A 57,671-nucleotide genomic window follows, 5' to 3' on the forward strand; every position below is an offset into this window, starting at 1 on the left:
CTCTCGTCCGCCGCCTCAACCGGCGCGCCCGCCTCCCGCCTCTTCAAAGGGCGGGTGAAGGTGTATCCCCAGTCTGTGCAGGGGGCCTACCGCAAGCTGAAGTGGGGCATCCTCACTTTTGCACTCATGGTTTACTACATCCTGCCGTGGCTGCGCTGGGAGCAGGGCGAGTATGCGCCGAACCAGTTCCTGCTGCTCGATCTGGCGCGCCGGCGCTTCTATTTCGGCCCCATCGAAATCTGGCCGCAGGAATTCTATTACGTGGCGGGCCTCCTGGTGATGGCGGGTGTCGGCCTGTTCCTCATCACCTCCACCGTCGGGCGCGCCTGGTGCGGCTATGCCTGCCCGCAAACGGTGTGGACGGACTTGTTTCAGGCGGTCGAGCGCTGGATCGAGGGAGACCGCAACGCGCGCATCAAGCTGGACCGCGCGCCGTGGCGCTTTACGAAAATCCTGAAGCGGGCGGCCGTGCACCTGAGCTGGCTTTTCATCTCGGTCGCGACCGGCGGCTTCTTCATTCTCTATTTTGCGGACGCACCCTCGCTGGTGCGTGACATGCTGACCGGAGATGCGCCGAGCGTCGCCTACGCCACCGTCGGCGTGCTGACCGCCACAACCTACATTTTCGGCGGCCTGCTGCGCGAGCAGGTGTGCACCTACATGTGCCCGTGGCCGCGCATCCAGTCCGCCATGCTCGATGAGAATTCGCTTGTCGTCACCTACAAGCAGTGGCGCGGCGAGCCGCGCACGCGCGGCACCAAGAAGGCAGTGCAGGAAGGCGGCAAGGCCGGTGCCAAGGTCGGCGACTGCATCGACTGCAACGCCTGCGTTGCCGTGTGCCCCACCGGTATCGACATCCGCAATGGCCCGCAGCTGGAGTGCATCACCTGTGCGCTGTGCATCGATGCCTGCAACGGCATCATGGACAAGATCGGCCGCCCGCGCGGCCTCATCGACTACACCACGGAAAAGCGGGACCGGCTTGAGGCGGCAGGTGAAAGCCTGCCGCCCAAATGGAAATCCGTCGTTCGTCCGCGCACCGTGCTCTACACCGGCGTCTGGGCGCTCATCGGCATCGCCATGCTGGCCACATTGCTGACGCGCGAGCGGCTGGACCTGTCCGTCAGCCGTCAGCGCAACCCGCTTTATGTGCAGCTCTCGGACGGCTCCATCCGCAACGGCTACACCATCAAGCTGCTGAACATGGAGCCGCGCCCGCGCACCTTCACCCTGACGCTCGAGGGCCCCGCGGGCGCCCTGATGTGGGACTCCTACACCACCGAAGCCGCCGCCGCCGAGACGCTGAGCATTCCGGTCGGGCCGGACCAGACCGAGAGCCGCCGCATTTACGTGCGCGTGCCAGCAAAAAGCCTGTCCGGCAGCAAGGCGGACATCCGCTTCATCGCCCGCGCCGGGGAGGGCGCGGTGGTGGAACACGCAACCCATTTCGACGGCCCCCAGAAATAACGATCCAGAGGTGACGCCATGATGACCCGCCCGCACCCCCGCCCGTTTACCGGCCGCCGCCTTGCCCTCATGCTCGTTGGCATGTTCGCCGTGGTGGCGGGCGTGAACTTCACCATGGCGACACTGGCAAGCCGCACCTTCTCCGGCGCGGTGATCGCCAACGGCTATGTCGCCAACCATGAATTTGCCGGCTGGGTGGAGCGGGCCAAGGCGCAGGAGAAAATCGGCTGGAGCGCCAGGGCCGAGGTGAGGGGCGGCCGGCTGGTCGTCTCCGCCGCAGACAAGGAAGGCGCATCCCTTGCCGGGGCAAGCGTGCGCGTCCACCTCATCCACCCGTTCCGGGCGAGCGAGGCCCGCTGGGTTGACCTGCACGAGGCCGCCCCCGGCCGTTACGTGGCCCTGACCGATGTCTTCCGCGGCCAGTGGGATGCGAATATTCATCTGGAAAAGGCGGGCGAGGTCGTGGTGCTGCGGGAGCGCCTGTTCGTGCGTGAAGGAGCAGCGTCATGAGTGCGGTGGCAACCGGCGCGCTTGATCTCTGGACCACCGAGAGTGATGGCCTGCGCCATATCGACCTGCATGTGCCGGGCATTCACTGCGCCAACTGTATCAGCCGCATCGAGCGGGCGGTGCGGGCCCTGCCGGGAGTCAGACAGGCGCGGGTCAATTTCTCGACGCGTCGCCTTGGCGTCGACTGGGAGGGCAAGGCGCTCTCGCCCGAGAAGATCATACAGGCTGTCGAAGACCTCGGGTTCGAGACGCGCCCCTTCGCCCCGGAAGACATGAGCGCGAGCGAGGGCAAGACCGCAACCCAGAACCTCATCCGCTATATGGCGGTGGCAGGCTTTGCCTCCATGAACATCATGCTGCTCTCGATTTCCGTGTGGTCGGGGGCGGAGGCGGCCACGCGCGATCTGTTCCACGCCATCTCGGCGCTCATTGCGTTGCCCACAATCGCCTATGCCGGGCGGCCCTTCTTCAAATCCGCCTGGGGCGCCCTGCGCCACGGCCGCGCCAACATGGACGTGCCCATCGCCATCGGCGTCATCATCACCACGCTCATTAGCCTGTATGAAACCCTCAACAGCGGGCCGCACGCCTATTTCGACGGCGCGGTCTCGCTCCTGTTCTTCCTGCTCATCGGCCGCACGCTCGACAGCGTGATGCGCGATCGCGCCCGCGCCAGCGTCGCCCAGTTGCTGAAGCAGATGCCGCGCGGCGCAACCGTGCTGCTGGACGGTGGAGCCACCGAATATCGCCCCATCGCAGACATCACGCCGGGCATGAGCGTCGTCGTGGCGGCGGGTGAGCGCGTGCCGGTGGATGGCATCGTCAGCCAGGGTTCGGCCATGCTCGACCGCTCGCTGGTGACGGGCGAGAGCGTGCCGGAGACGGCGGGCGAGGGGGACACGGTGCTGGCGGGCACGCTGGCGCTGGACGCGGTCCTGACCGTGCGCGCCACCGCCGTTGGCCAGAGCACCTTCATGGCCGATCTTGTCCGCCTCATGGAAGCGGCCGAGCAAGGCCGCGCCTCCTATGTACGGCTGGCCGACCGGGTGTCGCGCTACTACGCGCCGGGCGTGCATATTTTAGCTGCGGCCACCGGCCTTGTGTGGTGGATTTTCGGCGGAGACTGGCACCCGGCGGTGATGACGGCGGTTGCCGTGCTCATCATCACCTGTCCGTGCGCGCTGGGTCTGGCCGTGCCTGCCGTGCAGGTGCTGGCCTCCACGCTCCTGATGCGCCGCGGTGTTCTGGTGAAGGACGGCTCGGCGCTCGAACGGCTTGCGGAGGCAGACACGGCGGTGCTGGACAAGACCGGCACCATCACCCTCGGCCAGCCGCAGGTGGTGGGCGATATTCCCCTGTCACACCAAGATCGCGCGCTGGCGCTTGCGCTTGCCGCCCGCAGCACCCATCCGCTCTCCCGTGCCTTGGTGCAGGAATTGAAGCGGCAGGGCACTGAGCCCGCGGCCATCACACAGGTGCGGGAAATTGCCGGGAGCGGTCTGGAGGCGGACTGGCGGGGCGGCGTCATTCGCCTCGGCCGGGCGGACTGGATCGGGGCGGGCGCAGGCCCGAGCGCTGACGGCCCGGAAATCGCCTTTGTCCGCCCCGGCCTCCAGCCCGTGCACATCGCCCTCCGGGATCAGGTGCGCAGTGATGCGCCCGCAGCCATCGCGCGCCTCAAGGAGTTGGGGCTCAGCGTTGCCATGCTGTCAGGCGACCGCGCCGCGGTTGCCGGGCGCGTGGCGGGCGAGGTCGACATCGATGAGTGGCAGGGCGAATGTTCGCCGTCGCAGAAGGTGGATGCCATCAAGGTGCGCCAGCAAAGCGGCGCGACCGTGCTGGTGGTGGGCGATGGCCTGAATGACGGCCCGGCACTGGCAGCGGGTCACGCGTCCATGGCCCCCTCCAGCGCCAGCGACGTGGGGCAGGCGGCAGCGGATTTCGTCTTCCTGGGCGAGGGGCTCGCCGCTGTCCCCGCCGCCATTTCGGTTGCCCGCCACGCCCGGCGTCTGGTGCGCCAGAACATCGCCATCGCCATCGGCTACAACGTCATCGCCGTGCCGCTGGCCATGCTCGGGTACGTCACGCCGCTGGTCGCCGCCATTTCCATGTCGGCCTCGTCCATCATCGTCATTGGCAACGCGCTGCGCCTGCACCTGTGTGTAAAAGAAGAAAGAGCATGAAAGGCAACAGAGCATGACCGGGCTTCCGCTTCTCATCGCCATCGCGCTGGCCTTCGGCCTGTTGTGGCTGGCCGCGTTCATGTGGACCTTGCGCTCGCGCCAGTATGAAGATCCTGACGGCGCGGCCCTGCGCATTCTGGCAAGCGATGATGACCGGCCTGGCACGCCGCAATAAAAAATCCGGATCTGGAAAAGAAAAGGCGCGGGGCTTCCCTTGGGATGCCCCGCGCTGAAGTTTTTGCGCCATAGCGGGCTGAAGCGGCGCGGTGCCAGTCCGTTGCGAATCTGACAACGCCACTTTAGCACCCGTTGCGGCCAGGGAATTGATCTGGCTCAAGGCAGGAAAAAATCACGCCGGATAAAAAGGGGCATGAGTGATCGTCCAGCCAGAAGAGCAAAGCCGCGCGGTGCAACGCTGCCGCCCTGTTGCCTGCCCGGCGGCGGCACCACTGCCGCCTCTTTTCTGGATGCGCTCGATGCCCGCCCTTCGGCGCTGCTGGCGCTTGCCGCCGCGCTCATGCTGGCGCTGGGGCCGGCACCCGCCAGCGCTCAGGACATGTCGCTCATCTGCACGCCGAACGGGCTGGAGCAGGTGCCGGTCGAGGGCGAGCGCCAGCCTGAAGGCGGCATGGCCGGCTGCGCCCACGCCTGTGTTTTGCGTGAGCGCCGCCGGGGTTGATTGGCTCAGCCTTCCTTGGCCGCAGTCAGCGTTGCGTAGCTGGTAATAAGGTTGCGATAATCCGGAATATGGCCTGAGAACAGCGCGCCCAGACCCTTGATGTCATTGCGCCAGTCCCGGTGCAGCTCGCAGGCAACGCCGAACCAGGTCATCAGCTGCGCACCGGCGGCTGTCATCCGGCCCCATGCCGAATGGCGGGTCACGTCGTTGAAAGTGCCGGAGGCGTCGGTCACCACGAACACGTCATAGCCTTCCTCAAGGGCGGAAAGCGCCGGGAACGCCACGCACACTTCCGTCACCACGCCTGCGATGATCAGCTGTTTCCTGCCCGTTGCCTTCACCGCCGCCACGAAGTCCTCGTTGTCCCAGGCGTTGATCTGGCCGGGGCGGGCAATATAGGGCGCGTCCGGAAACTGTGCCTTCAGCTCGGGCACCAGCGGGCCGTTCGGGCCGGTCTCGAAGCTGGTGGTAAGGATGGTCGGCAGGTTGAAATACTTCGCCAGATTGCCCAGCGCCAGCACGTTGTTCTTGAACTTGTCCGGGTCGAAATCCCGCACCAGTGACAGCAGCCCCGCCTGGTGGTCCACCAGCAGAACGGCAGCGTTGTCCTTGTCGAGGCGGACATAGGGTTTGGTCATGGTCGTCTTCTCCTTTGATTTTGCCCGCACGGAAGGGTTCTGCCCAAAACGCATCCTGGGCAGTGACGGACGAGGCAGGCAGGGCCGTCCCGTTGACTGAATTTCTCAAAAGAAGGGAGGCAGCCCGGCGTCCCGCTGGGGGAAGCGCCGGGCCTTGCCGGTTATGCGGCGGTCATTGCGAACCGCCCGTTGTTGAAGTCGTCAACGGCCTGACGAATTTCATCCTCGCTGTTCATCACGAACGGGCCGTAGCCGGCAATGGGCTCGTCGATCGGCTCGCCAGTCAGCACCAGCAGGGTGGTGTCGCCGTCTGCATGAAGGGCAAGCCCGGATCCCTCGCGGCTGAGCAGCAGCACTTCGGCCTCGCCTGCATCCTGTGCCGCGCCGTCGTCTCCGGCAACCGTCACATGCCCGCTCAGCACCACCAGAAGGGCGGTGTGCCCATCGGGCAGCGCAAGCGCCGCATCCGCATCGCGCACCAGCCGCACGTCCCATACGTTGATCGGCGTGAAGGTGCGGGCCGGGCCTTTTGTCCCCGCCAGTTCCCCGGCGATGATGCGCGCCGTGCCTGCGCCGTCGGCCAGGTCCATGACCGGGATATCCGCCGAGGTGATGCCCTGATACCCGGCCGGGGCCATCTTGTCCTTGGCGGGCAGGTTGACCCACAGCTGCACCATGCGGAACGGGCCGCCGGTCTTGGCAAAGGCGGGAGAGTGGTATTCCTCGTGCAGAATGCCGCCTGCCGCCGTCATCCACTGCACGTCGCCCGGGCCGATGACGCCGCCGTTGCCGGCCGAATCCCGGTGCTCGACCTCGCCGTCGTACACAATGGTCACGGTCTCGAACCCGCGGTGCGGGTGCTGGCCGACGCCGCGCCGGTCCTCGGTCGGATCGAAATACCGTGGCCCGGCATAGTCCAGCAGCAGGAACGGGCTGATATGCTGCCCGAGGGAGTTGTAGGAAAAGAGCGAGCGCACCGGAAACCCATCGCCCACCCAGTGGCTGCGGTCATTTCCGAAACGGCCCAGAACCTTCTTGTGCGTAACCGTCTTGCTCATGGTTCGTCTCCTGCGTCACCGCTCGTTTGCGGCGGTTCCGTGTTGCACATGAGGTAACACTGCAACGCCGCCGCCAGAAGATTGCGGAAAGCGACGCATCGTCCTATCAATAGAACAATGAAGGATCTGAACGACCTCTCCTACTTCGTCGCTGTCGTCGACCACGGCGGGTTCTCGGCAGCTGCCCGCGCGCTGGACATGCAGAAATCCAAGCTCAGCCGTCGCATTTTGGCGCTGGAGGAGCGACTGGGCGTGCGCCTCCTGAACCGCTCCTCACGCCGGTTCGCTGTCACCGAAATCGGGCGGGAATTCTACGAGCGCTGCGTTGCCATGCTGGTGGAGGCGGAGGCCGCCGAGCAGCTGATCGCGCAAGCCAAGGCAGAGCCGCGCGGCGTCATTCGGATGAGCTGTCCCGTTGCGCTGCTCGCCTTCCAGTTCGGGGCGCTCATCAGCCGCTTCATGCTGGAGAACCCGGCGGTCGAGGTGCATCTGGAGGCCACCAACCGCCGGGTGGATGTCATCGCCGAGGGGCTGGACTTGGCCATTCGGGTGCGTTTCCCGCCGCTGGAGCCGACTGACCTCGTCATGCGCCAGCTCGACCAGAGCACCCAGTGCCTCGTCGCCAGTCCCGCGCTCCTGTCTGCTCCGCTCTTGTCCCCGGCTGATCTTGCCGGCCTGCCCAGTCTCGATCTCGGCCCCGCCCGGCGCGACCATGCCTGGCAGCTCATGCACCCGGACGGCCAGAGCGCCGTCGTGCCCCATCGGCCGCGCCTGGTAACGGACGACATGGCCAGCTTGCGCGAGGCGGCACTTGCCGGCGTCGGCATCGTGCAGCTGCCCACCATGATGATCTGGCAGGACGTGGAGGCGGGCAGGCTCGTCCATGCCCTGCCGGACTGGCGGCCGCGCGCCGGGCTCATTCACGCGGTTTTCCCATCGCGGCGCGGGCTGCTGCCCTCCGTGCGCGCCCTGCTGGATTATCTGGCGCAGGAATGTGCGGTGCAGCGCCGGCAGGCATCCGAAACGCTGGCGCGGCACGAGGGGCTGACCTCGCCCGCGCCGCCCGCGCTCAGGGTCTGAGCGCCGTCACACCGCGCGGGCGTGCCGGGGCTGTCCCTGTTTCTGGCCCTGCCCCTGTCCTTGGCCCAGATACTGGTCGAACGCCGCCGCCACCGCGCGCACCAGCGGCCGGGCCCTGTTCTGCACGCGAATGGTATAGCGGCTGCGCTCGGCGATGCCGTCCGCCACCAGCGTGTCCAGCATCGGCGTCGAGCGGGCCAGAACCTCGTCCGGGCTCACGTCGAACCGCTTGCACACGGTCTCCAGATCCACCGTATAATCGCACATCACCCGCTCGATGATGGCGGCGCGCAGCCGGTCTTCCTGGCTGAGCGCATAGCCCTTGATGGTGGCGGGGCTGCCGCTCTCGATGGCTTTCAGATAGTCGCCGATGGTCACCGCATTCTGGACGAACCCGCCGGGCACGCGGCCGATGGAAGACGCGCCAAGGCCGATCAGCGCCGAGGCGTCGTCGGTCGTGTACCCCTGAAAATTCCGGTGCAGCGTGCCGGTGCGGGCGGCCACCGCCAGCGGGTCGGAGGGGCGGGCGTAATGGTCAAGGCCGATGCGCTGGTACCCCGCCGTCTGCAGCACGGCGGCAATATATTCGGCCTGCATGTGGCGCGTCTCGCCGTCGGGCAGGCTCGCGTCCGCGATCTTGCGCTGGTGCGGCTTGAAGCCCGGCACGTGGGCGTAGCCGAACACGGCCAGCCGATCCGGCGCCAGCTCCAGCACCTTCTGAGCCGTCTCGATGCAGGAGAGCACGGTCTGGTCCGGCAGGCCATAGAGCAGGTCCATGTTCAGCGCCAGAATGCCCGCCCGGCGCAGGTTGTGGGCGGCGTCACGGGTCTGCTCGAAGGTCTGCACCCGGTTGATGGCGGTCTGCACGCGGGAGTCGAAGCTCTGCACGCCAAGGCTGGCGCGGGTGACGCCGCCCTCGGCCAGCGCGGCGCACATCTCCGACGTCAGGGTGCGCGGGTCGATCTCGATGGCGATTTCCGCATCCGGTGCAAGGGAGAAGCGCTCGCGCACGTGCGCCATCAGGTCGAGGAACTGCTCCGGCCGCATCAGGGTCGGCGTGCCGCCGCCGAAATGGATGTGCGAGACCGTGCGCTTGCCGCGCAAGTATCCTGCGATCAGGTCGATCTCCGCATTCAGCGCCCGCAGGTAGCGGGCAATGGGCTCGTCCCGCCGCGTCACCGTGGTGTGGCAGCCGCAATACCAGCACATGCTCCGGCAGAACGGCACGTGGAAATAGAGCGAGAGCGTCTCGCCATCGGGCAGGGCCGCCAGCCACGCCGCATAGTCGCGCGGGCCGATCTCCGCCTTGAAGTGGGGCGCGGTCGGGTAGCTCGTGTAGCGGGGCAGCAATCGGTCGGCGTAACGCATCACAACATCGGACATGTCTTGAGACTCTCCTGAACCTGTTGCGGCCTCACATACCTGCGTTAACCATGCCGCGCTTTGATCTGGATCATGGCCGGCAGTCATCAGGCGCGGCTGCGCGCCGTCTCGGCTGCGTCATTTGGGCTTCTTTCCTTTTTAAGCCGTTCAAGGCAAAGCAGAACAATAGCGGCGAAGTAGCGTCTGGCAGTTGTTCCGAACAGACGGGCAACGGCAAGATCGATAATAAAAAGAAACAAAATCGTGTTGCGCATGTCTGCCCTGATCCGGATCGAGGGGCCAGTGCTGCTGCCGTATGTCGAAACCGGCGCCGTTACGGCGTGAGAGCAGGCAGTGCCTTACTATGTCGATCATGCAGCCCCCCGCTCAATTCGACCCGCCCGCGCCGGCGTTGGACGAGGGACACCCCTGCAGCCAGTGCGGCGCCCGCTCCGTGGCCATCTGCGGCGTGCTGGAGAGCGACGAGTTGCAGGCGTTCCGCAAGAGCGGCTCGACCCAGCGGCTGGAGCCGGGCGACACCCTGTTCTTCGAGGGGGACCCGGCCCGCAGCGTCTACAGCATCACCGAGGGGCTCCTGCGCCTGACCAAGATGCTGCCGGACGGTCGCCGTCAGGTGGCGGATTTCCTGTTCCCGGGTGACTTTCTGGGCCTGACGCTGGAGGACGGCCACGCCTTCTCCGCCGAGGCCGTGACGCCCGTGCAGGTCTGCCAGTTCTCGGCCGCGCGCTTCCACGCCTTCGCCGGGGCCCACCCGCATCTGGAGCGCCGTCTTTACGTTCTGGCGGCCCACGAGCTTGCGGCCACGCGCCAGCAGGTGCTGCGTCTGGGCCGCAAGTCCGCCACAGAGCGTATGGCCTCGTTCCTCCTGATGCTGGCCAGCCACAACTGCCCCGGTCCGTGCGGCAATGGCGACGGCAAGGTGCTGGTGCTGCCCATGTCCCGCACCGACATCGCCGACTATCTCGGGCTGCGCATCGAGACGGTCAGCCGGGAGCTCAGCGGCCTGAAGGCGGAGAAGATCATTCGCCTCGTCAGCACGCAGCAGATCGAGATTCTCGACCTGGCTCGCCTGCGCGCCATCGTGTCGGGTGATCTGGAAGACGACGCCCCCTCGTTCTGCGACTGACCGGCACCCTTCCGTTTCGGCGCCCCGCCTGAACACGTCCGGCTTGTACGCCTCCCGGCGGGCTTTCCCGTGCGGAACAATCGACGCGCTCCCGCGATGACACGGCGAAGGCCAGGGAGAGCCTTCCCATCCGCCGGAAGCGTTCAGGCAGGAGGTTGGTTCAGGAGCCGGGCGACATGGACATCCTTGTGTTCATCGACGAGGATCAGGCAACCGAGCTGCGCTGCCAGGTTGCGCTTGCGCTTGCCCATGTCTGCGGCAGCCATATCCACTGCCTTCAGGTCACCTCGCCCAATGCCCTCATTTCCACCGGCTCGTTCGGCACGGCCCGCATGCTGGCCGAGCGCACGGAGGAGATGGAGCGCTACAAGGACAGGCTCCAGGCCGCCGCACGGGAGCGCTTCGCCCCGGCGGGCGTCGGCTGGGATTACCGCCGTTTCGATGGCGATCTGACCCAGACCATCGCCGAGCAGGCCCGCCTCGTTGATCTGGTCGTGCTCAGCGCCGAGCGGCAGCCGTCGCGGCTGAATGGCACCGTGCCCGGCGCGGCCGATCTCCTGCTGCGCATCCGCCCGCCGATCCTGGCGGTTCCCGCAAAACCCGCGGAGCCGGGCGCTTTTACGCCCGCCGGCAGTGCGCTCGTGGCGTGGGATGGCAGCGTGGCCTGCGCCCATGCGCTGCGCAACGCCCTTTTGATGCTGAAATGCGCCGCCGGCGTCGTCGTGGTGACGGTGGAGGGAGAGCGGCCCGGCATCAGCGGAGAGCAGGTCGCCGCCTATCTTGCCCGTCACGGCATCCGCTCGGAAGTCTATGAGCTGCCCCTGACGGATCGCTCCGTCGGCGGAGTGCTGATCGATGCGGTGCGGATTTATCGCGCCTCCTATGTGGTCATGGGCGCGTTCGGTCATGGCAGGGCGCGCGAGTTTCTGCTGGGCGGCGTCACGCGGGACATGCTGAAAAGCTGCCCGGTGCCGCTGGTGCTGGCGCACTGATCTGAAACGAACAGTCCGGAGCAGGGGACGCAGGCACAAGGCCGCGACACCTGCTGTGCGGACAGGCAATCCCAGCCGGCTTGCCCCCGCAGGCTTCGGCCATAAACTCTGGGGCACGGGCGGTATTTGTCATGAGTGGTGGCGCGATGCGTAGGGATGACACATCTGGCGTGCGAGGGGCGGGGCGGACGGCAAGGGGCTCCCAGCGGCAGGACGGTCTTCCCATGCCGCGTCGCCTGGCGGCGATTGCCGCCATCTCGTTCGGCACGGCGCTGGTGGTGCTGGATGGCGCCATCGCAACCGTGGCGTTGCCCACCATCGCGGCGGATCTGGGCGTGGAGAGCTCCTCCGTCGTCGGCGTCGTCACCGTTTATCAGCTCATTCTCGTCATGCTGCTGCTGCCGTTCTCCGGCCTTGGCGAGCGCATCGGCCTCAAGCGGCTGTTCCAGATCGGTCAGCTGGTTTTCACCGTGGCAACGGCACTCTGCTTCTTCGCCGGGAGCCTGCCGTTTCTTTTGATTGTGCGCGCGGCGCAGGCCGTCGGCGCGGCGGCGGTGCTCAGCGTGGCATCGGCGCTCATCCGCTCCATCTACCCGCGGGACCAGCTGGGGCGGGGGATGGGCATCAACTCCGTCGTCGTCTCCATTTCAGCGGCGCTGGCGCCCTCGCTCGGCGGACTGGTGCTCTCCGTCGCGCCGTGGCCGTGGGTGTTCGCCAGCGCGGTTCCCTTTGCCCTGCTCAGTCTGGCGTTCGGGCGGGCCCTGCCGGATGTGGGCCGCCGCCTCGAGCCCTATGACGTTCTGAGCGCGCTGCTGTGCGCCCTGATGTTCGGCCTGATCATCGGCGGCATCGAAAGCGGCGTGCATGGCGACAGCCCGGTCGTCTCCATTGCCGTCGTTCTGGCGGGCCTCGCCATCGGCGCTGTTTTTGTACGCCGCCAGCAGGGCGAGGCCAAGCCCATCCTGCCCGTGGATCTGCTGGCCAAGCCAGTGCTTGCCCTGTCGACCCTTGGTGCGTTCACCGCGTTTCTGGCCTCCATGACCATTTTCGTCACCCTGCCGTTCCGCCTGCAGATGGGGTACGGCATGACTCCCTCGGAAGTGGGCGCGGTCATTGCGCCGTGGCCGCTGACCATGATGCTGGTCGCCCCGCTCTCCGGCTGGCTGTCAGACCGTTACCCGGCCGGCATACTGGGCAGCATCGGCATGGCCATCGCCTTCTGCGGCCTGCTCACGCTGGCATTTTTGCCTGCGGAGCCGAGCCTGTTCGACATCGGCTGGCGTATGGCCTTCTCCAGCGCAGGCTTTGCCATGTTCCTCTCGCCCAACGCCCGGCTGGTGGTCGGCTCCGCGCCCATTGACCGGGCCGCCGCCGCTGGCGGGTTGATCGCCACCACGCGCATGCTCGGCCAGACCTGCGGGGCCACGCTGGCGGCGGCGCTGCTGGCCGTCGGCATCGGCGCAACGCTCACGCCCCCGCTCATTGCCGCCGGGCTGGCGCTGGTGGCCGGCGTGTGCAGCCTTGCGCGCCTGCGCCCCTCCCTGCGTGAGCCGAAAAAGGAAGAGGCGGATCATTTTCCCTCCGCCACGGTGCGATAAATCCGGCTGCGAGAACTTAATTATTTGCGCTGTTTCCTGGGAAAATAAATCAATAAAATCATATTGATAAATCTGAATTATGGTCGGTATTTTTTACAAATTCTAACTTGCAATAAATAATCATCCATAATTAAAAACTAGTAACGTAATGATTATTCTAACCTATTAACATTGCTGCATTTTCTGGCACAAAAAATGCTTCTTCATGGCCAAGGCGAAACGCGGCCGGGCAGTGGTGAACGTCGCCAACCGGATAATTCGCCGAGTTTGGGCGTCGCCTTTTCATCCGCCCTCCGTTTCCGGAGGCGTGCCAGAAGGACACGAACAATGATCAATTTTCTGAAATCTCTCTGGAGTGATGAGTCCGGTGCTTCCGCCGCTGAATACGCCCTGATCCTTGCCGTGATCGGCGCGGGTATTTCCGTTGCCGCCAACACGCTCAGCAGCGCCATCGACGGCGCGCTTGATACCGCCGCCTTGACGATTTCCGGTGCCAGCGACGGCACCTGATCCCGGTTTGCGCACGTGTTCATCGGCGGGTCAGCCGGCAAGGCCCGGCCCGCCAATTTGCCCGCTCATGTTTTTCTCCGGCTGCGTGCCGGCGTCAATTCAAGGCGCGTTCTTGCGGGAGCATCGGGATGCCAAGAGCGCAATCGCTGATCATTCTCTCAACGGCCGTCCTCCTCGGGCTGCTGGCGGTGCTGCTGGCCTCGCGCCTTGTGGCTCCGGCGGCTCCGGCCCCGGCAGTGGCGCAGCCGGTCGCAAGCCTTGCCAAGATCATGGTGGCCGCCGCGCCCATTCCGGCCGGCACGGCCATCACGCCTGCGCTGGTCAAGCAGATCGACTGGCCGCTGAACGCACTGCCTGCCGGGGCCTTCACGTCTCCGGCGGATCTGGTGGATGCGGCCGAGCCGAGGGTCGCCCTACGCGAAATGGGGGTGAACGAGCCCGTTCTGGCCTCCCGCGTCACCGGCAAGGGCGGGCGCTTTTCCGTCTCCGGCATGATCGCGCCGGCCATGCGCGCCGCCACCATCCGGGTGAATGACGTGGCGGGCGTCGGCGGCCTCGTTCTGCCGGGAGACCGGGTGGACGTGCTCGTCACCCACGCGCCGCCCGGCACAGACGGTCGCAGCGTCACGGATGTGCTCCTTCAGAACGTCACGGTTATCGGGCTGGATCAGGATGTGAACGCGGCGCGCGAGAAGCCCGCCGTCGTCAAGACGGCAACGCTGGAGGTCTCGCAACTGGCCGCGCAGAAGCTGGCGCTGGCCCAGCAGGTGGGCAGCCTCAGCCTTGTCTTGCGCAGCATGCGCGCCGGCACGGCCGCGCCCGAGGCCGTCCGCACGGTCAGCCTTGCTGATCTGCGCGATGGCGTGGCGGGCAGCGGCTTGCCCAGTGTCCGCTCGCGCTCCGCCCCTGCGCCCGGCCGCACCGTCACCATCGTGCGGGGGCTCCAGCCCCGCAGCTACACCGTTGGCCGGTTCAGCGGCGAGGGGAGACTGCACCCTTGAGGGCGAGACGCAGCCTCTCCCGAATTCTGCCCTGCGTGCTGGCGGTTCTTGCTTCCGGGCCGGCCGGCATCGCTCCTGCCGGAGCGGGCCCGTCTCCGGACGCCGCCCGGCCCGCCGCCAGTGTCAGTATCGCTGTCCGGGCAGAGACCGGCCTGCATGCCGGCGCGTTCGCGGTGCCGCTGAACAAGAGCCAGATCCTGACGGTGGAGCGCAGCTATGCGCAGGCACTCATCGGCAACCCGGCAATTGCCGACCTCATGCCGCTGACCGACAGGTCGCTCTACGTCCTCGGCAAGGCCACCGGCTCCACCAACCTGACGCTCTATGACCGCAACAAGACCCTGATCGCCGTGGCCGATCTGGTGGTGGAGCCCGATGTATCGGGCCTGCGCCGCCAGCTTGGCGATCTCATGCCGGCCGAGAAAATCAGCGTGCGCGCCGCCAATGAATCCGTGGTGCTGACCGGCGTTCTGACGTCCGCGCCCGCCGTGGCCCGCGCCGTGCAGATCGCCGAAACCTATGCCCCGGGCAAGGTCGTCAACATGCTCTCGGTCGGCGCAACCCAGCAGGTGCTGCTGGAGGTGCGCATTTCTGAAATGGTGCGCACGCTGGCCAAGGAAATCGGCATCAACAACGCCTTCATCAGCGACAGCGGAAATTTCTTCGGCGGCACCGGATCGAACGCCATCGGCACCACCCTGCTGACCGACGAGGCTGGCCGACCGATCGTGGACCTGAGCGGTATACTCGACACCTTCGGCATTGTCGGCGCGTCGTTCGACATCGGCAGCCTGAACATCACAACGGTGCTCGATGCGCTGGAGCGCAAGGGCATCCTGACCACGCTGGCGGAGCCCAATCTGGTGGCGCTGTCCGGTGAAACCGCATCCTTTCTTGCAGGCGGGGAATTTCCCGTGCCCGTCGCGCAGAACGGCCTCGGCGGGGCGGACAGCAAAGGCTCCTCCTCCATCACCGTCGAGTTCAAGCCGTTCGGCGTCAGCCTCGGCTTCACGCCCACCGTTCTGGAAGACGGCGTCATCAATCTGGTGGTCGCGCCCGAGGTCAGCTCCATCGACCCCAACGCCTCCATCCGCATCAGCGGCCTGACGATCCCGGGCCTGCAAACCCGCCGCGCCCAAACCACGCTGGAGCTGCGGGACGGCCAGTCCTTCGCCATTGCCGGGCTCATCCGCAATGATTTCAAGGACACCGTCCGCCAGTTTCCCGTGCTCGGCTCCATTCCCATTCTGGGCGCGCTGTTCCGCTCCAGCGGCTTTCAGAAGCAGGAGACCGAACTGGTCATCGTGGTGACGCCGCGCCTGGTCAAACCAACAGCGCCGGACAAAGTCGCCCTGCCCACAGAGCGCGTCACCCCTCCGGCCGAGCTTGACCTGTTCCTGAACGGCCGCATCGACGCCACGCAACAAAATCCGGGAAAGGACGGCCTTGATGCAAACAACCGCTAAGGGAGCGCGGCTGGCGCCAGAAAAAGCGTTCGGCCTTTGCCTGTTGCTGGCCGGGCTCGCCGCCTCCTCCTGTGCGCCGAAGGATGCAGGGCTCGGCGCCGCCGTGCGGCACAACGTGGCGCTGCACGTCATTGATCCCAGCCCGAGCCATGCGGGACAGCCCATCGAGGGCGGATCGGGAGCGCGCGCCGCCGCCGCGCAGGAGCGGTATCGCACCGGCACGGTCAAGCCGCCCCAGACCATCCAGACAACGGGCAGCCCTGCGGGCCGCAGCACCGGGGAGCGGCTCTGACATGGCGCAGGCACTCCCCGCTGCGGTTCATGCGCTTGCCCGCTGCCGGGCCGGGGCGGTTGCGCCCACGCTTGCCCTGTCGCTGGCCGCGCTCATCGCCGTCGGCGGGCTGGCGTTCGATTATGCCCGCCTCGCCAGTCTGGACACCGAGCTGCAGAACGCGGCGGATCACGCCGCCCTTGCCGCCGCCACCCAGCTCGACGGCCGGCCCGGAGCCTGCCAGCGCGCCGCCAATGCTGCCGGCACCATGGTGCGGAACCACGCGCTCTTCGCCAATGACGGCGGCGCTCCGGCCATTGCCGTCGCGCATGAAACTGCGTGTGATGCGACGGGCCGCATCCGCTTCTATCAGGATCCACAGAAGGCCGTGGCAGCGGCGGGCGATGACACCGCCCGGTTTGTCGAGGTCTCGGTGGAAGCGCGCCGGGCACGCTATGCGCTGACCCCCATCGTTGGCGCGGTGGGGTCCGGAGACATCACCGGCACCGCGTTTGCAGGGCTTGCCTCCGCCATCTGCAAGGCGCCGCCGCTCATGATGTGCAATCCCAATGAGAGCCCGGGCGGGGGCGGCAGCGTCGATGCCTCGGCGCTCATCGGCAAGGGGCTGCTGGCAGTAGCGGCCGGGAGCGGCGGCACCTGGGCGCCCGGCAATTTCGGGTTTCTGGATATGGGCGCCGGGCCGGGCGCAAGTGATTTGCGGGACGCGTTCGGCAAGGCCACCACGCATTTCCAGTGCATCCGCACCAGCTCTGTCGATACCGCGCCTGGCAACATGGCCGATATTTCAGCGGCCATAAATACCCGCTTCGATATTTATGAGAACGGCTGGGCCGCCAATTGCGACGGCGTTGGCTGTCCGCCCGCCTACAACACGGTCAAGGATCTTGTCCGAAGGGCCGATGGTGGCTGCGGTCTCAATTCCAACCCCAACTCCAGCGGCCAGCAAGGCTGGCGACCGGTGGAGGCCCCCGGCCACTACCGGCCCAGTCCCGCCACGCGGCAGGATGCCACCATCAGCGTCATCGGCCACCCGCGCGATATCTGCCACGCCGTATCGCTGGAGGGCGATTGCCCCGGCGGCCGGCTGGGGGACGGCCTGTGGGACCGGGACGCCTATTTCCGCGTCAACCACGGCCAGGCCTCGACGCAGGACTGGCAGAGCCGCTTGCGGGCAGACGGCGTTGCCAACTTCCAGTCCCCCACGCGCCATGATGTCTACCAGTGGGAGCTGGCCACCGGCCGCCTTGGCCCGCGCGCCGTCGGCGGCGCTGCCGCTGCCTATTCAGCGCCCGTCTGCGGCACCCCGGTCGGGCCGCCCGCGCATCCAGACCGGCGGGTAACGTCGCTGGCGGTGGTCAACTGCATCGAACAGGGTATCAACGGGCGCACCGCCAACGTCAGGGTGGAGGCATGGCTCGACATTTTTCTGGTGGAGCCCTCCTACCTGCGCCGGGATGACGGCAACGCTGCCCGCACCACGGCAGATCAGGTGTACGTCGAAGTCATCGGTCCCACCCGCATGGCAGGCGGCGGAGGCGGCGCGCAGGTCGTGCGCCGCGACGTGCCGTATCTCATCGAGTAGCGCCATGAGCCCGCCCGTCCGCTTCCTCTTCTCCCGTCTGTGCGCCTCCCGCTCCGGCAGCGCTGCCGTGGAGCTGGCGCTGCTGCTGCCCTTCCTGACGGCGCTTCTGTTCGGCGCGATCGAGCTCGGCCGCTATTTTCTGGGCGAGCATATTCTCATCTCCGCCGTGCGGGACGGTACCCGTTTCGCGGCCCGTCAGCCTGTGTCGGAGATGCCGTGCGGTGGCCCGCCTGCCTTGGGGAAAGCCGCTCAGGTCCGCAGCCTCGTGCGCTTCGGCAACGTCTCTGCCAGCGGTGCGCCTCGCCTCGGCTATTGGACGACGGACACCGGCATCGAGATCACCATCACCTGCACGCCGGGTCCATGGTCCGGCCTTTATGCGCAACATCCGCAAGGCGCTGCGGTCGTCACCGTCTCGGCCAGCATTCCTTACGTGCCGCTCCTCGCCGGTCTCGGCCTGCGCGTGCCATCCTTGCACGTGCGGGCGCAGGCCCAGTCCGCGGTGATGGGCCGGTGAGCCGGGCATCTCCCTGGGCGCGGCTCGTCCGCTGCCGCTCCGGCGCAACCGCTGCCGAATTCGCACTGGTGGTGCCGCTGCTGCTTGTGCTGCTGCTCGGCATCATCGACGCCGGACGGCTGCTCTGGGTCGTCAACCGGGCGGAAAAAGCCGCCCAGATGGGCGTGCGCCTTGCCGTCGTCACGGACATGGTGCCGGCGGATCTGGCCCACCGGGATTTTGCCGCAGCGCATGGCGTCCCCAGCGGGGAGCCTGTGCCGGTATCGGCGTTTTCCGCCACTACGTGCAGCGCCGGCGGCTGTACCGGCTGGGGGTATGACGCGGCCGCCTTCCAGCGCGTTGTGGCCCGCATGAATGCCGTCCTGCCGGACATCCGGCCCGGTCATGTGTTCATTGATTATGAGAACGTCGGCCTCGGCTACGCCGGAGACCCCGCCGGGCCGGACGTCTCGCCCCTCGTGCGGGTGCGCGTGCGCGCGCTCGCCTTCCGGCCCCTGCTGCTGGCCGTGTTCGGCAGCACCATCGCCCTGCCCGAAGCCAGCGCCGCGCTCACGCAGGAAGACGGCAGCGGCACAGGTTCCAACTGATGCGGAGCAACGCCATGATAGAGGAGAGCAGCGCGCCAGACAGGCTTGTCTCCCGGCCGCCCCTGTCCGGCGGCAGGCCGGTTGCGGTCGTGCTTTTGTCGGCGCACAGCCGGGCCGTCTCGCATGTGCCCGCCGGGCCGGTCGCGGGGTTCGAGGTCCGGTGCATCACGCCGGGATCGCCCGGCGCGCTTCCCGCCGGCAGCCTTGACGGCGCACGGGCCGTTGTCGTCGAGCTGGACCCCGAGAGCGACGCCAGCTGGCGGCGGCTGGAGAAGATCATAGGCCTCGGGCAGGGCATTCCGGTGGCCGCCGCCATTGCCAGCCCGAACCATGCGGACATGCGCCGCTGCGTGCGGCTTGGCACGTCGGACGTGCTGCCTCTGCCGCTGTCGGAGCGCGAGCTTGCCGGGGTGCTGGAGCACATGGGGCGCAGCCTCGGCGGGGCGATGCATGCCCCCTGCAAGACCGGCCGCGTCATCGGGTTTCTGAAAAGCGTCGGCGGCGTCGGCGCAACGGCGCTGCTCACGCAGGCGGCCTGTCTCCTCGCACAGCGGGAGCAGCCCCTCGGGCGGGAAGTCTGCCTCTTTGATCTCGACATCCAGTTCGGCAACGCCGCGCTCTATCTCGGCCTTGCGCCCAAGCTGTCGTTCGATGAACTCCGGGACGCAGGGAACCGGGCGGATGCCGCGCTGCTGCGAGACGTCGCCACCCGTCATTCCTCCGGCCTTCAGGTCATCGCCGCGCCGCCGGCCATTCTCGCGCCGGACGCGCTGACGGAGCCGCAGCTCCATGATCTGCTCGATCTCGTGGCGGGCGAATTTCCAACCGTGCTGCTTGATCTCCCGGCGGTGTGGACGGACTGGTCGCTCGCCGCCATTGCGCGCCTCGATGCCCTGTGTCTCGTCACCGAACTCAGCGTCCCCAGCCTGCGCCACGCCCGCCGCCAGATCGAGCATCTGCGGCTGTCCGGCATCGGCGGCGTGCCGCTGCATGTGATCGCCAACCGGGTGGAGCGCGGCTTCTGGAAGCCCATCGGCCTTGAGGACGCGGCGCAGTCCCTCGGCCACGGCATCTGCGCCGCCATCGGCAACGATTTTCGCACGCTGAGCGCCGCCATCAATCAGGGCGTGCCGCTGAGCAGCATCAAACGGAACAGCCGTATCGAACGGGATCTTGCAGCCCTGCTCACGCAGCTGCTGCCGCCCGAGGCATAGAAGGGGAGGGACATATCATGTGGCAGACCGCCAACAACCGCCCGCAGCAGAACCCGTTGCCGGACAAGGCGGCAGCGCCCGCGTCCATGCGGCGGGATACGCCCGTCGAGGCCGGCGCCGCGCGCCATACCGATCTGAAAGTGGACCTGCACCAGGCCCTGCTCGACCATCTCAATCTCGCCGCCCTTGAAACCATGGACCGCGACCGGCTGCATCGGGAGGTGGGCGATCTTGTCGCCACGCTGCTCTCCCAGCAGAAGCATGCGCTCAATGCCCAGGAGCGCAAGCAGCTGGTCAGCGACGTGCTCGACGAACTCCTCGGCCTCGGCCCGCTCGAGCCGCTGCTGAAGGACCCCACCGTCACGGACATTCTGGTCAACACCCACCGGCTGGTGTTCGTGGAGCGCAACGGCGTGCTGGAAGAAACGGCGGTGCGCTTCAAGGACGAACGTCATCTGGCCCGCATCATCACCCGCATCGTCTCCGCCGTCGGTCGGCGGGTGGATGAAAGCGCGCCCATGGTCGATGCACGTCTGGCGGACGGCAGCCGCATCAACGCGGTGGTGCCGCCGCTTGCGGTCGATGGCTCGCTGCTCTCCATCCGCAAGTTCGCGCAGACGCCCATTTCCATGGAGCAGCTGGTGCGCTCCGGCAGCATCGCTCCTGCGCTGGCGGAGGTGCTGCGCGCCATCGTGCGGGCGCGGCGGAACATTCTCATCTCCGGCGGCACCGGCTCGGGCAAGACCACGCTGCTGAATGCCCTGTCGGCGTTGATCTCCCCGCGCGAACGCATTGTGACGATTGAGGACTCCGCCGAGCTTCAGCTCCAGCAGGTGCATGTGGCTCGGCTGGAAACCCGGCCCGCCAATATCGAGGGCAGGGGCGAGATCACCCAGCGCGAGCTGGTGAAGAACGCCCTGCGCATGCGGCCGGACCGCATCATCGTCGGCGAGGTGCGCGCGGGCGAGGCGTTCGACATGCTGCAGGCCATGAACACCGGCCATGACGGCTCCATGACCACCATCCACGCCAACACGCCGCGCGATGCGCTGGCGCGGGTGGAGCAGATGGTCGGCATGTCCGGCATCGACATGCCCCTACGCTCGCTCAGGGCGCAGATCGCCTCCGCCCTGCACGTGGTGGTGCAGGTGGAGCGGCTGCCGGATGGCCGCCGCCGCGTCGTCAGCCTCAGCGAGATCGCCGGTATGGAAGGAGACGTCATCACCATGCAGGAGCTTTTCCGGTTCCGCCGCACCGGCGTTGATGCTGCCGGCGCGGTGCAGGGCCATTTCGAGGCCACCGGCATCCGCCCCCGATTTCTCGAACACCTCGCGGCCCACGGCGTCCCGCTGCCCGTTCACGTCTTCTCGCCCCGGCGGCAAGGAGGGCAGGCATGAACACGCTCACGCTCCTCCTGCTGTTTTATGGACTGGTGTTCGTCTCGACCGCTCTGCTCGTCGGCGGGGTTGCGGGCACCGTGCGCGCCGCGCGCCGTGAAAGGCACCGCCTCGGCCAGCGTCTGGGCCTCATACCAGCGCGGCCGACACAGCCGCCATCGGCCACGCTGCTGCGGCGGCTCCCCGAGGAGGCGGGGCTGGTCTGGCGCCCGCTCGGCCCGTGGCCGGGCAAGCTGGCGGAGCGCATCGCGCAGGCGGGCTTCACCCTGCCGGTCGGCCAGTTTGTCGCCGCCATGGGCGTGGCAAGCGCGGGGCTTCTGGTGCTGGGCCTGCTGCTCGCTCACAGCCTGACCGGCGCGGTCTCGCCCGGGGCCATTTTTATCTCCGCGCTGCTGGCCGCCGCCATTGGGCTGGGCCTGCCGCTTGCGGCGCTCGGGTGGCTGCGGGATCGGCGGGTGAAAAGGCTGGAGGCGCAACTCCCCCTCGCGCTCGATGTGTTCGTGCGCGGTCTGCGCGCGGGCCACCCCATTGCGGCGGCGCTCGCGCTGCTTGCCGAGGAACTGCCCGATCCCATCGGCAGCGAATTCCGTACCGCCCATGACGAGACCGCCTACGGGCTGGACTTGCGCGACGCCCTCCAGAACATGGCGCAGCGCTGCGGGGTTGCTGACATGCACATGTTCGCGGTGTGCATTGCGGTGCAGAACGAGACCGGCGGCAATCTGGCGGAAATTCTTGAAAACCTCGCCCGCGTCATCCGCGACCGCGCGGCCATGGTGCTGAAGGTGCGCGCCCTCTCCTCCGAGGGGCGCATGACCGCCACCATGCTCACCGCGCTTCCCGTGCTCGCCTTCACCGGGCTGTTCCTCGCCAACCCGGCTTTTTACCTCGATGTGGCGCACGATCCCGCCTTTCTCCCGGCCGTCGCCACGCTGCTCGGCCTTTATGGCGTCGGCGTCGTCACCATCCGCCGCCTGACCGATCTGAAGATATGAAAGGGAGACCATCCATGGGCGGCTCCGCGCAGTGGACGATAGCCTTGCCGGCAGTGCTGTTTCTGATTTTCCTCTCCGTCGTGCTGCTCGTCACCGGCTTGGGATCGGCCATTTCCAGCCGCGCCCGCATGCGCCAGCGCCTGGTGCTGCCACCAGCCCTCGCGCGGCCCGGCGGGAATTTCTGGGCCGGATTGGTCGCCGCGCTTCAGCGTCGGGGCATTCTTCTGGAAGACGAGCATGCGGCCAGCCTGCGCAGCCGCTTGTCTGCCGCCGGGTTTCACCGGCCCGAGGCCCCTGCGCTTTACACGCTCGTGCGCATCGTGCTGTCGCTTGGCCTGCCGGGCCTGTTTCTCAGCCTGAATGCCGCAGCACCCGGCGCCGCTGCCTCAAGGCTGTATCTGGTGGCCGCGGCGCTGGCGCTGGCGGGGCTGTACCTGCCCCGGCTCTGGGTCGATGTCCGTGCGGCGCGCAGGCGTCAGGCCATGCTGAGCGGCCTGCCTGATACGCTTGATCTCGTTCTGGTGTGCGTCGAGGCCGGGCTGGGGGTTGATGCCGCCTTCCAGCGGGTGGGGGCGGAAATCGTGCAGGCGCATCCGCTGCTCGCCCGCCATCTGGCCGCCGTCACGCTGGAAATGCGGGCCGGCCGCAGCCGGGCGGAGGCGCTGCGCCGCATGGGAGAGCGCAGCGGCGTGCCGGAAATCCGCGCGTTTGCCACGCTCGTCGTGCAGTCCGAAAAGCTGGGCTCCAGCATGGCGCAGGCCCTGCGCACCTATGCGGCGGAAATGCGCGAGCATCGCCGCCTGCGGGCGGAGGAGAAGGCGCATCGCCTGCCGGTACTGCTGTCCGTCCCGCTGGTGGCGTGCATGCTGCCCACCATGGTCGGTATTCTCATGCTGCCCGCCGCCATCCGCGTCATGCGCGATCTTATGCCCGCCCTTGGCCAGTAGCGAGGTGTGCCCATGACCGTTGCCCTTTTCCATGCGGCCTTCGCCGCCGTGCTGCTGGCCGCCGCCGCTGAGGACGTGCGCTGCCGCCGCATCAGCAACCTGTTTCCCATCATGCTGGTCGTCCTGTTCGCCGGCGTTGCTCTCTGGCGCGGGGAGACGGGGACCCTGTTCCTGCATTTCCTCAGTTTCATCAGCCTGTTCGTGCTCGGCGCGGCGCTCTTCACCCGGGGCATCATCGGCGGGGGAGACGTCAAGCTGATGGCCGCCGCCGCCCTGTGGTTCGAGGTGCAGCAGCTTCCCGCGCTGCTTCTGGCAATTGCCCTGTGCGGCGGTGTCCTGGCTCTTGTACTGGTTGCCCATGGGCTTTTTCTGTCGGAAAAGGGCGCACATACCAGGCGCGCTGACCGCCGCCGCAGAAATTCAGTGCCCTACGGGCTGGCCATTGCCGCGGGCGCCATCATTGTCATGGGGCCTGATCTTCTGCGCCTGTAAACTCAGAGCCGCATCTTCTCCGTCACCTCGATCTGCACCACCCGGCCTTCGTGAAGGGTTAGGGCGATGGTGCCGAAGCGCAAACGGTCCAGCGCGGCGCGAATGGCCTCGATCGCCTGATCGCTGTTCTGCGTCTCCCGGGTATTTTCCGGCCGGATATTCTCTGGCCGGATATCTTCCGGCCGGTTGTTTTCCAGCTTGATATTTCCAGCCTGAACCTGCGGTTGGGTCATGGTCCGTCCTTCCGGGCGCGTCGGGGAAAAAAGGGCCGTGTCCCCCTGGCGGGGAACACGGCAAGTTTGCGGGGGAATTGCCTGATCGGAAGTGCCGTCCCGGGAGCTGACGAGACAGGCGCTTCCGCTGACAGGTCAGGCGGCCTGTTCGGCGAAGGCGGGGCGCTCCTTCTTGATGATGCGGCTGCGGCGGCCGTCAATGCCCACCGGCACGTCGCCCTCGATGGTGGCGCGGCGCAGCGTGCGGCGCTGGTCACCGAAGTCGGCGATGGCGCGGTGCTGGGTGGCGCGGTTGTCCCAGATGGCAACGTCGCCCACCTGCCAGCGCCAGCGCACGGTGTTCTCCGGCCGGGTCACGTGGTCCTGCAGAATGTTCAGGAGGCGGGCGGAGTCCGTCTGGTTGAAGCCGACGAAATTCTTGATGAAGTGGCCGAGCAACAGCACCCGCTCGCCGGATTCCGGGTGCACGCGCACCACCGGGTGCTCGGTCTCGTAGATGGTCGAGGCAAAGACGTTCTTATACTGGCTGAGGCGCTCGTTGCCGGTGCCCACCACCGTGGCATAATCATAAAGGTTGGTGTGCACGGCCCACAGTTCGTCCACCAGCGCCCGCAGCGGGTCGGGCAGTTCCTGATAGGCGGTGGCGCAGTTGGCCCACAGGGTGTCGCCGCCCGCTTCGGGAACGTTGATGGCGCGCAGGATGGACGCTTCCGGATAGGCGTCCACGAACGTCACGTCCGTGTGCCAGCTGGAGGCGGCATAGCCCTCCGTCGAGTCCAGCTCCAGCAGCGCGGTCGAGCCGGTGGCCACCGGCACGGTCGGGTGGGCGATGATTTTTCCAAGCCGGCCCGCGAAGGCTTCCTGGCTGGCGTTGTCCAGCGCGTGCTGCTCGCGGAAGAAAATCACCTTGTGGCGCACCAGCGCGGCGCGAATGGCCTTGATGGTGTCGTCGCCCAGTTCCTCGCCGAGGTTCACGCCGCGAATTTCAGCGCCGATGCGCCCGCCCACCGGGGCGATGTCGAGGGGAATATTGGCGTCGGTCTTGTTCACGAAAGTCTTGGTCAGGTTACCCATGGTGTGTCTCCTCTTGGGTGAAAGCTGAAATCTGGAAGTCTGTTGTTCGGGGTTTGGGGAACGCGGTACGAAAAGCGGGAAACCGGAATTTCACTGTGCGGCCACGGCCACGGCGTCCCGCTCCGCCAGCTGGCGGCGGATCTCGCCGTGCCGTGTCTCGTCGAGCGGAAAGCCATGGATCAGCGCGGCGGAGAGCGCGTGGGCCAGCGCCGGCCCCAGCGCGAACACCAGCAGCAGGCCCTCCAGCGCATCGGGGCTGTTGACGCCGCGCGGATCAAACCCGAGCCAGGAGACGAGCGGCAGCGCGATGCCGATGGCGGCGGCGGTTGCCGCCTTGCCCGCAAGGCTGAACACGGAGAAGAACAGGCCGGTGCGGTCAACGCCGGTGTCGAGCCGGTTCTTGTCGGCCACGTCCGCCACGATGGAGCGCAGCATCAGGTTGGCAGAGCCTTGCGCCAGGCCCTGGGCAATGCTGAGGCCGATCAGCAGCGCCAGCGCATCGGGCGTCACCAGCAGCAGGGCAAGGTTGATCGCCACCTGCACCAGTTCTCCGGCAACGGCGGTCTGGTGCTTGCCGAAGCGCTGGCCGATCTTCATCCAGAGCGGCCCGGCGAACACGCCGAACACGAACTGGACAAGGAACAGGCCGCTCGCCCACTGGGGCAGGCCCATGTAGTGGCTGACGAAGAACACGAACAGCGCGCCGCGAATGCTCTGGGCCAGCGTCACCGCGAAGTCCGAGCCCAGCACTCGTAGCAGCAGCGGCTCTCGCGCCACCGCGCTCAGAGTCTCGCCAAGGCCCGGCGTGCGGTGGGCACGGCGCACGGGCAGGTTGTCCGGGAAGGATTTCAGGCACAGCAGCAGGGCCGGCAGCAGGCTGGCGATCACCAGCGCGCCCATGCCAGCCAGCTTCAGCGCGGCGTCATTGGGGCGCACCTGATCGAGGATGGTCGGCAGCACCAGCGCGATCACCAGCGCCGTCGAGCCCGCCACCTGCGTATAGGTCGCCACCCGCGTGCGCTCATGGTACTGGCCGGAAATCTCGCCGGACCACGCCATGAAGGGGATCTGGATCATGGTCCACCCCAGGTAGAACACGAACAATACGGCCCCCAGGTACAGCGGCGTCACCGCCATCGGCGGGAAGAACAGCAGGCCGGCGGCCAGCGCGAAGATCGGCCCGCCCGCGGCGATCCACGGCTTGCGGCGGCCGAACGGGCTGCGGGTGCGGTCGCTCAGCGCGCCGATCAGAGGGTCCGACACCGCATCCCACAGCCGCCCGAACAGGAAAATGAGGCCGATGGCGGTCAGCGAGAGGCCGTAGTGCTCGGCGTAGATCGGCGGCAGATAGACCGCCAGCGGCAGGCCCGCCGTTGCCAGCGGAAACCCGATGGAGGCAAAGGACGCCAGCTTGAGCGCGGGCAGGCGAGAGGCGGTATGGTGGCCAAGGGTCTGGTCAGTCATGTCGAACCTCACAGTTTGGTGCGCAGCGTGACGCCGTAGGTGCGCGGGTCACCCAGCAGGCCGCTGGCAAGGCCGGTGTTGGCAAGGCCGGTGGTCACGAAGTATTTTTCGTCGGTCAGGTTGCGGGCCCACACGGAGAGGTCCCAGCGGCCATCCTCGCCCGCCCTGAGGCCAAGGCGCGCGTTCAGCAGCCCGAAATCGCCCGCCTTCGAGCTGGGCGAATTGGTGATGGAGGAGAAGTAGCTGGAGCGGTGCGCGTAGTCGGCGTGCGCGTAAAGCTCCAGCGCCTGTCCGCGCCAGGTGCCCAGCGGCTGCGTGTAATCCGCGGTCACGGACCAGGTGAATTTCGGCACGCCCGCCAGCCGCTCGCCGGAGAGATCCTGCGTCGGGGAGACGTTCAGGAATTCCGGGGCCTGCTGGGCGTTGGCGTATTCCTTGTAGATCGCATCCACATAGGCGGCCGAGGCGCTGAGGCTGAGACGCTCGCTCACCGCCCAGCCGATGTCCGCCTCGATGCCGCGTGAGCGCACGCTTGGAATATTGTCCACGTAGGTGCGGAACACCGAGGTGCCCTCGACGAACGAGACGACGACCGTCTGATAGTCGCTCACCTTGGTGTGGAAGGCGGCAAGGTTCAGCGTCACCGCCTCATCGAACCACTGGGATTTGAGGCCCACCTCGAAGGCGTCCACCGTCTCCGGGTCCACCTTCGGGTCCACGTCTGCGGGCAGCAGGGTCAGGTTGAGCCCGCCCGACTTGTTGCCGCGCGAATAGCTGGCGTACACCAGCGCGCCCTCGCGCACCTTGTAGCTGAGCGTGAGGAGCCCCGAGACGCTGTCGTCGGAGAGTTCTGCGGTGTAGCTGCCGCGCGGGGCGAACAGCTCGCGAATGCCCTGCGCCGCCCCGGCCGCCGCCGCAGGCAGCAGGCTCAGGTCCTGCCCGCCTTGGTGCCAGCTGCTGAACGCGCCCTTCTTCGTCTCGTGCGTGTAGCGCAGGCCGCCGGTCAGGCTGAGGCTGTCATTGATGTTCCATGTCGCCTGACCGAACAGGGCATAGCTGTTGGTCGTCGGCTCGGAATAGGTGCGGCTTTCAAAGCCGCTGAGCGCCGCGTTGCCGATGAACGCGGGCACGGTCGGCAAATTCCAGTCCGCCGCGGCCGGGCCGTAGCCGGTCAGGCCGTAGCCGCGAATGGTCTGCCAGAAATAATAGGCCCCGACCACATAGTCGACGGCGCGCCCGCCCGCGGAGGCGAGGCGGATCTCCTGGCTGAACTGGCGCTGGCGGTTGGCCTGGTTGGCCGCCGTCAGCACCGGCAGGCTGACCATGTCGAGGTCGTTGCCCGGGTTCCAGTCCCACGCCCGCCAGGCGGTGATGGAAGTGAGCACATGGTTGCCCGTCTCCCAGTCGATCTGGCCGGAGGCGCCATAGCTCTCCATGTTCGCCTGATAAGGGGAGTCCGCCGAGACCTTCCGGTCGAACGGGTCAAAAGAGGGCACCGTGTATCCGGCGCGGGTGATGCGGTCGATGAAGCTGTTGGGAATGGGCGTGCCGTCCGCATAGGTCGTCGTCACGCCGGTGATGAATTGCAGCACGCCGTGCGCCGTCTGCTTGGCATAGTCGCCGATGAGGCGGATCTTCAGCGCGTCGGCGGGCTGGGCCAGCAGTTGCAGGCGGGTCGAGAAGTTGTCGTTGTCGTTGGCGCGCCTGCCGTTGAACATGTTGCGCACGAAGCCGTCCCGGTGCGTGTCGGCAACGCTCAGGCGCACCGCCAGCCTGTCCTCGACCAGCGGGCCGGAGGCGGAGAACCTCGCCTGGTGCGCGCCGTAGTTGCCCGCCGTCAGCTCGCCGGAGAACTCCGGCTCGAACGAGGGGGCGCGGGTGCTGATGTTGATCGCGCCCGCCGTCGTGTTCTTGCCGAACAGCGTGCCCTGCGGGCCGCGCAGCACCTCGATCTGCTGCAGGTCCACCAGATCGAACTGGCTCTGGCCGACCCGCCCGTAGAAGACGTTGTCGATGTAGATGCCAACGCCGTTGTCCAGCCCGTCGTTGGTGGTGGAGATGTTGGAGCCCAGCCCGCGAATGTTCACGTTGGTGTTGCGCGGGTTGAAGCTGAACACCTGCAGCGTCGGCACCACCTGCTGCACCTGCGCGACACTGAAGTTGCCGATGTTGGCGAGCGTCTCGTTGCTGACGACGCTCAACGCGATGGGCACGTCCTGCGCGCTCTCGTCACGGCGGCGGGCGGTGACGACCACCTCCGCCGCATCGGCGGCGTCAAGGGTGAGGGCGGCCAGCGCCGCCGTTTCGGTGGCTTCAGCGCCCGTGGCTTCAGCATCCGTATCCGCCGCCATGGCCGGGAAAGGGAGGCTGGCGGCAAGCGCAAGGCTGCTGGCCGCCAGCCACAAGGCAGGGGGAGGAACGCGGGTACGCTGGGGGGAAGAGGCATGCTCAGTCATGAACCGTATCACTCTGTCGGGTGCCGGTTGCGCGCATCCCGGAATTCAGGGCGCAGGTTCCCGGCTCCGCGGGCCGCACGGGCACGCAGAAAATCTGTCGAGAAGAAGCGGGGCAGGCGGGTCCGGCCCGGGCACACGCCCGGTTCAGCGCAGGTCAGGAAGCAGCGCGCCGGCCTTTGGCCGTATTAAATCCTGGAACACATTCGCATCGGTCTCTCTCCTGTCAGGTCGGGAGGAACACGAAGCCTGGCATGGTTTGCCTCAGCGTCGCGCGCTTTAGCCGTTGGTCACGCGGAGCAAGCTGCATCCTGTCAAAAGCCGCGGGCCGATCGGGGGTCGCGGGAGGGATCGCGTCGGCCGTTTCGATCTCTCCATAATCTCGATCATGATAGTAGAGATTATGGCCGTCAATTAAAATTTGCTTGGGCTGTTGAAAGCCGGAATTGGGTTGGAAGGGAAAAGCCGAGGTGCGACTTGGTTCCCTGCCCAGGGCAAAATCACGCGCTTTTCGGCCGATCCTGAAAAACCTGACAAAAAGCGGTGACTCGGCGGTTGCCCGACCGGAAAATGCCGTTAGTAAAGATAAGGAGCGTCCGAGGGCTCAAATCTGGCGGTTTTGCCCTCGATCCCGCACAATGTTAGAACAATAGTTGAGGTTTGATGCTGATCTGGCTGATCCTGATCGCGTTTCTGGGAAGTTGCCTTGCCGGACCCGTCTCTCGTGCTGCGGACCGGTGGGCCGGATGGTTGCTCGCACTGCTGCCCGCCGGACTTTTCGTCACACTGATCAAGATCTCGCCCGTCATGGAGCGCGGCTGGGTGCTGGGAGACGGCCTCAACTGGGCTCCCTACCTCGACCTTTACCTCACCTTCCGTCTCGACGGCTTCTCCTTCCTCATGACCCTGCTCATCACCGGCGTCGGCACGCTGGTGGTCATCTACTCCGGGGCCTACCTGTCGGAGAAGTCGCTGAAGGACCGGGGCCGGTTCTTCACCCTCATCCTGCTGTTCATGACCGCCATGCTGGGCGCGGTGCTGGCGGACAATCTCATCGTCATGCTGGTGTTCTGGGAAGCGACCAGCATCCTCTCGTTCCTGCTCATCGGGTTCGACGGCCGCAGCGCCCGCGCCCGCCGCTCGGCCCTGATGTCGCTCTACACCACCGCCGCGGGCGGTCTGGCGCTGCTGGCGGCCATTCTCCTCATCGGTCAGGCGCTGGGCACATACTCGCTGGGCGAGGTCCGCGCCCGGGCGGACGAACTGGCGGCCAGCCCGCTCATCGTCCCCATTCTGGCGGGCCTGATGATCGGCGCGTTCACCAAATCGGCCCAGTTCCCGTTCCACTTCTGGCTGCCCAACGCCATGCAGGCGCCAACGCCCGCCTCCGCGTTCCTGCACTCGGCCACCATGGTGAAGCTGGGCATCTACCTCCTGGCCCGGTTCGAGCCGGTCATCGCCGCCGTGCCTTATGGCCGCTGGGTGCTGGTCACGGTGGGCGGCGCCACCATGCTCATCGCGGCGTTCCAGGCGCTGCGGGCCGAAGGCTTCAAGACGGCGCTGGCCTATTCCACCATCGCGTCGCTGGGCATTCTGGTCACCCTCATCGGGCTGACCGGCCCGGCCGCCTCCGTTGCGATGGTCGGGTTCCTCTTTGCCCACGCGCTCTACAAGGCGGCGCTGTTCTTCTGTGCCGGCTCGGTGCTGCACGCCACGGGGCTCCAGAACCTGCGCGCGCTGGGCGGCCTCATCCGCCTGCTGCCGCTCACGGGCGTTGCCACCGTGCTGGCCAGCCTCTCCATGGCGGGCCTGCCGCCGTTCTTCGGGTTCATCTCCAAGGAATTCCTGTTCCAGGCCCAGCTCGAGAGCACCTCGGCGCTGGTGTCGCTGGCCGTCATCGTGCTCGTCAACGCCGCCATGGTGGGCGTTGCCGCCGTCATCACCCTGCGTCCGTTCTTCATGGGCCGGGGCAAGATCTCCGAGGTGAAGCACGGCGAGACGCCGGGCCTCGTCATGCCGCCGCTGGTGCTGGCGCTGGCCGGTCTGTTCCTCAGCCTTGATCCCGCGTGGGTGTCCAGCAACGTGCTGCGCCCGGCCGCCGTTGCCGTCTACGGCGAGGCGATCGAGGTGAAGGTGCATCTGTGGCACGGCATCACGCCCATGCTGATGCTCAGCTTCGTCGTCGTCATCATCGGCGCGCTCATCGCGTGGTACTGGAAGTCCATCCACCTGCGGCTGCGCAAGAGCCGGGTGTTCGAGGTCGTCGATTTCGATCGCTACTTCGAGACCACGCTGGAGACGCTCCACCTCCTGTCCGCCCGCCTCACTGGTCTGGTGCAGCACGGGGACCTGCGGACATACCTCTGGGTGGTGTTCGCCGCGGTCACGGCGCTGCTGCTGTTCGCGTGGAACGCTGCCGGACTGATGCCGCGCCTGCCACAGGTGGACGCGCTGCGCCCCGCCCCGGCGGTCGTGGCGCTGGTCGGCATGGCCGGAGCCCTGGCTGCGGCTCGGGCGCGGGGCCTGCTCACCGCCATGATCGCGACCGGCCTCGTCGGCTTTGCCGTGGCCGTCGGCTTCATGTTCAACGGCGCGCCGGATCTGGCGCTGACCCAGTTCACGGTGGAGGCACTCATCGTCGTCCTGCTGACGGCGCTGCTGCTGGCGGTGCCGTTGGCCGCGCCGCCCACCCGCACGAATACCGAGCGCCGGTTTGACGCGCTCATTGCCACCGTCATCGGCGTCGTGCTGTTTGTCGCGCTCGTGGACATGACCTCGGCCAGCCACGGCGGGGCCATCAGCACCTTCATGGGCAACCAGAGCTATCTGGCGGCCAAGGGCCACAACGTCGTCAACGTCATTCTCGTCGACTTCCGCGGCTTCGACACGCTGGGCGAGACGGTGGTGATCGCCATGTCGGCGGTGCTGGCGTGGTCGCTGCTCGGCCCGCGCCTGCGCGAGCAGGTGTGGAGCCATGAGCGCCGCTCGCCCTTCATCCTCCAGCTCACCGCGCCGGTCTTTTTCTGGCTGCTGCTCATCACCTCGCTGTGGATCCTGCTGCGCGGTCACGATCAGCCCGGCGGCGGCTTCATCGGCGGTCTGGTCGCGGCCCTTGCCTTTGCCATGATCGCGCTGGCCCATGGGCTGGAGCGGGCACGCCGGACCCTGCGCATCCATCCGGTCGTGGTCGTCGGCATCGGCATGTTCCTGGCGCTGCTCAGCGGCTTCCCCGGCATGCAGGACGGCTCGGCCTATCTCACCCATCTCTGGTACGAGGGCGATGCCCTCAAGCTCAGCACCACCATGGTCTTTGATCTGGGAGTTTATATCGTCGTGCTTGGTGGCGTTCTTGCCTTCCTGTTCGGCCTGCAACGGGGGGCGGAGAAATGAACCTGGTGTACGCGCTCATGGCCTCCGTCATCGTGGCCTGTTCCATCTACATGATCCTGTCGCGCAATCTGGTGCGGCTCCTGCTCGGCATGTCCATGCTGGCCACCGGCGTCAACATCGTCATCTTCATGTCCGGCAACACGCAGAGCCCGCGGCCGCCTCTCATCGAGGAAGGCGCGATCGTGCTGACCGATGCGGCCGATCCGCTGCCCCAGGCGCTCATCCTCACCGCCATCGTCATCGGCTTTGCCCTGACGCTGGTACTGGCCACGCTCACGCTGCGCGCGTGGCGGGCGGAGCGCACGCTCAACACCGGGCAGATGCGCGGCGCGGAAGATCTGGGCGATCCCACCCGCCCCGGCAAGCGGGAGGGTTGAGGCATGGACGGTCTGGCCCTTATCGCACCTGTCATCGTCCCGCTGCTTGGAGCGGCCATCGCCGCCATGCTGCGGGAGCGCCCCATCGCCCAGCGCACGGTCATGGAGATCAGCGTCGTTACCATGGCGCTGGCGTCCCTGCTGCTCTTCCTCAAGGTGAAGGACGGCTACGAGCTCATCATGGCCTTCGGCAGCTGGATACGTCCGGTGGCCATCAGCTTCAGGGCAGACGCGCTGGGAGCCACCCTGTCGCTGGTCACCGGCCTCATCGGCGCTGCGGGCATGATCTACGCCCGGGCGGACGTTGCCGCCCGCCGCCGCCGCTCCGGGTTCGATCCCCTGTTCCTGTCGCTGCTGGCTGCCGTCAACGGCGCGTTTCTGACGGGCGATCTCTTCAACATGTACGTGTGGTTCGAGCTGATGCTGGTGTGCGCGCTCGGCCTCATCACCCTTGACCGCCGCAAGGCGCAGATCGACGGCGCGGTGCGGTACGCGGCGCTCAGCATGATGGGCGCGACCTTCATCCTGGTGGGCATCGCCTTCATCGTGGCTGAAGTTGGCACGCTGGAGTTTCGCGACCTGCGCCTGACGCTCGCCGCGCGAGATCTCTCGCTGTCCATCGTTACCGGCGGCGCGCTCATGCTGGCCGGGTTCGCCCTGAAGGCAGGTCTGTTCCCGCTGTTCTTCTGGCTGCCCGCCTCCTACCACACCGCGCCCATCGTCGCCTCGGCGGTGTTCGCAGGGCTGCTCACCAAGGCCGGGTTCTATGCCTGCCTGCGGGTGCTGGTCACGCTGTTCGGGATGGACATGCTGCCGGGCTTTCCGGTCGCCATCGGCGTCATCGCCGGGCTCACCATGGTCGTCTGCGCGGGCTGCGCGCTGGCGCAGACGGACCTGCGACGCCTGTTCTCGTTCCACATCATCGCGCAGGTCGGCTACATGGCCATGGGCCTGTCGCTGGCCTCGCTGATCGGGCTTCAGGCGGCCATCTTCTACATCGTCCACTCCATCATCGTGCAGACCAACCTGTTCTTCGCCGCCGGGGCCATCTACCGGGCGGACGGCAGCTTCGACCTGCGCACGGCGGGCGGCATCTCCCGCTCCCAGCCGCTGCTGGCGGGCATGGTGGCCGTGCCCATCCTCTCGCTGTCGGGCATTCCGCCGTTCTCCGGCTTCTGGGCCAAGCTTACCGTCCTTCGCGCCGGGTTCGAGCAGGGCATGATGTGGTTGCCCGCCGCGGCGCTGTTCGCGGGTCTTCTGACCATCATCTCCATGGGCAGCGTCTGGGCAAACGGCTTCTGGAAGTCCCGCGCGGGCGGGCGCATCGCCCGGCCGGTGCCCACGTCCATGTTCTGGGCCATCGCCACCCTGTCGGCGGCAACGCTGGCCATCGGCCTGTTCCCCGGCTTCCTCTGGGAGGTGGCGGGCATCGCCGCCCACGCCCTTGAGCTCGGAGGGACGCGCTGATGCTGCTGCGCCGTATTCCCACCATCCTGTCGCTGGTCGGCACCTTCTTCTATGACCTGCTGGCCTCGTCCATTGCCGTGGCGAAGATCGTGCTGTCACCGTCCTCGCCCCAGAGCCCGGCCATCGTCGTCTATCCGCTCGATGTCCGCACGGATTGGGGCGCGGCGCTGATGGCCTATTTCATCTCGCTGACGCCCGGGTCCACCTGCATTTACGTGTCCGAGGACCGTCGCCGCCTTTACATTCACCTGCTGAATGCCCCGTCCGAGGAGGTGGCCGTCGCGCGGTTCAAGCGGCTCTATGAACGCCGGGTGCTGGAGCTGGAGCAATGAGCAGTCTGAATCTTCCCCTCATCGGCACGATCTACGCCATCCTGCTCGCCATCCCACTGGTGCTGGCCGCCTGGCGCATGATCAAGGGCCCGGGCGTGGCTGACCGGTTCGTCGCGCTCGACATGCTGACCGGCGTCGTCGTCGCCCTGTCCGCCGTCACGTCGCTGGCCACCGGCAGCGGGGCCTTTCTCGACATCGGCCTCGGCGTTGCGATCATCAATTTCGTCGCCACCGTGGCGCTGTCCGCATTCCTTGAACGCAAGGGGAGGGGCTGATGGACCTTGCTCTCTCGATCCTCGGCCTTGTCTTCCTGACGGTCGGCGTCGTCTTCCTCATTCTGGCCGGCATTGGCGTTGCGCGCCTGCCGGATGCCTTCCAGCGCATGCACGCCTCCACCAAGGCCGGAACGCTGGGCGCGTCCTTCTCCGTCGTCGGCGCGGCGCTCATGCTGCCGGACATCCGCCTGACCAGCGTCGGCTTCACCATCCTGTTCCTGCTGCTCACCCTGCCGGTGGCGGCCCAGTTGCTTGCCCGCGCCGCCTACAAGTCCGGCGCGCACCTGCGCGTCACCCGCGGCGACCCGCTGGCGGACGTCCTGAAACGCGAGCATTCCCCGCTCGAGGAACGCGCCTTCGCGCAAGGCGAGGACAAGTAATCCCCACGCCTTCGCCACGCGGCCGCACAGGCTGGAAAACAGGGCAGCGCCGGCAAAGCGCTGCCCTTCGTGCATCCGGCGGGCGTACACGTCTCCCATCACCACGGCCATCAGCCCGATCAGCAGCAGAACCAGCACCCCCATCACACCGTCTCCCCATCCCCGTCGCCAACTCAATCGTCAAAACCCTGCGATCATAGGTAATGCATTGCCTCCCTGCCGTCAATAGGGAAAAAACAATTCAAGCGGGTTAATGGCTTCAGCGGCGGGTATCAGGCATGAGAAAGCCCGCTGTTTCGCAGCGGAAACAGCGGGCCCGGCCTGTTTGGGGACATGGCCGTAACTTGCGGGGCTTACTTACCCTTCTTCGGCAGGATCGGGTAGTAGACGCCCGGACGCTCCGCGGTGATGTCCACTTCCATCAGGCTCTGGTCCCAGTGCGCCTCGGTCAGCTCCCAGCGGCGCTTCTCGCCCTGGTAGTAGGCTTCCAGATCCGGATAGAGCTTGGCGATCACCTCGCCGCGGGTCAGCGGCGACTTCTTGGCGTCCTTCGGAGCCGGGGAGACGTTGATGATCATGAAGTCCCACTGCGGCGCCAGCGCGTGGCCCGAGTTGGCGTAGATGTTGGAAGACAGGGTCAGGCCTTCCTTCATCTGCCAGTCCATGATCGGGCGGTGCCACTTGATGTAGGCTTCCAGCCACTCGTCCTGCTTGCCCGGCGCGGTCTTGTAGTAGCTGACCGAAACCTTCGGGCGGTCCTGCAGTTCGCGGCCTGCCATGGCCTGCGCGTTGGCGGTGGTGACCATCGCCGGGGCGGCGGCGGCAGCCAGAGCGGCTGCCATCAGGGTGCGAGAGAAGAAGTTCATGCAACTATCCTTTGGTTACAGAAGGTTGGCACTTTAAGACTTAGAAGCGGACGCTGACGCCGGCGTAGAAGCTGCGGCCGATCACGTCGTAGGTGCTGGCCTCGGTGGTGCCCGGCACGCCGTTGACGATCAGCGGGTCCTTGTCGAACAGGTTGTTGATGCCGAAGCGCAGCTTGTACTGCTCGCCCAGGTCAAGCGTCGAGTAGAGGTCGAACAGGCTGTAGGAGCCAACGCCCGGGGTGGTGGCGTTCGGGTTGGTGACCGTGGCCACCGCCTTCATGCCGTCCAAGTACCGCCAGCGCAGGCCAAGGGTGAACTGCTCGTCCGCGTAGGCGAGGCTGGTCACGGCCTTCCACTTGGGCAGCGAGCCCGGGTTGCTGGTGGAGACGCTGCCGACGGTTCCGGCATAGTCGTACCACTTGGCTCCCGGCACGGTCTGGATCTTGAAGCTGTCCAGATAAGTGATGACCGTGTTCAGGCTCAGCGTCTTGCTGGACGAGAAGCCCACCGCATCAAGGCCGATGCGCCAGTCGAACTGGAAGTCGACGCCGCGCGTCTTGTAGCCGCCCAGGTTCAGCGTCGGCTGCTGCACGTTGCTGATGCGGCCGGTGTTCGCATCGCGGCTGATGTTCTGGCAGAAGAAGTTGTCCGGATCGAAGCCCGGGTTGGAGCCATCGACGTTGAAGCACTTCTGCACGCTGTTCTGCGAGGAGACGACGCCGATCGCGTCCTTCACCCGGATGTCGTAGAAATCAACCGACAGCGCCACGTTGGAGAGCCATGCGCTCTCGAACCGCGGGTTGAAGGTGAAGCCCACGGTCACCGTGTCGGCCTTCTCCGGCTTCAGGTCGGTGTTGCCGACGCTGGTCGCGTCCGCATCGTCCTGCAGGTTGACGAAGTTGTCGATCACCGCAGTCGGCACGCCCTGCGACAGGCACAGCGCCCGCACCGCATCGGCGTTGGCGCCGGTGCGCACCGGGTTGGCGGTGGAGCAGTAGTCGCCCATGCCCTGATCCGGACGGCCCAGCGTCGGGGTCGAGCCCGAGGGCGCCACGAACAGCTCGCCCACCGACGGCGCACGCACCGCGCGGGCATAACCGCCGCGAATGCGCAAGGCGTCGGTCACGGCCCAGTTGCCGTCCGCCTTGTAGGTGTGAACGCTGCCCGCCAGATTGTAGTCGGAGAAGCGGTAGCCCAGGCTCACGTCGAACTGCTGGATGAGCGGCAGGTCCGCCAGCACCGGCAGCAGCGCCTCGGCGTACAGCTCTTTCACGTTGCTCGAACCCCGGCTCGGGCCGGTGTAGGGCACGCCCACCACGTCACCGGCCTGCAAAATGGCGTCCGGCGTCGTTGAATAGCTGTTGCGCCGCCAGCCCGCGCCGGCCGCGAAGCGGGCCTCGCCTGCGGGCAGGTTGAACAGGTGGCCCTGCACGTTGGCTTCCACCACGTCCTGCTTGAGGATGGTCTCCTTGGTCGGCGCGGCAACGAGGAAATTGTAGCAGTCGTCGGAAAGCGTGGTCACGCCGAACGGATTGTAGCCGCCCTCGCAAATGCTCTGGCCGCCGTCCGCCGCGCTGGTGAGCGCGGAGAGCGAAGACTTCAGCACCGAGCCCGGAGAGGTCTCGCTGATCTTGGTGCGGCCGTGGGAGGCATAGACTTCCCAGGTGCCGTCAATCGCTGCCAGCGCGCCGCGTGCGCCGCCCAGCACCTGATAGACGTCGAACTCGCGCAGGGTCGCGCGCGGCCCGGCCTCGTAGAAGCGCTTCTCCAGCGTCAGGTTGGCGTTCGGGTTGTTGCGGGAGGCGAGCAAGGTGCGCAGGTCGTCCGGAATGAACGGGTTGCTGACCGGAATGCTGAGCGAGGTGTTGCCGGACTCCACCAGAATGGTGGTGTCGTAATTGGCGTAGTTGAACTGGGTGAACACCGTCACGTCGTCGGTCACGTCGTATTCGGCGCGGCCGTAGGCGGTGTAGCGCTCCATCGGCGCTTGCAGCGTCAGGAACACGTTGGGGTTATTCACCTGGCTGCCCGTGTTGTAGAGCAGGCCGTTCTGCGAGCCGCCGTAGTTGTAAACGCCGTTGCTGGCGCTGAACAGCGAACCGTCCGCATTGAAGCTGAGGCCCGAGTTGCCGGTCACGCTGCCCGGGGCAACGCCGTAGCCGCCGAACACCGCATCCAGCGCCGCCTGGCTGGCCGGGTTGCCGTTGGAGACGAACACGCCGGTCGGCAGGCGCAGGTCGGTGCCGCCTTGATGCTTGCGGAAGAAGGCGCGGGAATTGAAGTCGATGGTGTGGCGCTTCGACCAAGAGCCCGAGACCACCACGCGGCCCCGGTCGTCGGCGAATTTGGTGCCCAGCGTCGCGCTCAGCTCGGTGCTGCCGCCGTCGCCTTCACCCGCAAGGTTCTGGTAGGCATCCAGCTGAATGCCTTCAAAATCGCGCTTGGTCTTGATGTTGACCACGCCCGCCACGGCGTCCGAGCCGTAAACCGCAGACGCACCGCCCGTGATCACTTCCACGCTCTCGATCAGCGCCGAGGGGATGGTGTTCAGATCCACCACCTGCTGGGTGTCTGACGGCTGGAGGCGGCGGCCGTCCAGCAGCACCAGGTTGCGGAAGCTGCCCAGGCTGCGCATGTTCAGGGTCGCCTGACCCGTCGAGCCGTAGCCGGTCTTGGTGGCGTTGTCGCCAAGGCCGAACTGCGGCAGCTGGCCGAGGGACTTCTCCAGCGTCAGCTCGCCGGTATTGGCCACCACGTCAGCGCTGACGGTGGTGATGGGGGATTCCGAGACGAAGTCGCGCCGGGAAATGCGCGAGCCCGTCACGACGATCATGTCCTGATTGTCCTGCGCGCTCTGCTCGGCGGCCGTCTCGGCAAAGGCCGGGGCCGTCAGCGGCAGCAGGGACGCGCTCAGCGCCAAGGCTGCAATGCGCTTTGCGGTGACCGAACGCGGCGAACGCGAAGGCTGAAAATCAACACTCTCACTCATGAGACTCAACTACCCACCTGTTGTCTTACACGACTCAATTTGTAGAGATTTAATAGGGGTAGGGCCGTAACGCGGCAATACGGAACGCTCCCCCGGTGGGCTAGAAGTTGTTGCAGGTCTGACAGATTTTCTTTTGCTGAGAGAAATCAGGGCGTTGTACGCAACATTGTTGCGCGCGCAGCGGTTTTCCCTAGTCTGCTGCCCCTAGTCCAGATCTCGGCCGGCCGTCTCCGGCATCCAGATCAAAGCCGCTACCAACGCCAGCGCCACCATGCCGACCGGGTACCACAGACCGGAGAACGGATTGCCCGTGCTCACGATGATCAGCTGGCTGATGAAGGGCAGGAAGCCGCCGAAGTAGCCGGTGCCGATGTTGTACGGGATGGACAGCGAGCTGTAGCGCACGCGGGAGGGGAACATCTCGGTCAGGAGCGCGGCCGAGCCGCCGAACGTCAGCGCCGCCAGCGAGCCGAGAATGAGAATGGCCGCCATGATGACCAGCGTGGCGCGCGGGGTCAGCTCCACCGTCTCGAAGGAGTAGCCCGCCGCCGTCAGCGCGGCCTTCAGCCCTTCGCCAGAGGTATCCGCCACCCGCTCGCCGCCCACGGTGACCAGCGCCTCAGGGCCTTGCATCTTGGTGTAGTGCACGTTCAGCTTGGCCACCCGGTCGAGCAGCGCCCCGCACGCGGTCTCCTGCGTGCTGGTGAACGGGTTGAAGCTGCAGTCCGGCCCTTCCACCACGATCGGCGCGCGGCGGCTGGCCTCGGCCAGCGCCGGGTTGGCCTCGTTGGAAACCCAGTGGAACAGCGGGAAGGTCAGCAGCAGCGCGCCGACGTAGCCCAGCAGGATCAGCGGCTTGCGGCCCACCTTGTCGCTCAGCCAGCCGCAGAAGATGAACATGCCGAGCCCGGCGAACGCGCCAAGGCCCACCATGGCCTGCGCCGTATTCTCATCCACCCTGAGGGCGTTCTGGAGGAAATACAGCATCTGGAACATGGAGGTGTACCAGATGACCGTGGTGCCGGCCATCAAGCCGAACAGGGCCACCATGATCATCTTGAAATTGCCCGGCGCGCGGAAGGCTTCCTTCAAGGGGTTCTGCACCACCTCGCCCTTGGCCTTCATCTTCTGGAAGACCGGGCTTTCGTGCAGCATCAGGCGGATCCAGATGGAAATGCCCAGCAGCACCAGTGAGAACAGGAACGGCACGCGCCAGCCCCAGTCGTTCCACGCCTCCTCGCCCACCGCATAGCGGGTGCCGATCACGGCGAGGATCGAGAGCACGAAGCCCGCGCCGACGCTGCCCTGAATGAAGCTGGTGTAGAAGCCGCGCTTCTTCGGCGGGGCGTGCTCGGCCACATACACGGCCGCGCCGCCGAACTCGCCGCCCAGCGCCAGCCCCTGCAAGATGCGCAGCGTCACGATGATGATGGGGGCGGCAACGCCGATAGTGGCAAAGCTCGGCACGAGGCCGACGCCCGCCGTTGCCACGCCCATGATCACGATGGTGGCAAGGAAGGTGTATTTGCGTCCGAACTTGTCGCCGAGGTAGCCGAACACCACCGCGCCCAGCGGCCGGAAGCCGAAGCCGATGGCGAACGAGGCCAGCGCCAGCAGGAACTGCAGGCTGGCGTTGTCGGTCGGGAAAAAGAGGCGGCCGATGATACCCGCAAGGGTGCCGTAGATGAAGAAATCATACCACTCGAACACGGTCCCGAGCGTCGAGGCGAAAACCACCAGCTTCTCGCGCCTGTTGCCGTCTTCCGGCCCGCCCGCTTCCGTTTCCGCCGCCTGCACCGCTGCACCCATGGCACTCTGCCCCCTTGCACCCAACCTGCCAGCGGTAACCGGCACATCCGGCAGGCATCAAGCGGGCGGTGGCCTATCGTCCGCCTTGCGGATAATCGGGCCGCCTCCCGCTTCGCTGGGGCTTACGGCATCATTCCCGGCGGGGTGTTGTAGGTCCAGCTCATCTGCTCGTAGCGGTGGGCGATGCGCCAGCCGTCCAGCGTGCGCACAAGCTCGTCATTGTACCAGAGGCCGACGAAGAACACGCGCTCCTGCCCCTCGTGCTCCATCACCATGGGGTTGAACAGGATGGTGCGGGCCTTGGCGCGGTCCCCGTCAATTTGCAGCCGCGTGGTGGTGGAGAGGTGCTGGAAGGCGGGGAACCGGGCCATGGCACCGGCCAGATACTCCTTGATCTCGGCCACCGTGCCCCGCGCGCCGCCCGCCTCTGAGTAGTCAATGATCGCATCAGCCGTGAACACGTTGTCCAGTGCATCCCAGTCACGGTCGTCGATCGCATAGGCGTAGCGGGTGATCAGATCCTGAATCTCGGCCCGGTCGGACAGTTCCTGATGAGACAGCATGGTTTCCTCCCCTTAGGTTTTATGAGCTTGGGCGTGAGGATGCGCTGCAAGAGGTCCCTTGCCAACTCACTGACCTGTCAGGATTCGGGGGCCAGGATTCGGAAGGCGGGCCTGCGCTGCCCCAGGGGGCATGACGAATTTCGGCCGGGGAAATTCAGTTGGGGCGGGGAAAGATAACCCGGCCGGGACGTATGATGGAAAAATCTCGTGCCGGGGGCGCTCCGGCACGGTGTCCAGTCTCGTATGCGTCAAAGCGTAGCACTGCGCGTAAGCGGGGCCCGTCCCCATGTGTAGGTTGGTGCGGCAGCGGCACAAAACGGCCGGGAATGTTCAATCCGTTTTGTGAAGCGGTCGACTGATCGAGTTTATCGATATTTAAGTCGATTTAAATCAATTTTGATATTGGTTGCGACCCTGCTACACCACAATCCGTTGAGTCAACCAAACCAATAAAGGGAACTCTCATGGCGCTCATTAACACCGAGATTAAGCCGTTTTCCGCGACCGCGTACAAGGACGGCAAGTTCGTCGACATCACCGATGCCGACGTGAAGGGCAAGTGGGCCGTCTTCTTCTTCTATCCGGCTGACTTCACCTTCGTCTGCCCGACCGAGCTGGAAGACCTGGCCGACAACTACGAGACCTTCAAGCAGCTGGGCGTCGAGATCTTCGCCGTGTCGACCGACACTCACTTCTCGCACAAGGCCTGGCACGACACGTCGCCGGCCATCGGCAAGATCAAGTTCTACATGGTTGGCGATCAGTCCGGCAACATCACCAACAACTTCGACGTGATGCGCCCGGGCGTCGGCCTGGCTGACCGCGGCACCTTCGTGGTGGACCCGGACGGCGTGATCCAGGTCATGGAAATCACCTCGGAAGGCGTTGGCCGCAACGCTGCTGAGCTGCTGCGCAAGATCAAGGCTGCTCAGTACGTTCGCAACCACCCGGGTGAAGTCTGCCCGGCGAAGTGGGAAGAGGGTGAGAAGACCCTCGCTCCGTCGCTCGACCTCGTCGGCAAGATCTAAGCCGAACAAGGTTTCGCTTCCGGCGCCGGGTCAAACCGGCGCCGGGGGCACCCCATCTTCACAGTATCTGTTCAAGGGGACCGATTATCATGTTGGACGCAAACCTCCAGGCACAGCTGAAAGCCTACCTTGCCAATGTCTCGCAACCGGTCGAGCTGGTCGCGTCGCTTGATGACGGTGCCAAGTCCAAGGAACTGGAAGAGCTGCTGCAGACCATCGCCGGGCTCAGCGACAAGCTGACCTACGTCCGCGCCGATGACGATGCACGCAAGCCCTCGTTCCTGATCCGCCGCGCCGGAACCGACATTTCGGTCCGCTTCGCCGGTATTCCGCTGGGTCACGAGTTCACCTCGCTGGTGCTCGCGCTGCTGCAGGTGGGTGGCCACCCGCCCAAGCTGAGCGATGACGTGATCGAGCAGATCCGCAATCTGGACGGCGATTTCGAATTCGAGGTCTTCTTCTCGCTCTCGTGCCAGAACTGCCCGGACGTGGTGCAGGCGCTGAACCTGATGAGCGTGATCAACCCGCGCATCCGCGCTACTTCCATTGACGGCGCACTGTTCCGCGAGGAGGTGGAGAGCCGCAAGGTCATGGCCGTGCCGAGCATCTTCCTGAACGGCGAGCCGTTCGGTCAGGGCCGCATGGACGTGGAGCAGGTCCTCGCCAAGCTCGACACCGGCGCGGTCGCCCGCGCGGCCGAGAAGATCGCCGCCAAGGAGCCGTTCGACGTGCTCGTGGTCGGCGGTGGTCCGGCCGGCGCCGCCGCTGCGGTCTATGCCGCCCGCAAGGGCATCCGCACCGGCGTGGTGGCCGAGCGCTTCGGCGGTCAGGTGCTCGACACCATGGCCATCGAGAACTTCATCTCCGTTCCCTACACCGAGGGTCCGAAGCTGGGTGCTGCGCTTGAGCAGCACGTGAAGGAATATGATGTGGACATCATGAACCTTCAGAAGGCGGCCAAGCTCATCCCGGCCTCGCAGCCCGGCGGCTATGCGGAAGTGCAGCTGGAAAGCGGCGCGTCGCTGAAGGCCAAGACCATCATTCTCTCCACCGGCGCACGCTGGCGGCAGATGAACGTGCCGGGCGAGGACGAGTACCGCAACAAGGGCGTTGCCTACTGCCCGCACTGCGACGGCCCGCTGTTCAAGGGCAAGCGCGTTGCGGTCATCGGCGGCGGCAACTCGGGCGTCGAGGCGGCGATCGACCTGGCGGGCATCACCGCGCACGTCACGCTCATCGAGTTCGACAGCAAGCTGCGCGCTGACGAGGTGCTGCAGCGCAAGCTGAAGAGCATGCCGAACGTGACCATCATCACCTCGGCTCTGACGACCGAAGTGCTGGGTAATGGCGACAAGGTTGTGGGCCTGACCTACAAGGACCGCAACAACGACACCGAGCACAAGCTCGACCTGGAAGGCATCTTCGTCCAGATCGGTCTGGTGCCGAACACCGAGTTCCTGACCGACACGGTGGCGCTGTCTCCGCGCGGCGAGATCCAGGTGGACGATCGCGGCCAGACCTCGGTGCCGGGCGTGTTCGCCGCGGGCGACGCGACGACCGTGCCGTACAAGCAGATCGTCATCGCCATGGGTCAGGGCGCAACCGCCGGTCTCTCGGCGTTCGATTACCTGATCCGTCTGGCTCCGGCGGAAAAGGCCGTCGAGGCCGCCTGATAGAAGACAGGAAGGGCAGGGGGCGCATCGCTCCTTGCCCCCGACAGACAAAGACCGGCAGGCGGATCCGCCTGCCGGTTTTTTTGTGCATGCCTGCCGGGTAGAAACATCGCAGTGGGGGGCTGCCAGCGCCTGCTTGACAGCATCGCCGCGACCGATCACTAAAAGGACAAATGTCCATTTAAAGTGTTTTTTGATGGGTCGGATATGAGCAAGTCACAGGGCGTCCAATCCGGCGCTTCCGCAAGAGGGGCACAGCGTCCGGGCGGGCGTACCGAACGGGTGCGAAAAGCGGTCGCGACGGTGGTGCTGGAGTTTCTCCAGACCGGCATGATCGATTTCAGCGTTCAGGACGTGGCGCAGAAGGCGGGCGTTGCGAGATCAACGCTCTACGCGCGCTGGCCGACGCGAGAGGCGCTGATCACCGAGGCGTTGACCGTCCACAGCCTGGACTTCAAAATCGTCACCGGCAGGAACTGGCAGGAGACTCTGCGCAACTTCGCCTTCTCGTTCCGGGATTTCTCCCTCCAGCCGGCGGAGATCGCCATCAATTCCCTCGTCGCCTATTCCCGAGGCGGGTTCATCACCCAGGAGACGCAGCGCATCTGGAGCGGCATTACCAGTTCACTGTCCGTGCATCTGGAGGACGCTCAGAAAAACGGAGAAATCCGCAGCGATGTCTCGCCGCAGACGATCGTCGTCTCTCTCATGACATGTATCAGCGGGCTTGTGGTTCTGGCCAAAAGCCCGCCGTCGGACGCATTCATCGAGGAGCTGCTGGAGATTCACCTGAAGGGCTGCTTGAACCCCAAAGCTCCCGTTTCGGCAAGCGCAGTGATGCCGGGCAAAGGCGCGACGGCAAAGACAAAGCGATCGGGATGAGAGCGGCGCATTCCCTCTGAAATTAAGGGTTCCAGTAAGCGGGTTGAGACGCAACCGGGGAAGTAGCGGGTCGCCAGTCGGTAAACCTTAAAGGAGGTAGCGATGCGGATTGTTGGTTATACCGATCAATGGGGCGTACGCCCCGGCCAAAGCGTTGGGCTCCATGTCAGTTGCCGGTCCGAAAGCTTCCATGCATCGGTTGTTCGGCTGCGGCACGGAGACACCAATCCGGCCGGGCCGGGCTTTCGGGCGACGTCGGTCCCGTCATGCATCGACGGGCGATACAAAGCGCAATGGCACGATGTCCCTGCCGGTTCTTTCGCGTGTGTCGACGAACCCGATCAGCTTCTCAATTCATCGGCGGCAACTCTGGCGGTCTGGATCTGTCCGACAGCGCCCGGCGGCGCGCAGCAAACCATTGTGTCGCGGGAGGCCGCCGGCTTCAGCCTGTTCCTCGATGCAGACGGGCGAGCCGGCATATCAGTCGGTTCTGCAAGGGCGAGCGTGACTTCGGCGCTGCTGGCTCACCATTGGTATATGCTGGTCGTTCGGCTCGACCGATCGGCGCGTGCGGCCGAGTTGCATGTCTTGGCGCGGGACAGGTGGCCGGGCTTCCCTGGCGTTGACGGAGCCTCGATGGAACTGGGAGCCATCGGCACGTGGCAGGGCCCGCTGCTGATCGCCGCGCAGGCGACGGTCGGGGGCACTGCCAGCCACTTCAACGGGAAAATCGATTCTCCGGCAATTTATGACACATGGTTGTCGGACGAAGCCGTGACGGCGCTGTTCAGCGGTGTATTCCTGCTGGAACCTGTCGCAGCCTGGGATTTCAGCGCGGATCACGCCAGCCTTGAAATTCCCGACAGGGCAGGGGGGCACACGGCCCGCCTCGTCGGCATGCCGACCAGAGCGGTGACCGGACGCCGATGGACCGATGGTGGCCTCAGCCCAGCCGAGCAGCCCCGGCATTACACCGCAATTCATTTCCATGATGACGATCGTGACGATGCGGGCTGGCCTGAGGTGCTCCGGTTGCCCATCCCTGACAGCCTTGCGAGCGGCATCTACGCATTTCACGTGCAAACGGAAAAGGGCGATGAAGACTATATTCCCTTCTTCATACTGCCGGCCCGCGCAGGCCCATATTCATCCGTTGCTTTTCTGGCTCCCACATTCAGCTACCTGGCCTATGGCAATGCCCATGTCGAGGATCGGTTCCTGAAGGATCCGACGCTCGGCCTTGCCTTTCCTGACGCGGCGCGTCTGTATCCTTCTCAGGAGCAGGATCGCTACATTCTGGAGCAGGGCCTCCACAGCAGCTATGATCTGCATTCCGATGGCAGCGGTGTCGCGTATGTTTCACGCCTGCTCCCGCAGGTGCACTTCCGGCCGAAAGTTCATTTCCAGTTCCTCCGGTCCCTCCAGGGCAGCCCTCACCAGTTTAACGCAGACCTCCACCTTGTTGACTGGCTGACCGAGAAGTCTTTCGATCATGACGTCATCACAGATGAGGCGCTGCACCTCGAAGGCGTCGATCTACTGACGCCCTATCAGGTGATCGTGACCGGAACGCATCCCGAGTACTGGTCCGGTGCCATGCTGGATGCGCTCCAAGCCTACCTGAACGATGGCGGGCGCGTCATGTACCTCGGGGGCAACGGCTTCTTTTGGGTGACGAGCATGCATCCCAGTGCGCCCCACGTGCTTGAAATCCGGAAATGGGGCGGAACGCGCGCCTGGGACGCCCTGCCGGGCGAGCGTCATCACTCCACCACCGGCGAGCTTGGCGGTTTGTGGCGCAACAGGGGGCGGCCTCCGCAAAAGCTGGTCGGCGTCGGTTTCACGGCGCAGGGCATGGATATCAATGCCGCGTACCGCCGCACGGAGGAAAGCTATGGCGAACTCGGTTTCTTATTCGACGGTATAACAGGCGATGTCTTCGGTGATGTCCCATCGCTGGTGATGGAACACGGCGCGGCAGGGTTCGAGATCGACCGGATCGATCCGGCTCTGGGGTCACCCCCGGCGACCACCTGCCTGGCCCGGTCGTTCGGACACAGTAAGAGTTACCGGCTCGCGGTGGAGGAGTTGCTGGCAACCCACGCCGGCACCGGGCCGGAGAACCCGCTGGTACGCGCGGACATCGCCTACGTGAGCTATCCGGGTGGTGGGGCAGTCTTCTCGACTGGCTCCATCAGTTACTGTGGTTGCCTGTCCTACAATAATTATGACAACGACGTCTCCCGTCTGACGGAGAATGTCCTGCGCCATTTCCTGAACTCAAGCTAGGGCGTGCCCGAAAGCAGGGGTGCATGCGGCCGTGAGATAGCGCCTCGGCCCCTGCTGCAAACCGCCTGAACAAACGCAGCCATTTCCAGGGGAAGTCAGCAGCCGCAGTTGGTCGCAACTGCGGAACAGGGGGATTTTTGCATGAAGAGAATTGTCAAACACGCGGCCCTGTGCTGCGCCGCCGCCTTGCCGGCGACTATGCTGCCGCCCGTCATTTCCAGCGCCTGCGCAGCGCAGGGCACTGCTGCCACTGCCGGCCTGGAGGAAATCATCGTCACTGCGCGGCGAACGGCGGAATCACTTCAGGATACGCCGGTCGCTGTGACGGCCTTGTCGTCGGCAGCGCTTGAGCAGCGCAATGTCCAGGACGTCAGCGCAATTCCGCAGCTCGTCCCCAATCTCTCGCTGTTCCAGCAGGCGGCCAGCCCGACCGCAGCATCCGTCTTCATTCGCGGCGTAGGCAACAGCGAGCCTTCCTCTGTCACCGAACAGGGGGTGGGCATCTACCTGGACGGCGTGTTTATCGCCCGATCTGGCGGCGCGATTTTTGACCTGGTCGATCTTGAGCGCATCGAGGTATTGCGCGGGCCCCAAGGCACTCTTTTCGGCCGCAACACGATCGGCGGCGCGATACAACTCATCTCGAAGAAGCCCGCCGATGAACCCGGGCTGGAGGCCAAGGCCGGTTACGCAAGCTTCAGCGAATGGTACGTGCGCGGGCGGATCGACACCGGCCATATCGCGGACACGCCGATCAAGGCGTCACTGGTTTACCAGCACCGTCAGCGCGACGGTTACGTCGACAATCTCCTGAGGCCCGGCAGCCGCGATCCGGGCGCCATCAACGGTGATGCAGTCTCCTTCTCCCTGCGCGGTGACTTCGACACGCTCACGATCGACTATACCTTTGATTATAATGACCGTCGCAACGTGCCTCCCTATTTCCAGACGATTGCGGCCACCCAGGACGTGATCGACTATTTCAGCAAATCGCCTCTTTTCGGCGGAGATCCGTTTGTTGTCGGCCCCAATCGCCGCGGCGAAGGGCGGCAAATCGGTTTCGTGGATCAGAAGGGCCGAGATCGGGTGGACTCCCGCGCCAAGGTTCGGGGGCATGCGCTGGCAGCTGAGCTGGCGGCCAGCGATAGCCACACCCTGAAATCGATCAGCGCCTACCGGAAGTTCAACCAGAGCACGATCATGAATCTGTCTGGGCAGGGCAACCTGCTCGGCGTCGTCCTTGATCCAGTAACATTTGAACCGGCAGGGATCGCCCCGGTGAACCTGTTCAACGGCAACGGAGAGGAGAAGCAGTGGCAGTTCAGTCAGGAACTCCAGGCTCTCGGGCAGTTTGACGAATGGAACTATGTTCTGGGAGCCTATTATTTTTATGAAAAGGCTTCCGAGTTCAATCCGCAGCCGCTGACGGTCGCCTTGCCGGGAGGGCAGGTCGGGCTCAACCTGTCGCCGATCTCGGCCTTCGGTGGCACGGCCAGATCAATTGCGGCATTCGGTCAGGCAAGCTTCCGCCCGGCGGCGCTTGAAGACAGGCTCGAGCTGACGGGGGGACTGCGGCACACCTGGGATAGAAAGACGATCTTTCTGGCTGGAGACCGGACCGGGACAGGCGAGGCTGATTTTACCAACCTGTCCTGGCTCGCGTCGGCAAGTTATGATCTCGCCGAGGACGCCATGGCCTATGCCCGTGTTTCAACCGGCTACCGTTCGGGCGGTTTCAGTCCGCGCTCCGAGACGATCATGCCGTTTCAGCCGGAAAAGGTTACCGCTTATGAAGCGGGTCTCAAAGCCGAGTTCTGGCAGCGCCGCGTTCGGGCTAACGTGGCTGTCTTCCACACGGATTTTCGAAATCAACAGATCAGCCAGTTCGCCGCAGGCTCGGGAGGGGCCAGTTCCGAGGTTGTCAATGCTGGCAAGGTCGCGCTGCGAGGCCTCGAGGCTGAGATTGCGGCAACCCCGATCAGAGGGCTGACCTTCAACGGGTCGGTGGGTGTCGTTGATCCGGACTACAAGACATACCTCTACCGCGACCCGCTTACGAACGAATTGATCAACATTGCAGACGAGGTAAGGCCGCCCAGCACGTCCAAGTTCAATGCCCACGCCGGTGCGGAATATTCAGAGATGACCGCTTTGGGCCACCTCTCGGTGCGGATTGATTATGCCTACCGCAGCACGGTGTACTGGTTCGCGATCGACCGGACGACACCATTCAACCGGGATATCCGCTCGCGGCCAGATCACAATCTCTTCGCTCGCATTGCGCTTTCCGAAATCGATCTCGGCCATGGGCGTTTGGAAGTCGCCGCGTGGGGGGACAATCTGACGAACCAGAAGAACATCGACTTTGGCATTGACTTTGGCGAGCTCGGCTTTGCGGGCGCATCATACAAGAAGCCGCGCAGCTTCGGTCTGGACGTCAAGATCACTTACTGAGCGTCCGGAGATCAGCAGGGTAGGTTCTCATGAACCAGAGGACCTACCCGATGACCTTGCAGGACGCGGCTTGGGGAGATGGAAAAATGAAGTGCGAGAAGCAGGGCGGACTGACCAGACGGAGTGTCGTTACCAGCGGTGCCGGCATGCTGCTGGCGGCCGGGACTGCCGGCGGCTGCGTGCGCCGGGACAGGGGCGCAGAGGAGGACAGGCGGGCAACGAGCGTCCATGATATTTACGACCGGGGTCTTGTTCCCATCGATCGTAGCGGCTGGACCCGTCCGGAGGGGGTAACCGCACCGTATCCCCCGCTTGAGCGGAGCCTGAATGCCGACGTCGTTGTCGTGGGTGCGGGACTGGCGGGCAGCTCGCTTGCTCTTCATCTGGCGGAGGCAGGCGTGAAGGTTGTCGTGCTTGAAGCCCGTCAGCCGGGCTGGGGCGCGTCGGGCCGCAATGCCGGCCACGTTTTGCCGATCCTCAAGGATTTGAAGGTGCTGGAGCGCTTTCCCGATCAGGGCAAGGCGTTCATCGAGATCTTCCGCGAGCATCATACAATTCCGTTCGACCTCTCCCAGAAGCATGGCATCGAGTGCGATGCCGTCCGCTCGGGGTATCTGAACGCCATGACCGGGCAGGCGGACTTTGACGATTTTCGCGAGAAATCCGCCTATCTCGAAAAAATGGGATTTCAGAAGGTTGTCCCGCTGCGCGGCGAGGACATGAAGGCGATGACCGGCACCGGCTATTACCCCTTCGGCGTGCTTTATGAAAATGGCGGGCGGGTCAATCCCTACCTTTTCACCAACGGGATGATTGCCGCCGCCGTCAGGCTGGGCGCCGTCGTGCATGGCGACAGCGAAGCGCTGAAGCTCCTGCCTGCCGGCGCTCGCTGGCGGGTCGAGACGGAAAGGGGTGATGTGACTGCGGACCGGGTCGTCTTTTGCACCAATGCCTATCCGAACGGCATCGTCCCGGATTTTGAACGCTGCTTTTACCCGCTGACCGCCTATGCGCTGGCAACCCAGCCGCTGCCTGACGAGGCCTTGGCCCGCATCATGCCCGGCGGCGCGACGCTTGCGCAGGTGCCCGTTGATCTCAACCCGCTGGTGAAGGATCGCCACGGCCGGCTTATCCTGTCGTCGATCCCGTCGGTTTCAAGGCCGGAGGATGCCGCGTGGCATTTTCAGAGCCAGCTGGGCTGGATCCACAAGGTCTGGCCGGAGACAAGGGAGATGAAGATACGCCTTGGCCAGTACTGGACCGGGCGTGTTGCGATGCGTGACAAGGAATTTCCCGGCGTCTTTGACATGGGCAAAGGCGTCCTGGGTCTCATGCACTTCAATGCATGGGGCAATGTCATGGCCCCGCTGATGGGCAGGCTCCTGGCGGAAGGCATCGCAGGCGACCGGCTGGACGCCTTGCCTTTCCCCCTGGAAAAACCGCAGCCTGTCTCCAGCCCGGGCAAGCAGGAATTCCTGATACGGCATCTGCTGATCCCGGCAGCCAGGTTCGGCCAGAGGATCGGCCTCATCTAGGCCGTGTGCGTCAAGCAGACCGGCTGAATATTTTTAAAAAAGAGGCGCGGAAGGGAAATCCCTTCCGCGCCCACAGGGAAGCAAACGGCTGGTTTTGCAGTCTGCTGGAGAAGCTCGTGGCGGGGCGATCCACCAGCGGCAGATCGCCCCGTTCTGCTTAGAAGCGATACCGCAGCGAGAAGCCGTACATGCGCGGCTCGCCATACATGCTGTTGGTGAAGCCGATCGCCTGGTTGTAACCGGCATAGGCAGAGATGCGGTACAGCTTGTTGGTCACGTTGGTCATGAAGAAGCGTGCATCAACCGGCGCGCCCATCACGCTGTTCCACTCCACCGACAGGTTGAGGAGGCCGTAGGAGTCGATCCAGACATACGGATCGTCGTTCGGCGTCGTCGTTGACGAATGGTAGATCTTGTCGTTCCAGGCATAGTTCACGTTGCCAACCAGCGTGCCCAGATTATCGCCGAGCGGCTGCTCGTAGCGGGCGTTCAGGTTGAATTGGTTCTTCGGCACGTAGCCATAGGGAATGCAGGACAGATCAGCGCGTACGAACTGGCCCGGCGTGAACGGCACGGCGAGCGGGCCGTCGCAGCTGTCGACCGTGCGTACCAGCGGGTCGGCCTGCACGTCGAGGTGGAACTCCTTGTACTTGCCCTCGGTGCGCGAATAGTTGGCCGACAGGGTCAGGCGATCCGTCGGACGGATCATGGTCTCGATTTCAACGCCGCGCACCCGCGCCTTTTCCGCATTGAATGTGATCGAGCCCTGATCGAGCCCGGTCGAATTCAGCCCGCCGTTGGGATAGTTGTCGGCGGCAGCGCGCTGCAGGTCGCTGTAGTCGAGGTGATAGGCCGAGACGTTGAAACGCACCGGCATGTCGGCCACGTAGAAGTCGGCCTTGGCGCCGATTTCGTAGTTGGTCACATATTCCGGATCATAGGTCAGTGCCTCGGGGCGCGGTGCGGTGGCGTTGAAGCCGCCGGCCTTGTAGCCGCGGGTCACCTTGCCGAACACCAGCACCTTGTCGGTCACCTTGTAGTCAAGGCCCACGTTCCAGGTGATTTCCTCATAGCTCCGCTTTGCCTCGGCAACCGGCAGAACCGTGAAGTTGCCCGAGACGCGCTCGCCGCGCACCCGGTCCCAGGTGTTGCGGATGCCGCCCGTGATCGACAGGCCGTCCAGAGCCGGCGATACCACATCCAGGTCGATCGTCGTCTGGCCATAGATCGCGATGCTGCGGGTCTTGGTGCCGAAGTAGGTCCCGACGCTGTAGCTGGCCGCGTTGAACGATCCCATGCCCTCAAGCCCTTCAGGCTTGTGGTTGGAATAGAAGCCGCCGAGCACGAGGTTCACGCGCCCGTCGAGGAAGTTGCCCTGCAGCTGCGGCTCTTCGGTGATCAGGCTGGTGTTGGAGAAGCGCATGGCCGCGCCGGCCGGCGCGATGTCTTCATAGCCCTCCGGCATGAAGCCCGGCAGCTGCGCCATGATCGGCAGGAAGCTGCCGTCCAGGTCCCAGGCGTACTGCTGCTTCATCCGCTGGTAGCCGAAGATGTTGCGGAAGGTCAGGTTGTCGTTCAGCGTGATGTCGAGCGTGTCGATGACGCTGAAGACGCTGAGGCGCGAGAATTGGTCGGTGTTGAGCGCGGTCTGGCGCGGCCCGAGGCTCTTCATGTAGGCCTCGATCGCCTGGCCGACCTGAGGCCCGAACATGGTTGCCGGGTTCATCGGGTTGAACGCCGGATTGTAGAGCGAGTTCGCCATCAGGTTGGCGAGATTCAGCGTGTTCGGGTTGATCTCGTCAAGAATGATGCCCGAGCCGTTGTCGTGCGACTTGGAGTAGTAGGTGACGAGGTAGTTCTTGATGTTGTCGGTCGGCTCCCACAGCACGCCGACGCGGGCGGTCCACCAGTTCTTGTCGTCGTAGTCCTTGCCCTTGAAGCCCGCGCTCGGGCCAGTGTGCTCCAGCACATAGCCGAACGGGCCCGGACCTGCGTCCTTGGTGAAGCCGTCGCGCTTCATGTACTTGCCGGCGACGCGAATGGCGAGCCGGTCGGTCAGCGGAATGTTGAGCGCGCCTTCGATCTCGCGATCGTCGTAGTTGCCGATCTGGCCCTGGACATAGCCGCCCAGTTCATAGGTCGGGCGCTTCGGCCCGAGCAGCAGCGCGCCGCCGGTCGTGTTCTTGCCGAACAGCGTACCCTGCGGGCCGCGCAGCACCTGGAGCGATTCCAGATCAAAGAAGCTGCCCGGTGCGCCCTGGTTGGACATGATGGTGCCTTGAATGAGCGGCACTTCGGCAAAATAGTTCACCACGCCGACGGGCGCGAGATAGGTCTGGCCCTGGCCGCGGATGGTCACGGTCTCGGCGCTGCGCTGGGTGCCGTTGGCACCGATCATCACCGAGGGGACCATGCCGAGTAGGTCCTGCGCCGTCGTGATGTTCTGCTCGCGCAGCATTTCCGCGTTCATGGCCGTGATGGCCACCGGCACGTCCTGAATGGCTTCCTCGCGGCGGTTGGCGGTCACCACGATCTCGTTGAACGTGATACCGCCCTCCGCGGCCGGTTCAGCCGGAGCGGCCGCCTGATCCTGTGCCTGTACTGCACTTGCGGACGCAAAGGCGGTCAGCATGGTGCCGCTCAAAAGAATGGACTGTGCGATGCCTTTGAGCCCGGTATTTGGTCTGCTGACGGAAAACATTTCCCTCTCCCCTGAATTGCCCCGATGCCGATTATTTTTGATATGGCAGTGAAGCGTGGTTTGCTGCTGATCCGTGCGCGCTTCGCCGAAATGGCCGGAAACCGGCCGAGGGCCCCGCTGCACGGATCTCCCGATAATGGCGCTTGGCTTCTCGACGCGCTGAAAGGCGCGACAATGCCATGTGCTCTGATGCGTCGATTATGCAGAGAATCCCTCAGGCCAGCAGTGCTGGGCCCGGAGTTGCGGCACAGGCGCCAAACCCCAGCCTGGGAGCGGCATCTGTTCTAGCAACAGAATTCTCATCCGCCTTCGTGCCCGGATATGGGGCGGCGGTGATGCACGACATGAAACTGACAAGGACGCTACGCCGCGAAGAATGACTCAACATGCAATATTCCTTCGTTACGAACGCAAGGTACTGCTTGGGTGATGCGCATTGTCAGCTTGCAAAGCCGACTGACCCGTTCAAAATCAAACCCGATGGCTGCGAGCTGCCACACGGCGTCCACCTTCTCCCGCCCTGTGCGGTTTAAGTGGGACGTTATAACTAAAGTGGCTGTCGCCGCATTGAAGTCTCCCCCGCTCTGTTCTTTTGTAAATATTTACTCACTACATAAGGCGGCTTTATCAATCCGTCGAGATAGAAATGCATGCACCAGCAAATTGCGTGGTCGTGTTTGGCTCTGTGTGCGGCAAAGATGTCACATCAGGGGGGGTTGTGGCATAATCCGTAAAAAGCGCGCAGGATAACTGCGCAAGCGACATTCTGCGGCGGCTTGGTGCACGAATTGCTGGCGTGATGCGATAATTGACCGTACAGAAAACCGTTGGATCTCCCTTGAAGCGTGGCCTTGCCCGTTGCCTCGCTCCTGGGGGCGCCGTAGGCTCCGGAACAGCAGAGAATGAGGGGAAGTGCAATGTCGGATGGTTGGTTCACCGGTAAGGTCGCGCTCGTCACAGGTGCAAGCGCGGGCATCGGCCGTGCAACGGCTCTGGGATTTGCGCGCGAAGGCGCGAAGGTCGTCGTGTCTGACGTGAACGTTGCCGGCGGCGAGGAAACCGTCGCCCTGATCAAGCAGAACGGCGGCGAGGCGATTTTTGTCCGCGCGGACGTGAGCAAGGAAGCCGAGGTCAAGGCGCTGGTGGATGCCACCGTTGAAGCCTACGGCCGGCTGGATTGCGCGTTCAACAACGCCGGCGTCAACGACATCCGCAAGGACGAGTGGGACGAAGACGTTTTTGACTTCAGCCTCGCCATCAATCTGAAGGGCGTCATGCTCTGCATGAAGCATGAGATCGAGCAGATGCTGAAGAACGGCGGCGGTGCCATCGTCAATACCTCGTCCATCAACGGACTGGTGGGCAATCCGGGCCAGCCGGCGTATTCGTCGAGCAAGCATGGCGTCATCGGTCTCACCCGCACGGCGGCGCTGCGCTATGCCCGTCAGGGCGTTCGCGTGAACGCGGTCTGCCCCGGCGTGATCGAAACCGCGATGACCCAGCAGATTCTCGACATCAACCCGGAATACCGGTCGGTCATGGAATCGCTTGCTCCCATCGGCCGCTTCGGTCAGCCGGAGGAAGTGGCGGACGCCGTGCTGTGGCTGTGCTCCAGCCGGGCCAGCTTCGTCACCGGCCACCCGCTGGCGGTAGACGGCGGCGCGGTCGCGCAATAACGGCAGGCCTGCAAGATTATCTGAGGCGGGGACAACAACAGCAGCGCGGGGCCTCATGCCCCGCACCCGCTTCAGAGGAGATACAGCAGCACTGTGTAAGCTCCGGGGAGGGACGCTCGCATGAAACTGGAAATCCGCGCGCCGGGCAAGGCGGCCATCGTTCTGTATGGCATCCTCAGCGCCCTTGCCACCGGGGCGATCGTCCCCGTTCTTCCGTTCATCGATCAGGAATTCGGCACGCCGGACAACAGCGTGCTCGTCAAGATGGTACTCACTGCCCTTGGCGTCGGCACGCTGCTAGGCGCACCGCTTGGCGGCTATCTGGCAGACCGGCTCGGCCTGCGCGTCGTCATGCTGTGGTCCGCCATCGGTTGTGGCATCGCCGGGTGCGCGGTGCTGTTCAGCACCGGGCTGATGCAGGTGCTGGTGGCGCGGTTTCTCATCGGGGCCATGCTGGGCGCGTTCGGCTCGGCCATGGTCGCGGCCATCGGGCAGGCGTGGGAAGGCAATCAGCGGGATCGCTGGCTCGGGATGATGATGGCCATCGGCACGTTGTCCCTTCTGATCATCAGCCCGCTCACCGGCGCTCTGGTGGATCTGGGCTGGCGCAACGCCTTCCTGCTCTACGCTGTTGCGTTCCCGCTGGCGGTTTCGGTGGTGCTCGGCTTCAGCCGTCATCGCCCTGAGCCCTCGCAGAGCCAGACGGCGGCACAGGACGCGGGCGGCCTGCCGGTGTTCGAGTTGGCCATGCTCGGTATCATCGCAGGCAGCATCAGCACCGGTTCGGCCATGTACACGCCCTTCCTGTTTCAGGAACTGGGCGTGTCCACCGCCAAGGGCATCGCGGTGTTCTCGCTGGCCAGCGCGGTCATGGTGGGCGTTGCGGGCTTTGCCTACGGTCCGGTGCGCCGCAAGCTGAGCCTGACGCAGATTTTCGTCATCGGTCCCATCCTGTGCTGCATCGGCCTCGGGCTGGCCGCCGTGTCCGGCAGCGCCGTCGTTGCGGCGCTGTGCCTTGCGGTGCAGGGTCTGGGCATCGGTCTGGTGCTGCCCAGCCTCAACGTGCACGCCATTCAGAAATCGCATCAGGGCAATCGCGGCCGTGCCGTCGGAATCGTGCGCGGTGCGATGATGATCGGCCCGTTTCTCGTGCAGTTTGCGCTTGAGCCGCTCTCCCTCCGGGGCGGGCCGAGCCTTGCCCTGCTGGCACTGGCCACGGCCAGCGGTATATTTGCAGTCGTGCTGGGTCTTCTGAAGGTGGGTGCAGCGCCGCAGGCCGCACCGCACGCGGCGGAATAAGCAATGACAAGATCTGGAACTTTGTATTCTTGGGGAGTTTGTTATGGCGTCTCCTGCCGGTGCTGAAACGCTGAGGGAAAAATCCGCCGCCCATGACGGCATGGTGCGCGTTGAAGGCGGCACGTTCTGGATGGGGTCAGACGCCCATTATCCTGAAGAGGGCCCCGTTCATCAGGTAAGCGTCGACAGTTTCTGGATCGACGCCACCCCCGTCACCAACCGTGAGTTCGCCCGCTTCGTGGCGGAGACCGGCTACGTGACCGTTGCCGAGATCGCGCCCGATCCCGCCGAGTATCCGGAGGCTGATCCGGCGTTGCTGCAACCGGGCTCGTCCCTGTTCGTGCGGCCCTCGGCCCCGGTGCCGCTGCACGATCCCTTCGCCTGGTGGCAGTTCGCGCTCGGCACCAGTTGGCGGCGGCCGTGGGGCCCGCAGAGCAGCCTTGAGGGGCTGGAGGATCACCCGGTCGTTCACATCGCCTACCCGGATGCGGAAGCCTATGCCACGTGGGCGGGCAAGAGCCTGCCGACAGAGGCCGAGTGGGAATATGCCGCCCGCGGCGGGCTTGACCGCAAGGCGTTCGCGTGGGGTGATGAACTGCACCCCGAGGGCAAGATTCTGGCCAACACCTGGCAGGGCAGCTTCCCGTTCGAGAACACGCTGGCGGATGGCTTCGAGCGCACTTCGCCGGTCGGAACCTACCCGGCGAATGGCTATGGCCTCTACGACATGATCGGCAACGTTTGGGAG

General features: G+C 65.4%; 49 protein-coding genes (1 of these 49 running past the window's edge). 36 read left to right on the forward strand and 13 right to left on the reverse strand.

Annotation, left to right across the window (positions count from 1 at the left end; all coding sequences use genetic code 11):
• From ccoG to VIG90_RS01455, 5 genes are all read left to right on the forward strand, one after another.
• Positions 1-1,467: cytochrome c oxidase accessory protein CcoG (ccoG, locus tag VIG90_RS01435; protein ID WP_331591630.1), on the forward strand; the 1,467-nt coding region annotated here is incomplete at its 5' end.
• Positions 1,468-1,485: 18 nt separating this feature from the next.
• Positions 1,486-1,977 (forward strand): FixH family protein, encoded by a 492-nt coding sequence (locus VIG90_RS01440; RefSeq protein WP_331591631.1) that lies wholly within the window; start codon positions 1,486-1,488, stop codon positions 1,975-1,977.
• Positions 1,974-4,160, forward strand: coding sequence for a heavy metal translocating P-type ATPase (locus VIG90_RS01445; protein WP_331591632.1), 2,187 nt, complete (start codon positions 1,974-1,976; stop codon positions 4,158-4,160). The genes VIG90_RS01440 and VIG90_RS01445 overlap by 4 nt, the downstream gene beginning before the upstream one ends.
• A 13-nt stretch (positions 4,161-4,173) precedes the next feature.
• Positions 4,174-4,335, forward strand: coding sequence for a cbb3-type cytochrome oxidase assembly protein CcoS (ccoS, locus tag VIG90_RS01450; RefSeq protein ID WP_331591633.1), 162 nt, complete (start codon positions 4,174-4,176; stop codon positions 4,333-4,335).
• A gap of 195 nt (positions 4,336-4,530) precedes the next feature.
• Positions 4,531-4,839, forward strand: a complete 309-nt coding sequence (locus tag VIG90_RS01455; RefSeq protein WP_331591634.1) for a hypothetical protein — start codon at positions 4,531-4,533, stop codon at positions 4,837-4,839.
• A gap of 5 nt (positions 4,840-4,844) precedes the next feature.
• On the opposite strand, the gene ycaC is transcribed toward VIG90_RS01455, so the two are convergent.
• The gene (ycaC, locus tag VIG90_RS01460; protein ID WP_331591635.1) at positions 4,845-5,477 is read right to left on the reverse strand and encodes an isochorismate family cysteine hydrolase YcaC; all 633 of its coding nucleotides are present in this window, start codon (positions 5,475-5,477) and stop codon (positions 4,845-4,847) included.
• Between the two features lie 161 nt (positions 5,478-5,638).
• Positions 5,639-6,535 carry a pirin family protein gene (locus VIG90_RS01465; protein WP_331591636.1) on the reverse strand — a complete coding sequence of 299 codons (897 nt, stop codon included), beginning with the start codon at positions 6,533-6,535 and terminating at the stop codon, positions 5,639-5,641.
• Positions 6,536-6,652: 117 nt separating this feature from the next.
• Between VIG90_RS01465 and VIG90_RS01470 the strand changes: the two genes are divergently transcribed.
• Positions 6,653-7,615, forward strand: a complete 963-nt coding sequence (locus VIG90_RS01470; protein WP_331591637.1) for a LysR substrate-binding domain-containing protein — start codon at positions 6,653-6,655, stop codon at positions 7,613-7,615.
• Positions 7,616-7,621: 6 nt separating this feature from the next.
• Here the strand turns inward: VIG90_RS01470 and hemN are convergent, their stop codons facing one another.
• Positions 7,622-8,998, reverse strand: coding sequence for an oxygen-independent coproporphyrinogen III oxidase (gene hemN, locus VIG90_RS01475; protein ID WP_331591638.1), 1,377 nt, complete (start codon positions 8,996-8,998; stop codon positions 7,622-7,624).
• Positions 8,999-9,084: 86 nt separating this feature from the next.
• Positions 9,085-9,252 (reverse strand): hypothetical protein, encoded by a 168-nt coding sequence (locus VIG90_RS01480; protein WP_331591639.1) that lies wholly within the window; start codon positions 9,250-9,252, stop codon positions 9,085-9,087.
• Positions 9,253-9,341: 89 nt separating this feature from the next.
• Between VIG90_RS01480 and VIG90_RS01485 the strand changes: the two genes are divergently transcribed.
• The 15 genes from VIG90_RS01485 to VIG90_RS01555 all read left to right on the forward strand — a co-directional run bounded on the left by VIG90_RS01485 (position 9,342) and on the right by VIG90_RS01555 (position 23,714).
• Entirely contained in the window at positions 9,342-10,124 is a 783-nt protein-coding gene (locus tag VIG90_RS01485; protein WP_331591640.1) for a Crp/Fnr family transcriptional regulator, read from the forward strand.
• 176 nt (positions 10,125-10,300) lie between these two features.
• A complete protein-coding gene (locus VIG90_RS01490; protein ID WP_331591641.1) occupies positions 10,301-11,116 on the forward strand; it encodes a universal stress protein in 816 nt (271 codons plus the stop codon).
• Positions 11,117-11,340: 224 nt separating this feature from the next.
• Positions 11,341-12,714 (forward strand): MFS transporter, encoded by a 1,374-nt coding sequence (locus tag VIG90_RS01495; RefSeq protein WP_331591642.1) that lies wholly within the window; start codon positions 11,341-11,343, stop codon positions 12,712-12,714.
• Positions 12,715-13,041: 327 nt separating this feature from the next.
• The gene (locus VIG90_RS01500; RefSeq protein ID WP_331591643.1) at positions 13,042-13,224 is read left to right on the forward strand and encodes a Flp family type IVb pilin; all 183 of its coding nucleotides are present in this window, start codon (positions 13,042-13,044) and stop codon (positions 13,222-13,224) included.
• 128 nt (positions 13,225-13,352) lie between these two features.
• Complete coding sequence (gene cpaB / locus VIG90_RS01505) at positions 13,353-14,225, forward strand: Flp pilus assembly protein CpaB (protein ID WP_331591644.1); 873 nt, start codon at positions 13,353-13,355, stop codon at positions 14,223-14,225.
• Complete coding sequence (locus tag VIG90_RS01510; RefSeq protein ID WP_331591645.1) at positions 14,222-15,691, forward strand: type II and III secretion system protein family protein; 1,470 nt, start codon at positions 14,222-14,224, stop codon at positions 15,689-15,691. Before cpaB ends, VIG90_RS01510 begins: the two co-directional genes overlap by 4 nt.
• Positions 15,675-15,983, forward strand: coding sequence for a hypothetical protein (locus VIG90_RS01515; protein WP_331591646.1), 309 nt, complete (start codon positions 15,675-15,677; stop codon positions 15,981-15,983). The genes VIG90_RS01510 and VIG90_RS01515 overlap by 17 nt, the downstream gene beginning before the upstream one ends.
• A 1-nt stretch (position 15,984) precedes the next feature.
• Complete coding sequence (locus tag VIG90_RS01520) at positions 15,985-17,565, forward strand: pilus assembly protein TadG-related protein (RefSeq protein ID WP_331591647.1); 1,581 nt, start codon at positions 15,985-15,987, stop codon at positions 17,563-17,565.
• A gap of 4 nt (positions 17,566-17,569) precedes the next feature.
• Positions 17,570-18,082 (forward strand): TadE/TadG family type IV pilus assembly protein, encoded by a 513-nt coding sequence (locus VIG90_RS01525; protein WP_331591648.1) that lies wholly within the window; start codon positions 17,570-17,572, stop codon positions 18,080-18,082.
• Positions 18,079-18,669, forward strand: coding sequence for a TadE/TadG family type IV pilus assembly protein (locus tag VIG90_RS01530; protein ID WP_331591649.1), 591 nt, complete (start codon positions 18,079-18,081; stop codon positions 18,667-18,669). Before VIG90_RS01525 ends, VIG90_RS01530 begins: the two co-directional genes overlap by 4 nt.
• Before the next feature lie 14 nt (positions 18,670-18,683).
• On the forward strand, positions 18,684-19,883 hold the full coding sequence (locus VIG90_RS01535) for a pilus assembly protein CpaE (protein WP_331591650.1): 1,200 nt from the start codon (positions 18,684-18,686) through the stop codon (positions 19,881-19,883).
• 17 nt (positions 19,884-19,900) lie between these two features.
• Entirely contained in the window at positions 19,901-21,280 is a 1,380-nt protein-coding gene (locus VIG90_RS01540) for a CpaF family protein (protein ID WP_414695459.1), read from the forward strand.
• The gene (locus tag VIG90_RS01545; RefSeq protein WP_331591651.1) at positions 21,277-22,275 is read left to right on the forward strand and encodes a type II secretion system F family protein; all 999 of its coding nucleotides are present in this window, start codon (positions 21,277-21,279) and stop codon (positions 22,273-22,275) included. Before VIG90_RS01540 ends, VIG90_RS01545 begins: the two co-directional genes overlap by 4 nt.
• A gap of 14 nt (positions 22,276-22,289) precedes the next feature.
• Positions 22,290-23,222: a type II secretion system F family protein gene (locus tag VIG90_RS01550; protein WP_331591652.1), complete on the forward strand. Its 933-nt coding sequence runs from the start codon at positions 22,290-22,292 to the stop codon at positions 23,220-23,222.
• Between the two features lie 12 nt (positions 23,223-23,234).
• Positions 23,235-23,714 carry an A24 family peptidase gene (locus VIG90_RS01555; RefSeq protein WP_331591653.1) on the forward strand — a complete coding sequence of 160 codons (480 nt, stop codon included), beginning with the start codon at positions 23,235-23,237 and terminating at the stop codon, positions 23,712-23,714.
• Between the two features lie 2 nt (positions 23,715-23,716).
• Here the strand turns inward: VIG90_RS01555 and VIG90_RS01560 are convergent, their stop codons facing one another.
• The 4 genes from VIG90_RS01560 to VIG90_RS01575 form a co-directional block, all read right to left on the reverse strand.
• Entirely contained in the window at positions 23,717-23,947 is a 231-nt protein-coding gene (locus tag VIG90_RS01560; RefSeq protein WP_331591654.1) for a YezD family protein, read from the reverse strand.
• Between the two features lie 135 nt (positions 23,948-24,082).
• Complete coding sequence (locus tag VIG90_RS01565) at positions 24,083-25,021, reverse strand: TauD/TfdA family dioxygenase (protein WP_331591656.1); 939 nt, start codon at positions 25,019-25,021, stop codon at positions 24,083-24,085.
• A gap of 90 nt (positions 25,022-25,111) precedes the next feature.
• Positions 25,112-26,485 carry an MFS transporter gene (locus VIG90_RS01570; RefSeq protein WP_331591657.1) on the reverse strand — a complete coding sequence of 458 codons (1,374 nt, stop codon included), beginning with the start codon at positions 26,483-26,485 and terminating at the stop codon, positions 25,112-25,114.
• An 8-nt stretch (positions 26,486-26,493) separates the two neighbouring features.
• Positions 26,494-28,941, reverse strand: a complete 2,448-nt coding sequence (locus VIG90_RS01575; protein WP_331591658.1) for a TonB-dependent receptor — start codon at positions 28,939-28,941, stop codon at positions 26,494-26,496.
• Positions 28,942-29,601: 660 nt separating this feature from the next.
• Between VIG90_RS01575 and mbhE the strand changes: the two genes are divergently transcribed.
• The 6 genes from mbhE to mnhG are packed head-to-tail and all read left to right on the forward strand — an operon-like array spanning position 29,602 to position 35,159.
• Entirely contained in the window at positions 29,602-32,328 is a 2,727-nt protein-coding gene (gene mbhE, locus VIG90_RS01580) for a hydrogen gas-evolving membrane-bound hydrogenase subunit E (RefSeq protein ID WP_331591659.1), read from the forward strand.
• On the forward strand, positions 32,325-32,705 hold the full coding sequence (locus VIG90_RS01585; protein ID WP_331591660.1) for an NADH-quinone oxidoreductase subunit K: 381 nt from the start codon (positions 32,325-32,327) through the stop codon (positions 32,703-32,705). The genes mbhE and VIG90_RS01585 overlap by 4 nt, the downstream gene beginning before the upstream one ends.
• 3 nt (positions 32,706-32,708) lie before the next feature.
• A complete protein-coding gene (locus VIG90_RS01590; protein WP_331591661.1) occupies positions 32,709-34,172 on the forward strand; it encodes a proton-conducting transporter membrane subunit in 1,464 nt (487 codons plus the stop codon).
• Positions 34,172-34,504 (forward strand): Na+/H+ antiporter subunit E, encoded by a 333-nt coding sequence (locus VIG90_RS01595; RefSeq protein WP_331591662.1) that lies wholly within the window; start codon positions 34,172-34,174, stop codon positions 34,502-34,504. The genes VIG90_RS01590 and VIG90_RS01595 overlap by 1 nt, the downstream gene beginning before the upstream one ends.
• Positions 34,501-34,779 (forward strand): monovalent cation/H+ antiporter complex subunit F, encoded by a 279-nt coding sequence (locus VIG90_RS01600; RefSeq protein ID WP_331591663.1) that lies wholly within the window; start codon positions 34,501-34,503, stop codon positions 34,777-34,779. The genes VIG90_RS01595 and VIG90_RS01600 overlap by 4 nt, the downstream gene beginning before the upstream one ends.
• Positions 34,779-35,159 carry a monovalent cation/H(+) antiporter subunit G gene (gene mnhG / locus VIG90_RS01605; protein WP_331591664.1) on the forward strand — a complete coding sequence of 127 codons (381 nt, stop codon included), beginning with the start codon at positions 34,779-34,781 and terminating at the stop codon, positions 35,157-35,159. The genes VIG90_RS01600 and mnhG overlap by 1 nt, the downstream gene beginning before the upstream one ends.
• Before the next feature lie 353 nt (positions 35,160-35,512).
• Here mnhG and VIG90_RS01610 read toward each other — a convergent pair whose 3' ends face one another.
• The 4 genes from VIG90_RS01610 to VIG90_RS01625 form a co-directional block, all read right to left on the reverse strand.
• A complete protein-coding gene (locus VIG90_RS01610; protein WP_331591665.1) occupies positions 35,513-36,025 on the reverse strand; it encodes a hypothetical protein in 513 nt (170 codons plus the stop codon).
• A gap of 40 nt (positions 36,026-36,065) precedes the next feature.
• The gene (locus tag VIG90_RS01615; RefSeq protein ID WP_331591667.1) at positions 36,066-39,014 is read right to left on the reverse strand and encodes a TonB-dependent receptor domain-containing protein; all 2,949 of its coding nucleotides are present in this window, start codon (positions 39,012-39,014) and stop codon (positions 36,066-36,068) included.
• Between the two features lie 204 nt (positions 39,015-39,218).
• Positions 39,219-40,823, reverse strand: a complete 1,605-nt coding sequence (locus VIG90_RS01620) for an MFS transporter (protein ID WP_331591669.1) — start codon at positions 40,821-40,823, stop codon at positions 39,219-39,221.
• Between the two features lie 122 nt (positions 40,824-40,945).
• Positions 40,946-41,386 (reverse strand): nuclear transport factor 2 family protein, encoded by a 441-nt coding sequence (locus tag VIG90_RS01625; RefSeq protein WP_331591670.1) that lies wholly within the window; start codon positions 41,384-41,386, stop codon positions 40,946-40,948.
• 464 nt (positions 41,387-41,850) lie between these two features.
• On the opposite strand from VIG90_RS01625, the gene ahpC reads away from it, so the two are divergent.
• The 6 genes from ahpC to VIG90_RS01655 all read left to right on the forward strand — a co-directional run bounded on the left by ahpC (position 41,851) and on the right by VIG90_RS01655 (position 51,247).
• Positions 41,851-42,414: an alkyl hydroperoxide reductase subunit C gene (ahpC, locus tag VIG90_RS01630; RefSeq protein WP_331591671.1), complete on the forward strand. Its 564-nt coding sequence runs from the start codon at positions 41,851-41,853 to the stop codon at positions 42,412-42,414.
• 89 nt (positions 42,415-42,503) lie between these two features.
• A complete protein-coding gene (gene ahpF / locus VIG90_RS01635) occupies positions 42,504-44,087 on the forward strand; it encodes an alkyl hydroperoxide reductase subunit F (protein ID WP_331591672.1) in 1,584 nt (527 codons plus the stop codon).
• 207 nt (positions 44,088-44,294) lie between these two features.
• Positions 44,295-44,969, forward strand: coding sequence for a TetR/AcrR family transcriptional regulator (locus VIG90_RS01640; RefSeq protein ID WP_331591673.1), 675 nt, complete (start codon positions 44,295-44,297; stop codon positions 44,967-44,969).
• Positions 44,970-45,071: 102 nt separating this feature from the next.
• Positions 45,072-47,258, forward strand: a complete 2,187-nt coding sequence (locus tag VIG90_RS01645) for a N,N-dimethylformamidase beta subunit family domain-containing protein (protein WP_331591674.1) — start codon at positions 45,072-45,074, stop codon at positions 47,256-47,258.
• A gap of 141 nt (positions 47,259-47,399) precedes the next feature.
• Positions 47,400-49,712: a TonB-dependent receptor gene (locus tag VIG90_RS01650; RefSeq protein WP_331591675.1), complete on the forward strand. Its 2,313-nt coding sequence runs from the start codon at positions 47,400-47,402 to the stop codon at positions 49,710-49,712.
• A gap of 29 nt (positions 49,713-49,741) precedes the next feature.
• A complete protein-coding gene (locus VIG90_RS01655; RefSeq protein WP_331591676.1) occupies positions 49,742-51,247 on the forward strand; it encodes an FAD-binding oxidoreductase in 1,506 nt (501 codons plus the stop codon).
• Positions 51,248-51,404: 157 nt separating this feature from the next.
• On the opposite strand, the gene VIG90_RS01660 is transcribed toward VIG90_RS01655, so the two are convergent.
• Positions 51,405-53,948, reverse strand: coding sequence for a TonB-dependent receptor (locus VIG90_RS01660; RefSeq protein WP_331591677.1), 2,544 nt, complete (start codon positions 53,946-53,948; stop codon positions 51,405-51,407).
• 917 nt (positions 53,949-54,865) lie between these two features.
• On the opposite strand from VIG90_RS01660, the gene VIG90_RS01665 reads away from it, so the two are divergent.
• The 3 genes from VIG90_RS01665 to VIG90_RS01675 form a co-directional block, all read left to right on the forward strand.
• On the forward strand, positions 54,866-55,624 hold the full coding sequence (locus VIG90_RS01665; RefSeq protein ID WP_331591678.1) for an SDR family oxidoreductase: 759 nt from the start codon (positions 54,866-54,868) through the stop codon (positions 55,622-55,624).
• Between the two features lie 120 nt (positions 55,625-55,744).
• On the forward strand, positions 55,745-56,923 hold the full coding sequence (locus tag VIG90_RS01670; protein ID WP_331591679.1) for an MFS transporter: 1,179 nt from the start codon (positions 55,745-55,747) through the stop codon (positions 56,921-56,923).
• 100 nt (positions 56,924-57,023) lie between these two features.
• Positions 57,024-57,671, forward strand: the 5' portion of a protein-coding gene (locus VIG90_RS01675; RefSeq protein WP_331591687.1) for a formylglycine-generating enzyme family protein. Its footprint extends 267 nt past the window's final position; 648 of the gene's 915 nt are visible here — the first part of the coding sequence; it begins with the start codon at positions 57,024-57,026; its stop codon lies off the right edge, out of view.

Source organism: Pedomonas sp. (assembly GCF_036515995.1).
In the GTDB taxonomy this organism is placed as follows: domain Bacteria; phylum Pseudomonadota; class Alphaproteobacteria; order Sphingomonadales; family Sphingomonadaceae; genus Pedomonas.

Coding starts and splice junctions, on each gene's coding strand:
- VIG90_RS01565 (WP_331591656.1), bottom strand. CDS start 25,021: ATGGGTAACCTGACCAAGACTTTCGTGAACAAGACCGACGCCAATATT.
- VIG90_RS01495 (WP_331591642.1), top strand. CDS start 11,341: ATGCCGCGTCGCCTGGCGGCGATTGCCGCCATCTCGTTCGGCACGGCG.
- mnhG (WP_331591664.1), top strand. CDS start 34,779: ATGGACCTTGCTCTCTCGATCCTCGGCCTTGTCTTCCTGACGGTCGGC.
- VIG90_RS01615 (WP_331591667.1), bottom strand. CDS start 39,014: ATGAGTGAGAGTGTTGATTTTCAGCCTTCGCGTTCGCCGCGTTCGGTC.
- VIG90_RS01445 (WP_331591632.1), top strand. CDS start 1,974: ATGAGTGCGGTGGCAACCGGCGCGCTTGATCTCTGGACCACCGAGAGT.
- VIG90_RS01550 (WP_331591652.1), top strand. CDS start 22,290: ATGGGCGGCTCCGCGCAGTGGACGATAGCCTTGCCGGCAGTGCTGTTT.
- VIG90_RS01515 (WP_331591646.1), top strand. CDS start 15,675: ATGCAAACAACCGCTAAGGGAGCGCGGCTGGCGCCAGAAAAAGCGTTC.
- mbhE (WP_331591659.1), top strand. CDS start 29,602: ATGCTGATCTGGCTGATCCTGATCGCGTTTCTGGGAAGTTGCCTTGCC.
- ahpC (WP_331591671.1), top strand. CDS start 41,851: ATGGCGCTCATTAACACCGAGATTAAGCCGTTTTCCGCGACCGCGTAC.
- ahpF (WP_331591672.1), top strand. CDS start 42,504: ATGTTGGACGCAAACCTCCAGGCACAGCTGAAAGCCTACCTTGCCAAT.
- VIG90_RS01500 (WP_331591643.1), top strand. CDS start 13,042: ATGATCAATTTTCTGAAATCTCTCTGGAGTGATGAGTCCGGTGCTTCC.
- VIG90_RS01545 (WP_331591651.1), top strand. CDS start 21,277: ATGAACACGCTCACGCTCCTCCTGCTGTTTTATGGACTGGTGTTCGTC.
- VIG90_RS01665 (WP_331591678.1), top strand. CDS start 54,866: ATGTCGGATGGTTGGTTCACCGGTAAGGTCGCGCTCGTCACAGGTGCA.
- cpaB (WP_331591644.1), top strand. CDS start 13,353: ATGCCAAGAGCGCAATCGCTGATCATTCTCTCAACGGCCGTCCTCCTC.
- VIG90_RS01455 (WP_331591634.1), top strand. CDS start 4,531: ATGAGTGATCGTCCAGCCAGAAGAGCAAAGCCGCGCGGTGCAACGCTG.
- VIG90_RS01485 (WP_331591640.1), top strand. CDS start 9,342: ATGTCGATCATGCAGCCCCCCGCTCAATTCGACCCGCCCGCGCCGGCG.
- VIG90_RS01440 (WP_331591631.1), top strand. CDS start 1,486: ATGATGACCCGCCCGCACCCCCGCCCGTTTACCGGCCGCCGCCTTGCC.
- VIG90_RS01520 (WP_331591647.1), top strand. CDS start 15,985: ATGGCGCAGGCACTCCCCGCTGCGGTTCATGCGCTTGCCCGCTGCCGG.
- VIG90_RS01490 (WP_331591641.1), top strand. CDS start 10,301: ATGGACATCCTTGTGTTCATCGACGAGGATCAGGCAACCGAGCTGCGC.
- VIG90_RS01540 (WP_414695459.1), top strand. CDS start 19,901: ATGTGGCAGACCGCCAACAACCGCCCGCAGCAGAACCCGTTGCCGGAC.
- VIG90_RS01590 (WP_331591661.1), top strand. CDS start 32,709: ATGGACGGTCTGGCCCTTATCGCACCTGTCATCGTCCCGCTGCTTGGA.
- VIG90_RS01560 (WP_331591654.1), bottom strand. CDS start 23,947: ATGACCCAACCGCAGGTTCAGGCTGGAAATATCAAGCTGGAAAACAAC.
- VIG90_RS01660 (WP_331591677.1), bottom strand. CDS start 53,948: ATGTTTTCCGTCAGCAGACCAAATACCGGGCTCAAAGGCATCGCACAG.
- VIG90_RS01670 (WP_331591679.1), top strand. CDS start 55,745: ATGAAACTGGAAATCCGCGCGCCGGGCAAGGCGGCCATCGTTCTGTAT.
- VIG90_RS01645 (WP_331591674.1), top strand. CDS start 45,072: ATGCGGATTGTTGGTTATACCGATCAATGGGGCGTACGCCCCGGCCAA.
- VIG90_RS01470 (WP_331591637.1), top strand. CDS start 6,653: ATGAAGGATCTGAACGACCTCTCCTACTTCGTCGCTGTCGTCGACCAC.
- VIG90_RS01595 (WP_331591662.1), top strand. CDS start 34,172: ATGCTGCTGCGCCGTATTCCCACCATCCTGTCGCTGGTCGGCACCTTC.
- VIG90_RS01585 (WP_331591660.1), top strand. CDS start 32,325: ATGAACCTGGTGTACGCGCTCATGGCCTCCGTCATCGTGGCCTGTTCC.
- VIG90_RS01625 (WP_331591670.1), bottom strand. CDS start 41,386: ATGCTGTCTCATCAGGAACTGTCCGACCGGGCCGAGATTCAGGATCTG.
- VIG90_RS01650 (WP_331591675.1), top strand. CDS start 47,400: ATGAAGAGAATTGTCAAACACGCGGCCCTGTGCTGCGCCGCCGCCTTG.
- VIG90_RS01465 (WP_331591636.1), bottom strand. CDS start 6,535: ATGAGCAAGACGGTTACGCACAAGAAGGTTCTGGGCCGTTTCGGAAAT.
- VIG90_RS01600 (WP_331591663.1), top strand. CDS start 34,501: ATGAGCAGTCTGAATCTTCCCCTCATCGGCACGATCTACGCCATCCTG.
- VIG90_RS01525 (WP_331591648.1), top strand. CDS start 17,570: ATGAGCCCGCCCGTCCGCTTCCTCTTCTCCCGTCTGTGCGCCTCCCGC.
- ccoS (WP_331591633.1), top strand. CDS start 4,174: ATGACCGGGCTTCCGCTTCTCATCGCCATCGCGCTGGCCTTCGGCCTG.
- VIG90_RS01610 (WP_331591665.1), bottom strand. CDS start 36,025: ATGAACTTCTTCTCTCGCACCCTGATGGCAGCCGCTCTGGCTGCCGCC.
- VIG90_RS01620 (WP_331591669.1), bottom strand. CDS start 40,823: ATGGGTGCAGCGGTGCAGGCGGCGGAAACGGAAGCGGGCGGGCCGGAA.
- VIG90_RS01555 (WP_331591653.1), top strand. CDS start 23,235: ATGACCGTTGCCCTTTTCCATGCGGCCTTCGCCGCCGTGCTGCTGGCC.
- hemN (WP_331591638.1), bottom strand. CDS start 8,998: ATGTCCGATGTTGTGATGCGTTACGCCGACCGATTGCTGCCCCGCTAC.
- VIG90_RS01640 (WP_331591673.1), top strand. CDS start 44,295: ATGAGCAAGTCACAGGGCGTCCAATCCGGCGCTTCCGCAAGAGGGGCA.
- VIG90_RS01575 (WP_331591658.1), bottom strand. CDS start 28,941: ATGACTGAGCATGCCTCTTCCCCCCAGCGTACCCGCGTTCCTCCCCCT.
- VIG90_RS01480 (WP_331591639.1), bottom strand. CDS start 9,252: ATGCGCAACACGATTTTGTTTCTTTTTATTATCGATCTTGCCGTTGCC.
- VIG90_RS01655 (WP_331591676.1), top strand. CDS start 49,742: ATGAACCAGAGGACCTACCCGATGACCTTGCAGGACGCGGCTTGGGGA.
- VIG90_RS01535 (WP_331591650.1), top strand. CDS start 18,684: ATGATAGAGGAGAGCAGCGCGCCAGACAGGCTTGTCTCCCGGCCGCCC.
- ycaC (WP_331591635.1), bottom strand. CDS start 5,477: ATGACCAAACCCTATGTCCGCCTCGACAAGGACAACGCTGCCGTTCTG.
- VIG90_RS01570 (WP_331591657.1), bottom strand. CDS start 26,485: ATGACTGACCAGACCCTTGGCCACCATACCGCCTCTCGCCTGCCCGCG.